The organism is Rhodococcus sp. 05-2254-5, from assembly GCF_002258575.1.
Taxonomy (GTDB): Bacteria; Actinomycetota; Actinomycetes; order Mycobacteriales; family Mycobacteriaceae; genus Rhodococcoides; species Rhodococcoides fascians.
Genome location: NZ_NOZG01000019.1, coordinates 1 through 57,062 on the forward strand (window position 1 = coordinate 1; position 57,062 = coordinate 57,062).

General features: G+C 64.6%; 56 protein-coding genes and 1 tRNA gene. 17 read left to right on the forward strand and 40 right to left on the reverse strand.

Going from position 1 to position 57,062, the window contains the following annotated elements; translation table 11 throughout:
- Positions 1-582: 582 nt before the first annotated feature.
- The gene (locus tag CH278_RS11525; RefSeq protein WP_094621947.1) at positions 583-1,266 is read right to left on the reverse strand and encodes a pyridoxamine 5'-phosphate oxidase family protein; all 684 of its coding nucleotides are present in this window, start codon (positions 1,264-1,266) and stop codon (positions 583-585) included.
- A 92-nt stretch (positions 1,267-1,358) separates the two neighbouring features.
- On the opposite strand from CH278_RS11525, the gene pdxR reads away from it, so the two are divergent.
- The gene (pdxR, locus tag CH278_RS11530; protein ID WP_256991762.1) at positions 1,359-2,762 is read left to right on the forward strand and encodes a MocR-like pyridoxine biosynthesis transcription factor PdxR; all 1,404 of its coding nucleotides are present in this window, start codon (positions 1,359-1,361) and stop codon (positions 2,760-2,762) included.
- Here pdxR and murA read toward each other — a convergent pair.
- Positions 2,755-4,008, reverse strand: a complete 1,254-nt coding sequence (murA, locus tag CH278_RS11535) for a UDP-N-acetylglucosamine 1-carboxyvinyltransferase (protein ID WP_027497895.1) — start codon at positions 4,006-4,008, stop codon at positions 2,755-2,757. The genes pdxR and murA overlap by 8 nt on opposite strands.
- Positions 4,009-4,061: 53 nt before the next feature.
- Here murA and CH278_RS11540 point away from each other — a divergent pair, with 53 nt between their 5' ends.
- Positions 4,062-4,655 carry a cob(I)yrinic acid a,c-diamide adenosyltransferase gene (locus CH278_RS11540; RefSeq protein WP_032391979.1) on the forward strand — a complete coding sequence of 198 codons (594 nt, stop codon included), beginning with the start codon at positions 4,062-4,064 and terminating at the stop codon, positions 4,653-4,655.
- A 19-nt stretch (positions 4,656-4,674) separates the two neighbouring features.
- Here the strand turns inward: CH278_RS11540 and CH278_RS11545 are convergent, their stop codons facing one another.
- The 22 genes from CH278_RS11545 to argS form a co-directional block, all read right to left on the reverse strand.
- Positions 4,675-5,112: a DUF2550 domain-containing protein gene (locus CH278_RS11545; protein WP_027497897.1), complete on the reverse strand. Its 438-nt coding sequence runs from the start codon at positions 5,110-5,112 to the stop codon at positions 4,675-4,677.
- Positions 5,113-5,141: 29 nt separating this feature from the next.
- Positions 5,142-5,501, reverse strand: a complete 360-nt coding sequence (locus tag CH278_RS11550; RefSeq protein WP_027497898.1) for a F0F1 ATP synthase subunit epsilon — start codon at positions 5,499-5,501, stop codon at positions 5,142-5,144.
- Between the two features lie 30 nt (positions 5,502-5,531).
- Positions 5,532-6,980, reverse strand: coding sequence for a F0F1 ATP synthase subunit beta (atpD, locus tag CH278_RS11555; protein WP_027497899.1), 1,449 nt, complete (start codon positions 6,978-6,980; stop codon positions 5,532-5,534).
- Between the two features lie 3 nt (positions 6,981-6,983).
- Positions 6,984-7,955: a F0F1 ATP synthase subunit gamma gene (locus CH278_RS11560; protein WP_032383690.1), complete on the reverse strand. Its 972-nt coding sequence runs from the start codon at positions 7,953-7,955 to the stop codon at positions 6,984-6,986.
- A 52-nt stretch (positions 7,956-8,007) separates the two neighbouring features.
- Positions 8,008-9,651, reverse strand: a complete 1,644-nt coding sequence (atpA, locus tag CH278_RS11565; RefSeq protein ID WP_032365581.1) for a F0F1 ATP synthase subunit alpha — start codon at positions 9,649-9,651, stop codon at positions 8,008-8,010.
- An 88-nt stretch (positions 9,652-9,739) separates the two neighbouring features.
- On the reverse strand, positions 9,740-10,567 hold the full coding sequence (locus CH278_RS11570) for a F0F1 ATP synthase subunit delta (RefSeq protein ID WP_027497902.1): 828 nt from the start codon (positions 10,565-10,567) through the stop codon (positions 9,740-9,742).
- A gap of 8 nt (positions 10,568-10,575) precedes the next feature.
- A complete protein-coding gene (locus CH278_RS11575) occupies positions 10,576-11,145 on the reverse strand; it encodes a F0F1 ATP synthase subunit B (protein WP_027497903.1) in 570 nt (189 codons plus the stop codon).
- Between the two features lie 7 nt (positions 11,146-11,152).
- Complete coding sequence (locus tag CH278_RS11580; RefSeq protein ID WP_027497904.1) at positions 11,153-11,392, reverse strand: ATP synthase F0 subunit C; 240 nt, start codon at positions 11,390-11,392, stop codon at positions 11,153-11,155.
- 78 nt (positions 11,393-11,470) lie between these two features.
- Positions 11,471-12,196, reverse strand: coding sequence for a F0F1 ATP synthase subunit A (gene atpB, locus CH278_RS11585; protein ID WP_027497905.1), 726 nt, complete (start codon positions 12,194-12,196; stop codon positions 11,471-11,473).
- Between the two features lie 441 nt (positions 12,197-12,637).
- Positions 12,638-13,069, reverse strand: a complete 432-nt coding sequence (locus CH278_RS11595; protein WP_045840958.1) for a hypothetical protein — start codon at positions 13,067-13,069, stop codon at positions 12,638-12,640.
- Between the two features lie 94 nt (positions 13,070-13,163).
- Complete coding sequence (locus CH278_RS11600) at positions 13,164-14,372, reverse strand: glycosyltransferase family 4 protein (RefSeq protein ID WP_094621948.1); 1,209 nt, start codon at positions 14,370-14,372, stop codon at positions 13,164-13,166.
- An 18-nt stretch (positions 14,373-14,390) separates the two neighbouring features.
- Positions 14,391-15,053: an L-threonylcarbamoyladenylate synthase gene (locus CH278_RS11605; RefSeq protein WP_027497908.1), complete on the reverse strand. Its 663-nt coding sequence runs from the start codon at positions 15,051-15,053 to the stop codon at positions 14,391-14,393.
- Between the two features lie 66 nt (positions 15,054-15,119).
- On the reverse strand, positions 15,120-16,004 hold the full coding sequence (gene prmC / locus CH278_RS11610; protein ID WP_027497909.1) for a peptide chain release factor N(5)-glutamine methyltransferase: 885 nt from the start codon (positions 16,002-16,004) through the stop codon (positions 15,120-15,122).
- A gap of 34 nt (positions 16,005-16,038) precedes the next feature.
- Positions 16,039-16,833, reverse strand: coding sequence for an SHOCT domain-containing protein (locus CH278_RS11615; RefSeq protein ID WP_094621971.1), 795 nt, complete (start codon positions 16,831-16,833; stop codon positions 16,039-16,041).
- A 106-nt stretch (positions 16,834-16,939) separates the two neighbouring features.
- A complete protein-coding gene (gene prfA, locus CH278_RS11620; RefSeq protein WP_094621949.1) occupies positions 16,940-18,016 on the reverse strand; it encodes a peptide chain release factor 1 in 1,077 nt (358 codons plus the stop codon).
- A gap of 96 nt (positions 18,017-18,112) precedes the next feature.
- Positions 18,113-18,346, reverse strand: coding sequence for a 50S ribosomal protein L31 (gene rpmE, locus CH278_RS11625; protein WP_008715081.1), 234 nt, complete (start codon positions 18,344-18,346; stop codon positions 18,113-18,115).
- A 200-nt stretch (positions 18,347-18,546) separates the two neighbouring features.
- Complete coding sequence (gene rho / locus CH278_RS11630; RefSeq protein WP_080735671.1) at positions 18,547-20,691, reverse strand: transcription termination factor Rho; 2,145 nt, start codon at positions 20,689-20,691, stop codon at positions 18,547-18,549.
- Between the two features lie 310 nt (positions 20,692-21,001).
- Positions 21,002-21,934 carry a homoserine kinase gene (thrB, locus tag CH278_RS11635; RefSeq protein ID WP_032365577.1) on the reverse strand — a complete coding sequence of 311 codons (933 nt, stop codon included), beginning with the start codon at positions 21,932-21,934 and terminating at the stop codon, positions 21,002-21,004.
- Between the two features lie 19 nt (positions 21,935-21,953).
- A complete protein-coding gene (gene thrC, locus CH278_RS11640; RefSeq protein WP_027497914.1) occupies positions 21,954-23,021 on the reverse strand; it encodes a threonine synthase in 1,068 nt (355 codons plus the stop codon).
- On the reverse strand, positions 23,018-24,319 hold the full coding sequence (locus CH278_RS11645) for a homoserine dehydrogenase (protein ID WP_027497915.1): 1,302 nt from the start codon (positions 24,317-24,319) through the stop codon (positions 23,018-23,020). Before CH278_RS11645 ends, thrC begins: the two co-directional genes overlap by 4 nt.
- The gene (gene lysA / locus CH278_RS11650; protein ID WP_032365576.1) at positions 24,316-25,737 is read right to left on the reverse strand and encodes a diaminopimelate decarboxylase; all 1,422 of its coding nucleotides are present in this window, start codon (positions 25,735-25,737) and stop codon (positions 24,316-24,318) included. Before lysA ends, CH278_RS11645 begins: the two co-directional genes overlap by 4 nt.
- Entirely contained in the window at positions 25,734-27,386 is a 1,653-nt protein-coding gene (gene argS / locus CH278_RS11655) for an arginine--tRNA ligase (protein ID WP_027497917.1), read from the reverse strand. Before argS ends, lysA begins: the two co-directional genes overlap by 4 nt.
- Before the next feature lie 233 nt (positions 27,387-27,619).
- Between argS and CH278_RS11660 the strand changes: the two genes are divergently transcribed.
- The 8 genes from CH278_RS11660 (at position 27,620) to CH278_RS11695 (ending at position 33,930) form a co-directional block, all read left to right on the forward strand.
- Positions 27,620-28,543, forward strand: coding sequence for a DUF3105 domain-containing protein (locus CH278_RS11660; protein ID WP_027497918.1), 924 nt, complete (start codon positions 27,620-27,622; stop codon positions 28,541-28,543).
- On the forward strand, positions 28,543-29,259 hold the full coding sequence (locus CH278_RS11665; RefSeq protein WP_027497919.1) for a DUF305 domain-containing protein: 717 nt from the start codon (positions 28,543-28,545) through the stop codon (positions 29,257-29,259). The genes CH278_RS11660 and CH278_RS11665 overlap by 1 nt, the downstream gene beginning before the upstream one ends.
- A gap of 69 nt (positions 29,260-29,328) precedes the next feature.
- A tRNA-Arg gene (locus CH278_RS11670) sits at positions 29,329-29,401 on the forward strand.
- Between the two features lie 60 nt (positions 29,402-29,461).
- Entirely contained in the window at positions 29,462-30,382 is a 921-nt protein-coding gene (locus CH278_RS11675) for a hypothetical protein (RefSeq protein WP_094621950.1), read from the forward strand.
- A 14-nt stretch (positions 30,383-30,396) separates the two neighbouring features.
- Positions 30,397-30,984, forward strand: a complete 588-nt coding sequence (locus tag CH278_RS11680) for a class I SAM-dependent DNA methyltransferase (protein WP_094621951.1) — start codon at positions 30,397-30,399, stop codon at positions 30,982-30,984.
- A 106-nt stretch (positions 30,985-31,090) separates the two neighbouring features.
- Positions 31,091-32,434, forward strand: a complete 1,344-nt coding sequence (locus tag CH278_RS11685) for a DUF2254 domain-containing protein (RefSeq protein WP_052073692.1) — start codon at positions 31,091-31,093, stop codon at positions 32,432-32,434.
- 35 nt (positions 32,435-32,469) lie between these two features.
- Positions 32,470-33,003 carry a MarR family winged helix-turn-helix transcriptional regulator gene (locus tag CH278_RS11690; RefSeq protein WP_032365573.1) on the forward strand — a complete coding sequence of 178 codons (534 nt, stop codon included), beginning with the start codon at positions 32,470-32,472 and terminating at the stop codon, positions 33,001-33,003.
- A gap of 102 nt (positions 33,004-33,105) precedes the next feature.
- Entirely contained in the window at positions 33,106-33,930 is an 825-nt protein-coding gene (locus CH278_RS11695; RefSeq protein ID WP_094621953.1) for a hypothetical protein, read from the forward strand.
- A gap of 116 nt (positions 33,931-34,046) precedes the next feature.
- On the opposite strand, the gene CH278_RS11700 is transcribed toward CH278_RS11695, so the two are convergent.
- From CH278_RS11700 to CH278_RS11730, 7 genes are all read right to left on the reverse strand, one after another.
- Positions 34,047-34,823: an enoyl-CoA hydratase gene (locus CH278_RS11700; RefSeq protein WP_027497924.1), complete on the reverse strand. Its 777-nt coding sequence runs from the start codon at positions 34,821-34,823 to the stop codon at positions 34,047-34,049.
- Positions 34,820-35,728 carry a 3-hydroxyisobutyrate dehydrogenase gene (gene mmsB / locus CH278_RS11705; RefSeq protein WP_027497925.1) on the reverse strand — a complete coding sequence of 303 codons (909 nt, stop codon included), beginning with the start codon at positions 35,726-35,728 and terminating at the stop codon, positions 34,820-34,822. Before mmsB ends, CH278_RS11700 begins: the two co-directional genes overlap by 4 nt.
- Entirely contained in the window at positions 35,725-36,783 is a 1,059-nt protein-coding gene (locus tag CH278_RS11710) for an enoyl-CoA hydratase/isomerase family protein (protein ID WP_094621954.1), read from the reverse strand. The genes mmsB and CH278_RS11710 overlap by 4 nt, the downstream gene beginning before the upstream one ends.
- Positions 36,780-37,919 carry an isobutyryl-CoA dehydrogenase gene (locus tag CH278_RS11715; RefSeq protein ID WP_032365570.1) on the reverse strand — a complete coding sequence of 380 codons (1,140 nt, stop codon included), beginning with the start codon at positions 37,917-37,919 and terminating at the stop codon, positions 36,780-36,782. The genes CH278_RS11710 and CH278_RS11715 overlap by 4 nt, the downstream gene beginning before the upstream one ends.
- 6 nt (positions 37,920-37,925) lie before the next feature.
- Positions 37,926-39,434 carry a CoA-acylating methylmalonate-semialdehyde dehydrogenase gene (locus CH278_RS11720; protein ID WP_032365569.1) on the reverse strand — a complete coding sequence of 503 codons (1,509 nt, stop codon included), beginning with the start codon at positions 39,432-39,434 and terminating at the stop codon, positions 37,926-37,928.
- Between the two features lie 73 nt (positions 39,435-39,507).
- Positions 39,508-40,260, reverse strand: coding sequence for an SWIM zinc finger family protein (locus CH278_RS11725; protein WP_032365568.1), 753 nt, complete (start codon positions 40,258-40,260; stop codon positions 39,508-39,510).
- On the reverse strand, positions 40,260-43,103 hold the full coding sequence (locus CH278_RS11730; RefSeq protein ID WP_094621955.1) for a DEAD/DEAH box helicase: 2,844 nt from the start codon (positions 43,101-43,103) through the stop codon (positions 40,260-40,262). Before CH278_RS11730 ends, CH278_RS11725 begins: the two co-directional genes overlap by 1 nt.
- A 111-nt stretch (positions 43,104-43,214) precedes the next feature.
- On the opposite strand from CH278_RS11730, the gene CH278_RS11735 reads away from it, so the two are divergent.
- From CH278_RS11735 to CH278_RS11745, 3 genes are all read left to right on the forward strand, one after another.
- A complete protein-coding gene (locus CH278_RS11735) occupies positions 43,215-44,114 on the forward strand; it encodes an NADP-dependent oxidoreductase (RefSeq protein ID WP_094621956.1) in 900 nt (299 codons plus the stop codon).
- Positions 44,115-44,209: 95 nt separating this feature from the next.
- Positions 44,210-44,926, forward strand: coding sequence for an HNH endonuclease family protein (locus tag CH278_RS11740; RefSeq protein ID WP_032401268.1), 717 nt, complete (start codon positions 44,210-44,212; stop codon positions 44,924-44,926).
- 36 nt (positions 44,927-44,962) lie between these two features.
- Complete coding sequence (locus CH278_RS11745) at positions 44,963-45,790, forward strand: shikimate 5-dehydrogenase (RefSeq protein WP_094621957.1); 828 nt, start codon at positions 44,963-44,965, stop codon at positions 45,788-45,790.
- A gap of 1 nt (position 45,791) precedes the next feature.
- On the opposite strand, the gene nagB is transcribed toward CH278_RS11745, so the two are convergent.
- The 3 genes from nagB to CH278_RS11760 are packed head-to-tail and all read right to left on the reverse strand — an operon-like array spanning position 45,792 to position 49,015.
- Positions 45,792-46,586: a glucosamine-6-phosphate deaminase gene (gene nagB, locus CH278_RS11750; protein ID WP_094621958.1), complete on the reverse strand. Its 795-nt coding sequence runs from the start codon at positions 46,584-46,586 to the stop codon at positions 45,792-45,794.
- The gene (locus tag CH278_RS11755; protein ID WP_094621959.1) at positions 46,587-47,771 is read right to left on the reverse strand and encodes an N-acetylglucosamine-6-phosphate deacetylase; all 1,185 of its coding nucleotides are present in this window, start codon (positions 47,769-47,771) and stop codon (positions 46,587-46,589) included.
- Positions 47,768-49,015: a PTS transporter subunit EIIC gene (locus tag CH278_RS11760; protein WP_032365561.1), complete on the reverse strand. Its 1,248-nt coding sequence runs from the start codon at positions 49,013-49,015 to the stop codon at positions 47,768-47,770. The genes CH278_RS11755 and CH278_RS11760 overlap by 4 nt, the downstream gene beginning before the upstream one ends.
- 177 nt (positions 49,016-49,192) lie before the next feature.
- On the opposite strand from CH278_RS11760, the gene CH278_RS11765 reads away from it, so the two are divergent.
- Together CH278_RS11765 and CH278_RS11770 are read left to right on the forward strand one after the other, a co-directional pair.
- Positions 49,193-49,423: a glucose PTS transporter subunit EIIB gene (locus tag CH278_RS11765; protein ID WP_027497937.1), complete on the forward strand. Its 231-nt coding sequence runs from the start codon at positions 49,193-49,195 to the stop codon at positions 49,421-49,423.
- On the forward strand, positions 49,420-49,884 hold the full coding sequence (locus CH278_RS11770) for a PTS sugar transporter subunit IIA (RefSeq protein ID WP_032391966.1): 465 nt from the start codon (positions 49,420-49,422) through the stop codon (positions 49,882-49,884). Before CH278_RS11765 ends, CH278_RS11770 begins: the two co-directional genes overlap by 4 nt.
- Before the next feature lie 2 nt (positions 49,885-49,886).
- Here CH278_RS11770 and CH278_RS11775 read toward each other — a convergent pair whose 3' ends face one another.
- Positions 49,887-50,633: a GntR family transcriptional regulator gene (locus tag CH278_RS11775; protein WP_027497939.1), complete on the reverse strand. Its 747-nt coding sequence runs from the start codon at positions 50,631-50,633 to the stop codon at positions 49,887-49,889.
- Positions 50,634-50,806: 173 nt separating this feature from the next.
- Here CH278_RS11775 and CH278_RS11780 point away from each other — a divergent pair, with 173 nt between their 5' ends.
- Positions 50,807-51,283, forward strand: a complete 477-nt coding sequence (locus tag CH278_RS11780; protein ID WP_032391965.1) for an acyl-CoA thioesterase — start codon at positions 50,807-50,809, stop codon at positions 51,281-51,283.
- Positions 51,284-51,285: 2 nt separating this feature from the next.
- Here CH278_RS11780 and CH278_RS11785 read toward each other — a convergent pair whose 3' ends face one another.
- The gene (locus tag CH278_RS11785; RefSeq protein ID WP_032373990.1) at positions 51,286-52,311 is read right to left on the reverse strand and encodes a phosphotransferase family protein; all 1,026 of its coding nucleotides are present in this window, start codon (positions 52,309-52,311) and stop codon (positions 51,286-51,288) included.
- A 107-nt stretch (positions 52,312-52,418) separates the two neighbouring features.
- Positions 52,419-52,733: a hypothetical protein gene (locus CH278_RS11790; protein ID WP_139278557.1), complete on the reverse strand. Its 315-nt coding sequence runs from the start codon at positions 52,731-52,733 to the stop codon at positions 52,419-52,421.
- Positions 52,734-53,320: 587 nt separating this feature from the next.
- On the opposite strand from CH278_RS11790, the gene CH278_RS11800 reads away from it, so the two are divergent.
- Positions 53,321-54,034, forward strand: a complete 714-nt coding sequence (locus CH278_RS11800; RefSeq protein ID WP_143536243.1) for a hypothetical protein — start codon at positions 53,321-53,323, stop codon at positions 54,032-54,034.
- A gap of 37 nt (positions 54,035-54,071) precedes the next feature.
- On the opposite strand, the gene CH278_RS11805 is transcribed toward CH278_RS11800, so the two are convergent.
- Genes CH278_RS11805 through CH278_RS11815 form a run of 3 tightly spaced genes read right to left on the reverse strand, consistent with a single transcriptional unit; the run spans position 54,072 to position 56,934 of the window.
- Complete coding sequence (locus tag CH278_RS11805) at positions 54,072-55,493, reverse strand: NAD(P)(+) transhydrogenase (Re/Si-specific) subunit beta (RefSeq protein ID WP_027497942.1); 1,422 nt, start codon at positions 55,491-55,493, stop codon at positions 54,072-54,074.
- A complete protein-coding gene (locus tag CH278_RS11810) occupies positions 55,493-55,816 on the reverse strand; it encodes an NAD(P) transhydrogenase subunit alpha (protein WP_027497943.1) in 324 nt (107 codons plus the stop codon). The genes CH278_RS11805 and CH278_RS11810 overlap by 1 nt, the downstream gene beginning before the upstream one ends.
- On the reverse strand, positions 55,816-56,934 hold the full coding sequence (locus tag CH278_RS11815) for a Re/Si-specific NAD(P)(+) transhydrogenase subunit alpha (protein WP_032385072.1): 1,119 nt from the start codon (positions 56,932-56,934) through the stop codon (positions 55,816-55,818). Before CH278_RS11815 ends, CH278_RS11810 begins: the two co-directional genes overlap by 1 nt.
- Between the last annotated feature and the right edge of the window lie 128 nt (positions 56,935-57,062).

Sequence of the window (57,062 nt, forward strand, 5' to 3'; positions counted from 1 at the left end):
TTCGTCCTGAGCCAGGATCAAACTCTCCGTAAAAGACTCTCGATCAACAGTCGAAACTGCAAATCAGTCATAAACATAAAGAGTCAAATCACTAGCAAAAAACTCAACTAGCATTTTAAAACAACACCCGACAACAACCACCACAAGCGGATGGCAGATACATCGAATGCTTTCACCAAATAAAATTCGGCACTGACATTCATCGACACACTGTTGAGTTCTCAAAGAACACGCACACACTCGAACCCCACGAACACACAATCCGTCGGCCTCAAGGGCAACTGTTCCAGCCTATCCCAGCTTGGTCTCGGACACAAGGCCCGACTCTTGGGGGATAAAACCTGCCAAGCCACACGTCCAACCTCGTTCACCCAGTCCGTGAAGACCGGGTCGGTGTCCGTCGCTCTGACTCGACAAAAGTTACGCCACCAACCCCACACACGCAAATCGGCAGGTGAATCGAGTTACCGCCAGCATCTGCCCAGGTCGGAGGAGCCGCGCGCATGAGTGCCTCGCATTCGGCCGACATATCCCCGCGTGTGACGCCAGCCATATCTTGCGAACAGTCGACAGAAACGGGTTTCACGAGCGGGACAACGCCAGAACGTGGTCGGGCACATCGAGGTTCGGTTCCACATCTTCCCCACGCTCTGCAGCGCCGACGTATTCACCGACCGGAATCACACCCGCCCACACGTCACCTGCTGCAATGTCGGCCTCGTCGTCGATCGGTCCGCCGGTCCGCGCTTTCACCGATGCTTCGTACAGCGGAAGCGCCAACACGCTCGTCGCCGCAATCTCTTTCCTCGTATGCGCCCGCAGATATGTGCTTCTACCCGGAACGACCTGATCGACTATGGCGTCCAATGCCCGTGCCCGTTCGTCCTCGTCCTCCACTCGACGCGGCCGTCCCACGATGACGGCGCTTCGGTAGTTCATCGAGTGATGGAACGCGGACCGGGCCAGGACCAACCCGTCGACGACCGTGACCGTGACGCAGATGTCCTGATCAGGTGCCTCCACCAGGCTTCGAGAGGCGACCGAACCATGGAGGTACAGGGTTCCCGCCCTGTCCGGCCCCTCCGGATCCAGGCCGAACACGGTCGGGAGCACACGTGGCACGTTCCCCACCAGCACCCCCATATGACAGAGGCGAGCCGATCGGAGCACGTCGAACAATGCCGTCCGCTCCGACTGCGCACGCTGCCGACCTCGGACCACGGTGGTTCTGGATGTTGGGGACAGAAGTGTTTCGTCGGCCGTCATGCCACCAGAGTGCCGCCCCGTTGGCTCACTGTCATGGTCCAATAGGGAGCAATAATGCTAGGCCACTTTCTGCCATGGACAGGTGACGCACGATGACCTTGCCGCCGAATGCCCTGTCGATCGCGATCGATCGAGCCGACCGCCGCACGTTGCCCGTTCAGGTAGCCGACGGTATCCGGGCGGCAATCGATCGCGGCGAGCTCGAGCCGGGCGTCCGATTGCCCAGTACCAGAACGCTTTCCGTCGAAATGGGTCTGGCTCGTGCGGTGGTGGAGAAGGCGTACGAGCAGCTCGTCGCCGAAGGATGGCTCGAGGCACGTCGCGGATCCGGCAACTACGTCCGAGATGTTCCGCATGCCGTTCGGTCGGACCACAGGCTGCACCGAGAACAGGAAGGCCGACCGACTACTCAGCGCATTTCGCTGCGCCCCGGAATACCGTGGACTCCGCCTCGCGCATCCGATGCGTGGAAGCGGGCATGGCGAGACGTCGGTGGCTCTCCCCCACCGGGCGACTATCCCGATCCGGCCGGCTCACTCGACTTGCGGATGCGCATTGCCGACTTGCTCGGCCGTGCACGCGGGCTGCACACCACCGCGGATTCGATCGTCATCACCACGGGCAGCATTCACGGTCTGGACCTCACACTGGGTGCCCTCTCTGCAAACGTTGGCGTCGAACATGTTCTCGCACTGGAGAATCCGGGATACCGGGCTGCTGCTGCCCTCGCTACACACCGCGGGTGGTCCGTTCACGACATCCCCGTCGACCGCGAGGGCCTCGTCGTCGACGAGCTCGAATCGGTTCCTCACGGCACCCCGGCCGTTTACGTCACTCCCTCACACCAGTACCCCACCGGCGGACTCATGCCCATCGGTCGTCGGCGCGCCCTGGCGGACTGGGCACGAAGTAGCGGAACCACCATCATCGAGGACGACTACGATTCCGAATTCCGTTACGGCATAGCACCTTTGACGACGGTCACCGAGCTCGTTCCGGACCGTTCCGTCTACCTGGGAACGGTATCGAAGACGCTGGGTGCCGGCGTACGCCTCGGATGGATGGTGGCTCCCCCGTCGATGGTCGAGCGCATCACCGACACACGTCGCGCCATCGGCGACTTCCCGTCGGTTCCCGTCCAGCAGGCCATGACCTCGCTGTTGCGCGACGGCGAATGGGACCGGTCCGTACGCACGGCACGTCGGATCTATCGGGCACGTGACCGCGTCGTCGCCGCTGCGCTGGCGCCATTCGGCGAACTTCGGGGCGTCGGTGCCGGGCTGCACACGGTGCTCGTACTCGACGCAGACGTTGCACGCGATATTGCAGCCGACGGCGCGGACCACGGAGTCGATCTGCCGACGCTCGCACATTCGACGCGATCGCCGACCACCGATGGTGGCATCGTCGTCGGCTACGGGTCGGTGGCCGACGATCGATTCGAGCGCGCGCTCCGGGTGCTGGTCGACGCTCTCGAGAAGAGGTCGGTCAGCTGACCCGCTCGATGCTCCCGCCGAGAGCGGTCAGGTTTTCCACGAATCGCGGATAGCCCCTGTCGATGTGGAACACGTCGTGCACTTCGGTCGTACCGTCCGCCACCAGCCCGGCCAGGACCAGCCCGGCCCCAGCTCGAATGTCCGAAGACCACACCGGCGCACTGGAAAGTTGGGGAACACCGCGAACCACAGCATGGTGGCCATCGGTACGCGCATCAGCGCCCAGTCGGATCATCTCCTCGACGAACCGGAAGCGTGCCTCGAACACGTTCTCGGTGATCATCGACGTCCCGTCGGCGACGGTTGCGAGCCCGATAGCCATCGGTTGCAGATCCGTCGGAAACCCGGGGTACGGCAACGTCGCAAAGTTCACTGCTCGCGGCCGTTCGTGCTGAACGACGCGGAAGCCGTCCGGTTCGCTGGTCACCTCGGCACCCGCAGACCGCAGCTTGTCCAGTACGAGCGACAGATGTTTCGGGTTGACCCCACGCACTCGAACGTCCCCGCGCGTCATCGCGGCCGCGATTCCCCACGTAGCAGCGACAATTCGGTCGCCGATGACGCGATGAGTCGTCGGCTTCAACGCGCTGACACCCCGGATGGTGAGGGTGGAAGTGCCTGCGCCCCGGACATCGGCACCCATCTCGTTGAGCATGTTGCACACGTCGACGATGTCCGGTTCGCGTGCCGCGTTGTCGATCACGGTCTCACCGGTGGCGAGCACAGCCGCCATCAGGATGTTTTCCGTCGCTCCCACAGAGGGGAAAGCCAACCTGATGTTCGCGCCGCGCAACTCGTCGGCTTCCGCCACGACGCATCCGTGTTGAATTTCGCTGCGCGCCCCCAGCAACTGCAGTCCGGACTGGTGCATATCCAGCGGACGCGACCCGATGGCGTCTCCGCCCGGCAATGCCACCACCGCTCGCTTGCACCGCGCGACGAGAGGACCGAGGACACAGACCGACGCTCGGAACTGGCGAACCGCCGCGAAATCGGCGTGGTATTTCGGCATGGCCGGGGTCGTGATGTGGACGACCGAGCCGTCGAGCTCCACCTCGCACCCGAGTCCGCGCAGCACCTCCGCCATCAGCGGAACATCCAGGATGTCGGGGCAGTTGGTGATCGTGCTGGTTCCCTCGGCGAGCAGGGCCGCGGCCATCAGCTTGAGGACGCTGTTCTTCGCACCACCGACCGCCACCTCACCCACGAGGCGATTACCACCGTTGACCAAAAAGCGTTCACTCACTTCGACAGCGTAGCCAGCGGTACCGACCGGCACCCGCGCGGTACCGTAGCCGCATGGCCGTTCACCTCACGCGCATCTACACCCGGACCGGCGACGACGGGACCACGGGATTGAGCGATTTCTCGAGGGTCTCCAAGAACGACGAGCGGCTGATCGCCTACGCAGATTGCGACGAGACCAACGCGAGCCTCGGAGTCGCGCTGGCACTGGGAAATCCGAGTGAATCCGTGCGGACCGTCATCCGGACCGTTCAGAGCGACCTGTTCGACGCCGGAGCAGACCTCTCGACGCCTGTCGTCGACAATCCGGAATACCCACCGCTGAGGATCGATCAGAGTTACATCGTCCGCCTCGAAGCCTGGTGCGACGAATTCAACGACGAGCTACCGGCGTTGACGTCGTTCATCCTGCCCGGCGGAACACCTCTGGGAGCGCTGCTGCACGTTGCGCGCACCGTGGCTCGGCGCGCGGAGCGGTCGGCCTGGGCAGCGGTTCACGCCTCCCCGGAAACGACGAGCGATCTACCGGCCAAGTACCTCAACAGGCTCTCGGACCTGCTGTTCATCCTGAGCAGGTACGCAAACCCGGAGGGCGACGTGCAGTGGGTACCCGGAGCGAGCCGCTCGACAGGTACCGATACCGACTGATTTCCGGCAAGCGACTCGTTCAGGCCGCCGGCCGACGGCGGCGCGAGCGCCCCGACGGGCGTGACTCCACCCAGGACAGGAAAGCGGTCAACGCACTTCTGTCCAGTGCCATTTCGTACTTCTTGCCGTTGTCCGACAACTCCAGCACAGCGATGTCCGGAGTCATGATGTCGAACTCGGTGTCGCGGGGGGCCCGTCGGTCCCCCACCTGAACGTCCTGTCTACCGAGCCGATGATCGGGCCCGGGCCGCAGACTGGACAGCTTGAAGAACACCAACGTGTTGTCGCCGTACCGAATGATGCCGTGCCGCCAACCGGCACCGCCCTCGGACGGCAGCACACGCATGATCGCTGCCGTACCACCTCGCCGCAGCACTGCAAGACGATACGCAAAAGCCGCGACGAGCCCTGCGAGCAGCACAACCAGAATGATCAGAGCAATCAATCCGGAGTGCATCGCAGGTCTCGTCGCGGCTTCTCGTGAACCTAGGACCGCTCGACAGCGCGGATACGTCCCTTGGCCACCGCAATGGCCTCGAGGTCGTCGCCGTTCTCTGCCACTACAGCCCGTGCCGATTCGACATCGATGTCATCGGCGAAATCGGCGGACTCCGCCAGCACTGTGACGGTCTTACCCGTCACCGACAGGAAGCCACCGTGCACCGCAGCGATGATCTTCTCGCCGTCGGTCGTCGTGATCGACACCGTGCCCGCCTCGACCAGCTGGCCGAGGACAGGCTCGTGGCCGGCCATGATGCCGATCTCACCTTCGGTGGTCTGAGCACTGACGATGGTCGCAGTACCGGACCACAGCTTCTGCTCCACAGCGACCAGGGAGACCTCCATGCCGCTCTTCTCGGAAGAAGTCACGTCGGTCTACTTTCCGGCCATCTTCTTCGCGGCTGCCTCGACGTCGTCGAGACCACCACAGCTGTTGAAGGCCTGCTCGGGAAGGTGGTCGTACTCACCCTTGGTGACCTTGTCGAACGCCTCGATGGTGTCCGAGAGGGACACGACCGAACCGGCCTCGCCGGTGAACTTCTCGGCAACGATGAAGTTCTGGCCGAGGAACTTCTGGAGACGGCGTGCGCGGCCGACCAGAACCTTGTCCTCTTCCTGAAGCTCGTCCATACCGAGGATGGCGATGATGTCCTGCAGCTCCTTGTACTTCTGCAGGATGCGCTTGACCTCGTTGGCGACGCGGAAGTGCTCGGCACCGACGATGCCGGGCTCGAGGATGCGCGAGGTCGAGCTCAGCGGGTCCACAGCGGGGTAGATACCCATCTGCGAAATCGGACGCGACAGTTCGGTCGTCGCATCGAGGTGCGCGAACGTCGTGGCGGGAGCCGGGTCGGTGTAGTCGTCGGCGGGGACGTAGATCGCCTGCAGCGAGGTGATCGAGCGGCCACGGGTCGAGGTGATGCGCTCCTGGAGCTCACCCATCTCGTCCGCCAGCGTGGGCTGGTAACCGACGGCCGACGGCATACGACCGAGAAGGGTCGACACCTCCGAACCTGCCTGCGTGAAGCGGAAGATGTTGTCGATGAACAGCAGCACGTCCTGGCCCTGCACATCGCGGAAGTACTCCGCCATGGTCAGTGCCGACAACGCCACGCGCATACGCGTGCCGGGCGGCTCGTCCATCTGTCCGAAGACGAGGGCGGTGTCCTGGAGGACGCCCATCTCTTCCATCTCGAGGTGAAGGTCGGTGCCCTCACGAGTACGCTCGCCGACTCCTGCGAACACCGAGGTGCCCGAGAACTCGCGTGCGATACGGGTGATCATTTCCTGGATCAGCACGGTCTTGCCGACGCCGGCACCACCGAACAGACCGATCTTTCCGCCCTTGACGTACGGCGTCAGCAGGTCGATGACCTTGATGCCGGTCTCGAGGATCTCGGTCTTGCCCTCGAGCTGATCGAAGGCTGGTGGCTTCCGGTGGATGCCCCACTGCTCGCCGTCGCGGCCGAGTCCGGGGGTGTCCAGGCAGTCACCGAGGGCGTTGAACACGTGGCCCTTGACGACGTCACCGACGGGAACCGAGATCGGCTTGCCGGAGTCGACGACAGCCGTGCCACGGACGAGGCCGTCGGTGGGCTGCATCGAGATGGTGCGAACCAAGTTGTCACCGAGGTGCTGTGCAACCTCGAGCGTCAGGGTCTTGGCCACGGTCGGCAGAGTGATCTCTGCGTTGAGGGCGTTGAACAGTGCGGGAATCGAGCCGCGCGGGAACTCGACGTCCACAACGGGGCCGATGACCCGAACGACACGGCCGGACTGTGTGTCCGCTCCGCTCGCGTTCTCTTGGGCTACTGCTGCGGTCATTGCTTAGTCACTTCCTGCGCTGTCGGCCAACGCGTTGGCGCCACCGACGATTTCGCTGATTTCCTGGGTGATCTGGGCCTGCCGAGCCTGGTTGGCCTGACGGCTCAAGGTCTCGACCAATTCGTTCGCGTTGTCCGTCGCTGCCTTCATGGCGGTACGACGCGCCGCGGACTCCGACGCTGCTGCATCGAGCAACGACGCGTAGATCCTGGTGCTGATGTACTTGGGCAGCAGCGCCGAGAGCAGAGTGCCTGCCTCCGGCTCGAACTCGTACTGTGCCTGCACATCCGCGGTCGGTGAGTCGGTCAACGCGTCCGCACCCATCTCGAATTCCTCGTCGGTGTACGAGATTTCGAGTGGCGCCATCCGGCGAACTTCGGGCTTCTGCGTGAGCATCGACACGAAGCGGGTGTAGACGATGTGCAACTCGTCCACGCCCTCGACGGTGCCTTCACCGTTGGGAGCCTCCACCTCGGTGCCCGAACCCGCCATGAACAGCTCGACCAGATGCTTACTGGCCTTCGCTGCATCGGCGTATCCGGGTTCCTGCGAGAAGCCCGTCCAGGCACCCTTCACGTCCCGCTCACGGAACGTGTAGTAGCCCAGGCCTTTTGCGCCGAGTACGTAGATGACCGGGTCCTTGCCCTCGGAGCGCAGGAGCTGGAACAGCTCCTCCGTTTCCTTGAGGACGTTGGAGTTGTAGCCGCCGCACATACCGCGGTCACTGGTCACGACCAGGACTGCGGCACGCTTGGGCTCTGGTCGCTCGTTGAGCAACGGGTGATCGAGCGAGCTCGATGCACTCGCCAGCGCGGAGAGCACCTTCGTGATCTCTTCCGCGTACGGCTTCGATGCGGCAACGCGGGCCTGCGCCTTGGTGATTCGCGATGTTGCGATCAACTCTTGCGCTTTGGTGATCTTCTTCGTCGAGTTGACCGACTTGATACGGGAGCGAAGCTCGAGAATGCTTGCCATCTAGCTGTTCACGCTCCCTTCTGTGCTCGTCATGTCACCTGTCATCGCCGGCCTACTTGCTGACTGTCTTGCGGGTGACGTTGACCTGCTCCTGGCTGACCTCGTCGGCGTTCAGAGTGTCTGCCTCGGCCTCGTTGACGACGCGGTTGCCGTCCGAGTCCACGAAGCCGGCCTTGAACTTCTCGGTCGCTTCGGTCAGTGCCTTCTGGTTGTCGTCGTCGAGAGCCTTGCCACCGGCAATGCTGTCGTAGACGCCGCTTGCGTTGCGGTGCAGATCTTCGAGCAGCTCGGTCTCGAAGCGGCGAACGTCGCCGACCGGAACGGAGTCGTACGTGCCCTGGCCTGCGAGCCAGATCGAGACGATCTGGTCTTCGACGGCCACCGGTGCGTACTGATCCTGCTTGAGCAGCTCCACCAGTCGAGCGCCGCGCTCGAGCTGCGCCTTGGACGCTGCATCGAGGTCGGACGCGAACGCCGAGAAGGCTTCGAGCTCACGGAACTGAGCAAGCTCGAGACGAAGGGATCCGGAGACCTTCTTCATGCCCTTGGTCTGCGCAGCGCCGCCGACTCGGGAAACCGAGATACCGACGTTGATGGCGGGACGGACGCCCTTGTTGAAGAGGTCCGATTCCAGGAAGACCTGGCCGTCGGTGATGGAGATGACGTTGGTCGGGATGTACGCGGAGACGTCGTTGGCCTTGGTCTCGATGATCGGCAGTGCCGTCAACGATCCGCCACCGAGCTCGTCGGACAGCTTCGCCGAACGCTCCAGCAGGCGGGAGTGCAAGTAGAAGACGTCACCGGGGTATGCCTCGCGGCCCGGCGGGCGACGCAGCAGCAGCGAAATCGCGCGGTAGGCCTCGGCCTGCTTGGTCAGGTCGTCGAACACGATGAGGACGTGCTTGCCCTGGTACATCCAGTGCTGGCCGATGGCCGAGCCGGTGTACGGAGCGAGCCACTTGAAGCCGGCCGAATCGGACGCGGGTGCGGCGACGATGGTGGTGTATTCGAGTGCGCCCTGCTCTTCGAGTGCAGCCTTGACGCCTGCGATCGTGGAGCCCTTCTGGCCGATGGCGACGTAGATGCAGCGAACCTGCTTCTTGTCGTCGCCGCTCTCCCAGTTCGCCTTCTGGTTCAGGATCGCGTCGATGCAGACCGCAGTCTTGCCGGTCTTGCGGTCGCCGATGATGAGCTGACGCTGGCCGCGGCCGATCGGGGTCATGGCGTCGATCGCCTTGATGCCGGTCTGCAGCGGCTCCTCGACGGGCTGGCGCTCGAGCACCGAGGCAGCCTGCAATTCGAGGGCGCGGGTCTCGGAGGACTCGATGTCGCCGAGGCCGTCGATGGGCTTGCCCAGCGGGTCCACGACGCGACCGAGGTAGCCGTCGCCCACGGGGACCGACAGCACGTCTCCGGTGCGCTTGACTTCCTGGCCTTCTTCGATGTGCTCGTAGTCACCGAGGATGACGGCACCGATTTCGGTGGCATCCAGGTTCAACGCGACACCGAGGACTCCGCCCGGGAACTCCAGGAGTTCGTTGGACATCGCCGACGGCAATCCGGACACGTGAGCGATTCCGTCGCTCGTGTCCGTAACCGTGCCGACCTCCTCGCGGGAAGACTCCGGTGAGTAGCTCGCGGTGAAGTTATCGATCGCGCTACGGATCTCGTCGGAGGAGATCGTCAGCTCCGCCATAGTGTTTCCTGCTCTTCCTTCGAATGATCGCGGTATGAAAAGCCTCGAATGCCGAGGCAATTCTTCTCGTTACTGTGTCCGTGTCGGACTATTTGAGCGTCTTTCGCAATGCAGCGAGGCGGCCTGCCCCGCTACCGTCGATGACCTCGTCGCCGATACGAACGACAAGTCCGCTGAGCAGTTCGGTATCGACCTCTACGTGCACCGTGACCTGCTTGCCGTACGTGCGGGTCAAGGTTGCGGTCAGCTTTTCGAGCTGACTGTCGCTCAGTGGGGCTGCGCTGCGTACGTGTGCAACTGCGCGGTCGCGCTGTTCGGCGGCCAGATCTGCCAGTCCGTTCAGAACGTCGGCGGGTGCCGCCTTCCGTGGACGCGTGACGGCCTGCACCGCGAGCGCCTCGGTGACCGCGGTGACCTTGCCGTAGAGCAGACGACCCAGCAGTTCGCGCTTGGCCTGCGCCGGCTTGGAGCGATCCGACAATGCCTGCTCGAGCTGCGGGTTGGCAGCCACGATGCGGCCGAGCCGGAACAGCTCGTCCTCGACCGTGTCCAGCTGGTCCTGATCGGCAGCAGCGCGGAGCAGAGCTTCGCGTCCCAGCTCGACCAGCGAGTTCAGCAGGTCACGGGCGGTGGACCAGCTTTCGCCGGCCGCAGCCTTGACGATGGTCGCCGTTGCGCTCGACACCTGGCCGGAGAAGACCTCTCCGGCCAGAGCGCTTCGTCGATCGCCCTCGACCGAGGAGTCGGCGAGAGCGGTACGCAACGTGCGCTGCGCGTCGAGAGTCTCGACGACGGCGAACAACTCGGCACCGGTCTGAGCGGCGACGGCCGTTGCCTCGCCGCCCGACGCGGACCCCAGAGCTTCGTGGGCGACCGACCGTGTGCGGGCGAGCGCCTCACGAGAAGTTGCGTACATGGTTCGACTCACTTTCCTGATGCGGAGTCCGCGGTGACGGAATCCAGCTCGTTGAGGAAGCGATCGATCGAACTGGAACGCTTCGCGTCGTCGGAGAGCTGCTCTCCGATGACCTTCTCGGCGAGTTCGACGGCCGTACGTCCGAGGTCGCCACGAAGTTCGGTGACGATCTGCTGACGCTGAGCAACGAGCTGACTGTGGCCTGCGGCCACGATCCGATCGCTCTCTTCCTGCGCCTTTTCCTTCATCTCGGCGAGAATCGCCTGCCCCTGGGTGCGCGCTTCCTCGCGGATCTGCGCAGCCTCGGAACGGGCGTCGGCGAGCTGAGCGTGGTACTGCTCGAGAGCAGCCTTCGCCTCAGCCTGTGCCTGCTCGGCCTTCTTGATTCCGCCTTCGATGAGCTCGGAACGCTCGGAGAGGACCGTCTGGAAACGCGGTACGACGTACTTCCAGAACAGGAAGCCGATGATCACGACACAGACGATCGACCAAACGATGTCGTATGTTGCGGGCAGCAGCGGGTTCTGGGATTCCTCCCCCTCCGCCCCGGCTGCGAGCAGCGTTATCGCGTTTGTCATCGCGCTCTCAGAGAATGAAGCCGGCGACGAGGCCGATCAGGGCGAGGGACTCGGTGAATGCAATGCCGAGGAACATGGTCGTACGGAGCTGACCGGCCAGCTCGGGCTGACGAGCGGTTGCTTCCATGTTCTTGGCGACGACGAGGCCGAGGCCGATGCCACCACCGATCGCTGCGAGGCCGTAGCCGATAGCGCCGTATCCGTTTGCGGTGATTTCCTGCGCCTGGGCCAGAACTTCAAGGCTCATTCGGTTTTCCGTTCCCTTTCTTCGGTCCACATCCGGGTGTCGGAGGTGGCGGTGTAGCTAGTTCGGTCTGTTGGTCGGTCAGTGCGAGTCGGCGTGCAGCGACAGATCGATGTAGATCGCCGTCAGCAGCGCGAAGATGTATGCCTGCAGGAAGATCACGAGCATCTCGAACATCGTGAACAGGAAGCCCATGATGAGCGAGGGTGCGGCGAAGATCTTCAGGCCGGCAGAGGCCTCGAAGAGGAAGAACTGCGTGGCGCTGAAGAACAGCACGAGCATGATGTGACCGGCGAGCATGTTGGCCAGCAGACGCACCGTCAACGTGAACGGGCGAAGCACGAAGTTCGAGATGAACTCGAGCGGGATCAGCAGCACGTGCATGGCCTTCGGAATGCCCGGGATCACGATCGTGCCCTTGACGAACTTGGCTGCACCGAACTTCTTCACACCGGCGTAGACGAACGCGATGTACGCGACTGCGGCCAACACGATCGGCAGACCGATGCGGGCGTTGGCAGAGATGTTCAGGAACGGTATGACCGCGCTGAGATTCACCGCGAAGACCGTGAAGAAGATCGTCATGATGACGGGCAGGAAGCGGCGTCCCTGTTCCTTGCCGAGGACATCCTCGGCCACGTGGATCCGGACGAAGTCGAGAGCGATCTCGGCGACGTTCTGGATTCCGCGAGGAACGATCTTGGGGCTGCGCAGAGCGATCAGCATGAAGACGATCAGCAGAGCCGACATCAGGATGCGGATGAGCATCAGCCGGTCGAGTTCGAACGGGGTTCCCTCGAACAGCACCGCGGGAGGAAAGAAATCGGATAGTGACGGCGGATGGAACTCCGCAGCCAGAGTGGTGACGCTCAGCGGTCTCTCCCGTGTTCGGGCCGCAACCGAGTAACGGCTGCGGTTCGATCGGACAATGACGATCTATCAAGTCGACGAAAATCGGCTCGCAATCGTCAGAGGCTGAGGCCCGGTCTTCATCGGCCAAGCGTCTGTCGGGTGTCGGCGACTCACGTCGACTCGGCAACTCTCAGGGCGAAACCCTACGTTGCCGAAGTCTGCGACTCCGGGCCTACTGTAAGGAAGCTCACGCTGATGGTTACCTGCGGGGGTCCAGTCCGGGGAAAAAGTCTCTTTCGTCCCGGTCTTGCCCATCGCTTGATGCAAACTTTATCAACAGAACTACGACGTTGTGTAGGCGGCCCTCAGCTTAACCGATTACGACAGCTTGTCGTACTACGACTTGTCGGGGTTCCCGTCGGCAGGAACGCTGTCGACGTAGCCCACCTTCGTCTTGACGACACCGAACACCTCCGCGCCCAGGACCACCACCAGAGCCCCCAGAATGGTCAGCCCGAGCGAATACCGGTTGTAGAAGTCCGCATCTTTGAGTGCCACGAGCACGATCAGCGCGATGACCATCTTGACCAACCACCCACCGAGCAACAGCGCTCCGACCGCCGACGCGGGAAACCGCGTGGTCAGAGCCACCGACAGCGCGGTCGTGATGACGAACCCGCCCCCGATGGCCACTCCGATGATCGATCCCCACAATCCTGGAGTTCCCGCAGCAGCAACCGAAATCCCCACGCTCACCACCGTCAGTACCACCAGGCCGATGAGGCCGTAGCGGACCGCGGCACGAAGCGGTGCGAATTGGTCGGGCATGGGCTGCGGGGTGAAGGTCACAGTTGTCGAGAGTACCCAGTGGTACCCGGTTGCCGGCACCAGCCGGGACACGACCGAAGAACCACCGAGCCGATCAGCGGCGTCGGACACCCCGGCGTTCGGATCCGGGCGATCGATCCACCCGCAGAGTGGGCACAGCCGTGACGACGAGCGCGAACACCAGACCGGCAGCGACGAGGAGCACCACGATGCGCCGGTCGAGAAGTGAGGATCCGACCGCACCGAACGCGAGCACACCGACCCAGAGGTAGATCACCAGGACCACCCGTCGATGCGAGTGGCCGATCTGCAGGAGTCGGTGATGGAGATGCATCTTGTCGGGGCTGAACGGACTTCGCCCGGCCCGAGTGCGGCGAACGACGGCGAGCAACAGATCGAGTATCGGAATGAGCATCACGGCACCGACCAACAGGAGCGGCGACAACAGACCCAGCAGATCGCGTGGACCGTAGGCCGTCAACGGAATGCGCCCCGAGGCACTCGTCGAGATCGTGGCCAGTGTCAACCCGATCAACATGGACCCCGAATCGCCCATGAAGATGCGCGCCGGTTGGAAATTGTGCGGCAGAAATCCCAGGCACGCACCGGCCAGCGCTGCCGCGATCAAAGCAGGAGGGTAGACGCCGACGTCGCCCCCCTGTTCCTGCAGCAGGCCCACCGAAAAGATGCAGATCGCGACCGACGAAATGAGGCCGAGTCCGGCTGCGAGCCCGTCGAGGCCGTCGACGAAGTTCATCGCGTTGACGATGACGACGGTGATCAGAACGGTCACCAGTCCGGCCTGAAGCTGGTCGAGCACCAGGGTGCTGCCCGGTTGGCCGGGCTCGCCGCCCCAGGGCTGGTAGAGCACAACCCAGCTCACACCCATGATGACCAGGACGCCGGCCGCCGTCACCTGGCCGACGAACTTCGTCAGGGCGTCCAGACCCCAACGGTCGTCGATGACGCCGACCAACACGATCACGAAGCCTGCGACCAGCGCAGCCGGAATGTCGCGGTTGTAGGCGACATCGAATCCGCGGGCCAACGCGGGCAGCTGCGAGGCGAACAGCAGCGCGGCGAGCATGCCGGCGTAGATGCCCAGTCCCCCGAGTCGCGGGGTGGCCTGCACGTGGACGTCACGATCACGAGGAATGGCGACTGCGCCGAACTTGATCGCGGCCACTCGAACGCCACCGGTCGCGAAGAACGTGACGACAGCGGCCGTCAGGAAAACAAGCAGCAGCTCGCGGATCGGAACGCCTGCGCCCAGATTCGACTGGGCAAGCACCTCGACGCTCATGCGGAACGGACGGGCATGTCAGGACGCTCCTGGGACCAGGCTTTCGGCGGTGACACCGAGAACCTCGGCAATCTGCTCCGTGGGAATGGCACCGACCCGCAAGATTCGTGCGTGCTCACCGGTCAGGTCCACGATGGTGGAGGCCACCGCGTGGTCGGCCGGCCCCCCGTCGAGATAAACCGCTGCAGATCCACCGAGTTGTTCTCGCGCCTGCGTCACCGTGGTGGCGGGCGGACTTCCCGAAATATTCGCACTGGACACCGCCAGCGGACCTACTTCCCGAAGGAGCTCGAGCGCGACCGGGTGCAGCGGCATCCGGAGCATGACGGTTCCCTGAGCATCACCCAGATCCCACGCCAGCGACGGTGCCTGCTGGACCACGATGCTCAATGCGCCGGGCCAGAAGGCTCGAATCAGATCTCGGGTCCGCGGCCGGACGCTCTGCACCAGGCCGTCGATCGTGTTCCACGAACCTACAAGGACCGGGACCGGCATATCGCGTCCCCGCCCCTTGGCGCGCAGCAGGTCGGTGACCGCGCTGCCGTCGAACGCGTCGGCGGCGATCCCGTAGAGCGTGTCGGTGGGCATCACGACGAGTCGACCGGATTTGAGGGCACCGCGCGCTGCGGTCAATCCGGCAGCCCGCGCATCGGCTTCACGGCAGTCGTAGACGGTACTCACTCCGCCTATCCTTCCACCTTCGGTAACGAAGTGATGTCAGGTGCCGCCGGCTTGCCGCCTTGCCGCTCAGGCAGAGGGCGGCGTCGCCCGTGCCGCCACGACGAAGCGGGGGCGGCCGGCCAGGTCCGGATGCTCGGTGACCTGGGTGAAGACTCGTCGCCGAGACAACAGAGCAGCGACGCCCTCCCCGTTCGAGTCGTCGTGCTCGATGGCGACTCCGCCGCCGACACGTAGCCACCGCGCGATGTTGCCGATCATCGGCTCGATGACCGACAACCCGTCCTCGCCGCCGAAGAGCGCGATGTGCGGATCGTGGTCGAGTACTTCCGGATCGAGCTCGGCCCCGTCCGGAATGTACGGCGGGTTCGCGACGATCATGTCCACCGAGCCGTCGAGGTCGGTCAACAGCTCCCGAGAAGTGACGTCTCCGTGATGCAACGTGATCGGCGAATCACCCTGCTCGGCACGCAGATCCGCGTTGCGCCGGGCCCACGCCAACGCCGATGGATCGAGCTCGACGGCGTGCACGACGGCATCCGGGCGTGCGTTCGCGATGGCCAGCGCCAGCGCGCCCGACCCCGTGCACAGGTCCAGCACCACGGGCGGGTGATGGCCGACGTTCTCGAGAAAAGCGAGCGCCCACGCCAACAGCAACTCGGTTTCGGGACGTGGAACGAACACCCCGGGACCCACCTCGACATCGATGTTTCCCAATGACGTCGTTCCCGTGATGTATTGCAGGGGAATACGTTTCGCGCGCTGCTCGACTGTTCGGAAGTACGCCTCGACGAGTTCGGGCTCCACCAACGGCACCAACCCCAGCCGACCGCGATCGACTCCGACGAGGTGCGCGGCGAGTAGCTCCGCATCCACCCGAGGGCTCGGCACACCGGCGGCCTCGAGCATCGACGTCGCTTCGAGGATGGCTAGGCGTAACGGCTTGCGGCTCACTTGTACAGACTGCCACGGCGGTCCGACACCGGACTCACAGCCGCCCCAGCAACTCCGACTTCTTTGCGAAGAACTCGTCGTCGGTCAGAAATCCCTTCGCATGCAGACCGGCGAGCGCCTCGATCGCAGCGGTGATGTCCGAGATGTCGACACCGGTGTGAGCAGGTGAACCCGACTGCGCAGACGCGAAATTCTGTGCGTCCGGCTGCGGCTGCTGCGACGAAGTCATGTTCTGCGGTGGCGCGTCGGCGGACCGTTGGTCGACGCGCGGCAGACTCGCCGCGGTGAACGTGCCGTACTGGCTGGTGAACTCCACCGAACCCGGACCCCCACCCTGCTGCTGTTGCACTCCGCCGATGGAGTGATCGAGGGTGTCGTACACCGCCAATTCCCCTCCCACGAGGACGGCGAGGCGACGAGATCCTGGAAACACCGCGTACTGCGATCCGTTCTGGCCACCGCTCGAACTCGGCGAACCCAGATCCGACGGCCACCACGATCCCCCGCCGAAGGAAGTGCCGCCGAACGATCCCGTACCGGCATCTCTCGGCGGATAGACCTGATGCTGCGCCAACACGGCGGACAGATCGCGGCACAAACCGTCGACCCGACTTTTGAGGCCGTGATCGAACATGTTGCCCACCATCGTCATACCGCCGCGCATCCACTGCCCACTGCCGCCGAGCTCGGGAATGTTGAACTGCGCCATGGTGCCGCGGCCGTTGTTGACGGCGTCGAGCATGGTGCGGACCGCGTCGGTGGACACCCCGTAGCGGGAAGCGAGTTCGGTGACGGCGTTCTCGCCTGCGGGGGTCAAGGCCTGGTTCATCTCGGGTGTGCCTTTCATGGCGCGCGGGCGGGTCGAATTTGATCGCCAGGGTATCTCGAGATTCGTTCGATCAGCAGCGCGAGAACCGAAAACGGTTGGCGCGCAGTTATTCTGCTTGCATACGTTCGTCGCGGTCGGCCTTCGCGAGCGCGTCGAGCAGTGCATCCATGTCACCGTCGAGCAGAGCGTCGAGGTTGTGCGCTTTGAATCCGATGCGGTGATCGGTGATGCGGTTCTCGGGGTAGTTGTACGTCCTGATCCGCTCCGAGCGGTCGACGGTACGCACCTGACTGGCTCGGCCGGCCGAGGCCTCTTCGTTGGCCGCTTCCTCCGCGGCCGCCTGCAGACGCGCCGCGAGCACCTGCATCGCACGCGCCTTGTTCTGCAACTGCGATCGCTCGTTCTGACAGGTGACGACAATGCCGGTGGGCAAATGGGTGATGCGGACAGCGGAGTCGGTGGTGTTGACACCCTGACCGCCCTTGCCGGACGAGCGGTAGACGTCGATGCGCAGATCGGTTTCGTCGATCTGCACTTCCTCGACCTCGTCGGGCTCCGGATACACCAGAATGCCGGCCGCGGAGGTATGCACGCGTCCCTGCGATTCGGTGACCGGCACCCGCTGCACGCGATGGACGCCACCCTCGAACTTCAGCCGCGCCCAGACGCCGTCGAGCGGATCCTTGGTCTTGATCGACAACGTCGCGTCCTTGTAGCCACCCAGGTCCGAGACGTTCGCGTCGAGAACCTCGACTCGCCAGCCGCGGCGTTCGGCGTAGCGGACGTACATCCGCGCCAGGTCGGCCGCGAAGAGCGCCGACTCCTCGCCGCCCTCACCCGACTTGACCTCCATCACGATGTCGTCGCCGTCGTGCGGGTCGCGTGGTGCCAAAAGATCGGTCAGCGTCTGTTCCAGGTGCAGAACTGTTGCCTCGAGCTCGGGAATCTCTGCGGCGAACGACGAATCGTCGGCGGCGAGTTCACGTGCGGCTTCGAGGTCGTCCTGAGCGGCGGTCAACTTGGTGTGCGCCGACATGATCGGTGCCAGCTCGGCGAACCTCTTGCCTGCCCTGCGCGCTGCGGACGGGTCGTTGTGCAGGGCGGGGTCGGCCAGTTGCTGCTCGAGGCCGGAGTGTTCGGCGAGGATGTCGTCGATGGCCGAAGGCTTGTCTGTTCTCGCCATGGTGACGACTCACTCTCCGAACTGGTGAAACCGGGTATGGACACAAAAAAGCCGACGCCCGCCCTGTAGTTCACAGGACGGGCGTCGGCGAAACAGCTAGCTGTCTGCGTCGGCCTTCTTGCCGGCGCGCTTACCGTAGCGAGCCTCGAAGCGAGCGACGCGACCGCCGGTGTCGAGAATCTTCTGCTTGCCGGTGTAGAAGGGGTGGCACTGCGAGCAGACCTCGACGCTGATGCGCTCTTTGTCGGTGGTGCTTCGGGTCTCGAAAGTATTGCCGCAACCACAGACGACTGTCGTCAGTGTGTAGTCGGGGTGAATTCCTGCCTTCATGGTGTCCTTACCGTTCTTTGTAATGGTCGCCGGGTCGCCTTCGCTGATCGAAGACGTGAACCGGAACCGGACTCGGCCGTTGATTATGCCAGAGCGTGTATCTGCCCTGCTAATCGTCGGTACTTCTGTGCCGACAGATGCTTACAACGCGGGCACCTGCCCTCTTGTTCCCCGGACCCTCGGACCCGGGGAACACGGGATCAATCGTTGATGCCGCCGGGAGCTGTCTTCGACACTTCCATCAGGAATTCGAGATTGTTCTTGCTCTTCTTCAGGCGATCGACCAGCAGGTCGATGGCCTGATGCGAGTCGAGACCGGACAACACGCGACGCAGCTTGTGCACCACGGCCGCCTCGTCCGGAGCGAGAAGAAGCTCGTCGTGACGGGTGCTGGACGGGTTGATGTCCACCGCGGGGAACACCCGACGCTCGGCGATCTTGCGATCGAGCTTGAGCTCGGCGTTACCGGTTCCCTTGAACTCCTCGAAGATCACGGTGTCGCCGGTGGATCCGGTCTCGACCATGGCCGTGGCGATGATCGTCAGCGATCCACCGTGCTCGATGTTTCGTGCCGCGCCGAGGAATCGCTTGGGCGGGTACAGCGCGGTCGAGTCGACACCACCGGAGAGGATGCGGCCCGAAGCAGGCGAGCTGTTGTTGTACGCGCGGCCCAGTCGAGTGATCGAATCGAGCAGGACAACGACGTCCTGGCCGGCCTCGACCAGACGCTTGGCACGCTCGATCGCCAGCTCGGCGACCGCCGTGTGGTCACCCGGCGGGCGGTCGAAGGTCGAGGCGATGACCTCGCCCTTGACCGAGCGCTGCATGTCGGTCACTTCCTCGGGACGCTCGTCGACGAGGATGACCATCAGGTAGCACTCGGGGTTGTTGATGGCGATCGCGTTGGCGATGGCCTGCAGAACGCTCGTCTTACCGGCCTTCGGGGGGCTGACGATCAACGCGCGCTGACCCTTACCGATGGGCATCACCAGGTCGATGATGCGCGTGGTCAGGATGTTCTGCTGGGTCTCGAGGCGCAGCCGCTGGTTGGGGTACAGCGGGGTGAGCTTGCCGAACTCCGGACGCTTGCGCGCGGCCTCGACCTCTCCCCCGTTGACGGTATCCAGACGCACCAGCGGGTTGAACTTCTGACGCTGACCCGACTGCTCACCTTCACGCGCCACCCGAACGGCACCGGTGACGGCGTCGCCGCGGCGAAGGCCGTTCTTGCGCACCAGGTTCATCGACACGTAGACGTCGTTCGGTCCGGCCAGGTAACCCGAGGTCCGAACGAACGCGTAGTTGTCGAGAACGTCGAGAATGCCGGCTACCGGCTGGAGAACATCGTCCTCGCGGATCTCGGTGTCGCGCTCGCGACCGCCGCCGCCCTCGTTGCCCTCGCCGCGGTCGCGTCCACGACGACGCTCACGGAACCGTCGACCCCTGCGACCGCGGCCTTCGCCGTCGTCGTCCTGGTTGTTGTCACGGTTGTCGCGCGGGCCGTTGTTGCGGTCCTCGTTGCGATTGTCGTTTCGGTTGTCGTTGCGGTTGTCGTTGCGGCCGTCGCCTTGATTGCGATTGCGTCCGCCACGGTCGTTCTGATTGCGGTTGCCGTTCTCACGGTTGGAGTCGCGGTTCGAGTTGTCCCGGTCGCCCTGGTTGCGGCCCGCATTGTCGCGATTGCCGCCGTCCCGGTCCCCCTGGTTGCGATCGCCCTGGTTGCGATCGCCCTGGTTGCGGTTGCCGTTGTCGGTGTCACGCGGTTCGCGCTCGGCACCGTCCTGGCGGTTGCGCTCGCCGCGGCTACGACGTGGGCGCTCCGCTGCGGCGTTCTCGCCGGAATCGTCCTGCTTGTCGGTGGTCTCCGCTGCAGCGGTCGACTCCGCGGTAGCGGGGGCCGATGCGGCCGTGTCGCCGCTGCCGTCCAGTGGCAACTGGTCGGGCGCACCTGCGCGGCGACCCGCGGCGCGGCGGCCCCGGGTGCGACGTCCGGCCTCGGGTGCTGCGTCCGACGTGTCGGCAGCCGTCGCAGGCTCGGGAGCAGTGTCGATTGCGGGTCGTTCGTCGGCAACCGTTGCCGACGCAGCAGCGCGTCGAGCCTTGGGAGCGTCGGCCTTCGGTGCATCGCTCTTCGGCGCATCGGACTTCGGCGCAGCGGACTTGGCCGGCGCGGTGCCCGATTGACGCTCGGTGATGGCCGCGATCAGATCGCCCTTGCGCATGCCGGAGATGCTCTTGATGCCGAGTTCGCCAGCGAGGCTGCGTAGCTCGGTGAGAACCATTCCGGACAGGCCGGCGCGACGGCGTGACGTTTCGGGCGCAGAGATGAGTTCCGTATCGGTCACGGAGGTCCTTTCCTTCCCTCGCTCGCTCGATGCGCAGCCGAGGGTTCGTTCCGCAGCTCGGCTTTCTGCCGAACTCGGATATTGCCGTTCATGTTCGACGCACTCCGCCGACGACACCATCGGTCCGGGACCGCAGCGAACTACGGGAAGGACCGAGCCAGGAGCGTCACATCACTCGGACGTTCTGAACTCCCCCGAATACAGTGACCTGATTGCCCTGACGAAACCGGCGTCTGAAGCGCACGATGTACGGACAGGGTTCACCATAGCGTCGTTGTCCTCGCTCGGCAAGAACCCTATTCGGTGTCGGTCATGCGACCGTGACTCCGTCGGCCACCTCGAGGTCGAGAACTCGCCATCCCTCGGCCAGCGCAGCGTCGCGCAGATCGGCCGGGAATTCTTCGGTGCACAGGGCCATGACGGTAGGGCCTGCTCCCGACACCACCGCGGCGATCGAGCGGGCGCGCAACGTCGCGATCCACCGGGTGGTGTCGGGCAGCGCCTGTGCCCGCTGGCCCTGATGCAGTAGATCCTCGGTGGCAGCCATCAGCAGATCCGGACGCTCGGTCAATGCGACGACGGCGAGCGCACTGCGACTGACGTTGAAGGCGGCGTCGCGGTGCGGCACCAACTCCGGCAGCAATCCCCGTGTGTGCGAGGTCGAGGAGCGCTCGGAGGGCACGAGCACGACGACCTTGATGCTGGGATGTACGTCCAGGCGCACGGCGGCGTACTTGCGTGCCGTCACACTGGCATTGGGCGGTTCGCTCCACGACACGACGGCACCGCCGAGGCAACTCGCCGACGCGTTGTCGGGGTGCCCCTCGAACTCGGACGACAACTGCACCAACTGACTGTCCGACAACGACAGCGCGGGGTCCACCTTCGACGCGAGTGCATTGGCCGCGGCGAGCCCGCCGACCACGGCCGAGGCCGAGGATCCGAGACCTCTCGAATGCGGAATGACGTTGCGGCAGTGGACATTCAATCCATCCGCCCACACTCCGGCCGCTTCCAGACCCCGCTCGATGGCCCGCACGACGAGGTGCGTCGGTCCCCACGGAACGTCCGCCGACCCCTCACCGTCGACGTGGATCGACAGGCCCGACGCCGTGGTCGTGACCTCGATCTCGTCGTACAGGCCCAAAGCCATTCCGAGACTGTCGAATCCGGGGCCGATGTTGGCACTGGAGGCCGGCACACGCGCGGTCACCGTGAGCCCGATGGGAAGCGTCTTCGTCATTGCCGGAGATTCCGTCAACTCAGGCCAGCTCGAGCGCAGCCGCAACAGCGACGGGATCGACCGAAATCGGTTCCACGACAGGCATTCCCGACAGTGCAGTGTCGGGATCCTTGAGACCGTTGCCGGTCACCGTGCAGACAACGGTCAGGCCCGGCTCCAGCCACCCTTCCTTTCGAGCCGCCAACAGTCCGGCGACGCTGGCCGCGGAGGCCGGTTCGACGAACACGCCCTCGGTCTTCGCAATCAACCGGTACGCCTCGAGGATCTCCTCGTCGGTCGCGGCCCGGAATGCTCCGTTCGATTCTTCCTTGGCATTGACGGCACCGTTCCAGGATGCGGGTGAGCCGATCCGGATTGCGGTCGCGATCGTTTCCGGGTCCTTCACGGGCGCACCGTGAACCAGAGGAGCGGCACCCGCGGCCTGCACGCCGAGCATCCGCGGCTTGCGGGTGGTGAGGCCGTCGCGGAAGTACTCGGAGTACCCGCGCCAGTACGCGGTGATGTTGCCCGCGTTGCCGACCGGTAGAGCATGGATGTCGGGTGCATCGCCGAGGGCGTCGCAGATCTCGAACGCCGCGGTCTTCTGCCCCTCGATACGCACGGGGTTGACGGAGTTGACCAGACCGATCGTCGGGAACTCGGCCGTGGTCTTGCGCGCCAGTTCGAGGCAGTCGTCGAAGTTGCCCTGGACCTGAATGATCTTCGCGCCGTGCATGACTGCCTGAGCCAGCTTGCCCATCGCGATCTTGCCCTGCGGAACCAGTACGGCACAGGACATGCCGGCCTTGGCCGCGTAGGCCGCAGCGGACGCCGAGGTGTTGCCGGTGGACGCGCACAGCACTGCTTCTTGCCCACGGGCGAGCGCGTCGGTGACGGCCATGGTCATGCCGCGGTCCTTGAACGAGCCGGTGGGGTTGAGTCCCTCGACCTTCAGGTGCACTGTGCAGCCGGTCAATTCGGACAGGTGCCCGGCGGGCAGCAGCGGGGTGCCGCCCTCGCGCAGGGTGACGGTCTTCCAGTCGGGACCGATCGCCAGACGCGAGCGGTACGCCTCGATCAGACCGGGCCAGGGGGTGTGGACGCTCATACTGTGGTGCCTTCCAATCTGAGAACGCTGGCGACGTGGACGACCACGTCCAACTGCTCGAGGGATGCAACGGTGTCGGACAGTGCGGAATCGGCCGCGAGGTGCGTGACCACGACGAGCCTGGCCCCGTCACCCGCGCCGTGCTGGCGCACGGTGGAGATGCTGACGTCGCGCTTGGAGAATTCGGCGGCCACGGTAGCGAGAACGCCGGGCTTGTCGGCCACCTGCATGCTGACGTAGTACCGGGTGAGGATGTCACCCATCGGGGCCACCTTGAGCTTGGCGTACTTGGACTCGAGTGGGCCGCGGCCTCCGTAGAACTTGTTGCGCGCGGCCATCACCAGGTCGCCGAGCACAGCGGACGCCGTCGGCGCGCCGCCCGCACCCTGGCCGTAGAACATCAACCGGCCTGCGGCCTCGGCCTCGACGACGACGGCGTTGAACGCGCCGTTCACCGACGCCAACGGGTGATCGAGCGGAACGAGTGCCGGGTAGACCCGGGCCGAGATGCGCTCCTTGCCCTTGGGCGTGGTGATGCGCTCGCAGATGGCCAGCAATTTGATGGTGCAGTCGAGAGACTTCGCGGTCTCGAGGTCGTCTGCAGTGATCTTGCTGATGCCCTCGCGGTAGACGTCGCCGGCCGTGACCCGAGTGTGGAACGCGATCGAGGCGAGGATGGCCGCCTTGGACGCGGCGTCGTAGCCCTCGACATCGGCGGTCGGATCGGCCTCGGCGTATCCCAGTCGCCCTGCCTCGGCGAGGGTTTCGGCGTAGTCCGCACCGGTCTCGTCCATGGCCGACAGGATGAAGTTGGTGGTGCCGTTGACGATGCCCGCGACCTTGTTCACGCGGTCGCCTGCCAAGGACTGCATCAACGGCCGCACCACCGGAATGGCCCCGGCGACAGCTGCCTCGAAATACAGGTCGGCGCGCGATTTCTCGGCCGCGTCGGCCAACTCTCCGGTGTATTCGGCGAGCAGGGCCTTGTTCGCAGTGATGACGGACTTGCCGTTCTCGAGCGCCGACAACACCAGCTTGCGTGGGATGTCGATACCGCCGAGCACCTCGACGACGATGTCGACGTCGTCGCGACCGACCAATTCGGCCGGGTCGTCGGTGAGCAGTTCGGCCGGTACTCCGCGATCGCCGTCGATCCGACGTACCGCGATTCCCCGAATCTCCAGTGGCGCACCGATTCTGGCCTCGAAGTCCGCTGCATTCTCGGTGATGATCCGGACGACCTCGCTACCGACGTTTCCGAGTCCGAGTACGGCGACGCCTATCGGCTTCGATGTCATGGCTGAACCTCCAAGCTGAGCAGATCTTCGATGGTTTCCCGCCGCAGGATCAGGCGCGCACGCCCGTCCTTGACCGCGACCACAGCGGGCCGCGTCAGCAGGTTGTAGCGGCTGGACATGGAGTAGCAGTAAGCACCGGTGGCTGCGACGGCGAGCAGATCACCGGGCCCGACGTCGGCCGGCATCCACGTGTTCTTGATGACGATATCGCCACTCTCACAGTGCTTTCCGACCACGCGAGCCATCACGGCGTCGGCGTCGCTGGTACGCGAGACCAAGCGGCAGTCGTACTCGGCCTGATACAGCGACGTACGAATGTTGTCGCTCATACCGCCGTCGACACTGATGTACCGCCTGCGGGTGGCGTTGTCGACGGTGACGTCCTTGACGGTGCCCACCTCGTAGACCGTCACGGTGCCCGGCCCGGCGATGGCTCGACCCGGCTCGACGGCAATGGTCGGAACCGGCAAACCGGCCGCGGCCGACTCCGTCTCGACGATGCTCGCCAGCTTGGCCGCCAATTGGTCGACGGGCGGCGGATCGTCACTCGGTACGTACGAAATACCCATGCCGCCACCGAGATCGAGCGTCGAGATCTGCGAGGTCTTGTCCACACCGAACTCGGCGACGATGTCGCGCAGCAGCCCGATGACCTTGTGCGCAGCCAGCTCGAAACCGTCGACCTCGAAGATCTGCGAGCCGATGTGACTGTGCAGCCCCACGAGACGAAGGTTGTCTGCGGCGAACACCCGACGGACGGCTTCGATCGCCGAGCCGTCGGCGAGCGAGAAGCCGAACTTCTGATCCTCGTGGGCGGTCGCGATGAACTCGTGCGTGTGTGCCTCGACGCCGACGGTGATACGAATCAGCACGTCCTGCACCACACCGGCCGAACCGGCCACGGCGTCGAGACGGTCGATCTCGATATTGGAGTCGAGAACGACGTGCTCGACTCCGGCACTCACTCCGGCCTCGAGCTCGGCCACGGATTTGTTGTTGCCGTGCATCGCAATTCGATCCGCCGGGAATCCGGCAGCCAGGGCGATGGCCAGCTCACCGCCCGAGCAGATGTCGAGCGAGAGACCCTCGTCGGCCACCCAACGAGCGATCTCGCCACACAGAAATGCCTTGGAGGCGTAGTGAACTCGTTCGGGTGCCCCGAACGCAGCGGCCATCTCGCGGCAGCGTGCGCGGAAGTCGTCCTCGTCCACGACGAACAGTGGGGTGCCGTACTGCGCCGCGAGGTCGGTGACCGACACCCCCGCGAGCCGAACCGTGCCGTCGTCGCCGCGTGCCGCGTTGCGTGGCCACACCTGTTCGGGAAGCGTCGTCATGTCCGACGCGGCGCTCGGACGCTCGGACATCGACTGCTTGGCTGGGGCATCGGCGTGCTTGGGCCCTGCCGGATGTGCGCTCACATGCGCTCCGGTGCGCTGACACCGAGCAGTTCGAGGCCGTTGGCCAGAACCTGTCGGGTTGCGTTGCCCAATGCCAGTCGTGCGGTGTTCACAGGTCCGGGCTCCTCGTCTCCTTGGGGAAGTACTCGACACGCGCCGTAGAACCGGTGGTAGGCCCCCGCCAGTTCTTCGAGGTAGCGGGCGATCCGATGTGGTTCGCGTAGTTCGGCGGCACTGGCCACCACCCGCGGGTACTCGCCGATCGTCCTGATCAACTCGCCCTCCTGCTCGTGCGTCAGCAGGCTCAGATCGGGATCGTCGCCCGAGATCCCCAGTTCGGCGGCATTGCGCGCGAGCGATGCCAACCGGGCGTGGGCGTACTGGACGTAGTACACCGGGTTCTCGTTGCTGGCGCTGGCCCACAGGGCGAGGTCGATGTCGATGCTCGAGTCGACGGACGACCGGATCATGACGTAGCGCGACGCGTCGACGCCGATGGCTTCGACCAGATCGTCGAGCGTGATGACGGTGCCTGCCCGCTTGCTCATCTTCACCGCGACGCCGTCGCGAACGAGGTTGACCATCTGCCCGATCAGCACCTCGACGGTCTCGGGGTCGTCGCCGAATGCAGCGGCGGCGGCCTTGAGTCGACCGATGTAACCGTGGTGGTCTGCTCCGAGCATGTAGATGCACAGGTCGAATCCGCGCTGACGCTTGTTCTGGAAGTACGCGATGTCGCCTGCAATGTAGGCAGCATTACCGTCGCTCTTGATGACGACGCGATCCTTGTCGTCGCCGTACTCGGTGGACCGAAGCCACCATGCACCGTCTTCCTCGTACAGGCTCCCCGAGCTCTTGAGGTAGTCGACCGATTTTTCGACGGCACCGGACTCGAAGAGTGAGTTCTCGTGGAAGTAGACGTCGAAATCGACACCGAATTCGTGCAGGTTGGCCTTGATGCGGTCGAACATCAGCTGGGTACCGATCGACCGGAAGGTCTCGTCCTGCGCCTCGGGTGCCAGCGCCAGCGCTTCTGGCTCCTTCGCCAGCACCTGCTGTGCGATCTCGGCGATGTACTCGCCCGCATACCCGTTCTCCGGTGCCGGCTCTCCCTTGGCCGCGGCGATGAGCGACCGGCTGAAGCGATCGATCTGAGCGCCGTGATCGTTGAAGTAGTACTCGCGAGTGACCTCGGCTCCGTGCGCGGTCAGGATGCGTCCGAGGGCATCGCCGACCGCAGCCCATCGGGTTCCACCGAGGTGCACCGGTCCGGTGGGGTTGGCCGAGACGAACTCGAGGTTGACCTTCTTGCCTGCCATCGAGGATCCGTTGCCGAACTCGGCACCGGCGGCCAGCACGCGGGCAACGATCTCGCCCTGCGCTGCGGCAGCCAGCCTGATGTTCAGAAAGCCGGGGCCTGCGACGTCGGCACTGGCGATCGCGGCGTCGGCCGCGAGCGCCTCGGCGAGCCAGCCGGCGAAATCACGGGGATTGGCTCCGGCCTTCTTCGCCACCTGCAGCGCCACATTGGTGGCATAGTCACCGTGCTCGGGATTGCGGGGACGCTCGACCGTGAGCTTCGCAGGGAGAACGGATGCGTCCAGGCCGCGGTCGGCAAGCACCTTGGCGGCGGTCGCGTGAAGCAATTCGGCAAGATCGGCGGGAGTCACAGGTAGCCATCCTATTGGCTGGTGTGCGGCATACTCGCATCCACTGCCCGTCCGAGCGCGGGGCCACCTGGCCCGATGCGGTCCACACGGGCTCTGAGCACGCTCTCAGACAGAGAACGTACAGTAGGGGCGCTCTGCGCGGACGACCGTCGAGCACGGCCGTCACCAGCAGATACGTACCACCAGCGCTACCGACCACCCACTTTTCCTCGACTGAGAGAGCAACCACAGCGATGCCAACGGGTCCCGACAAAGGCAGTCAGAACAAGTCGGCTGCGAAGGCAGACAAAGCCATCAGTGCAGCCAACAAGAAGTCAGCTCGCAAGAAGCAGGGCGGTGTCCCCGCCGCCAAGGGCAGACAGATTCCCTGGCTGACGGTTGCCGGTGTCGTTGTGGTCGTCGGACTCGTCGTGGGCCTCGGGGTCAACCTCTACCCCAAGTACCAGGACCGCGCCGAGGCGCAGAAATTCGCGCCCAGCGAGAGCAATCAGGATCCGTCGACGGGAATCGACGGCGTCACCATCAAGGAATACCCGGCAGCCCTGCACGTCGGGCGCGCGCAACGCGTCGCCTACGACCAGACGCCGCCGTTCGGTGGACCGCACGATGCGGTGTGGGCCACCTGCACCGGCATCGTCTACCCCGAGGCCATCCGCACCGAGAACGCTGTGCACTCCCTCGAACACGGAGCGGTCTGGGTGACGTACAACCCCGACGACCTCAACGAAGACCAGATTCAGTCCCTCGCCGACCGCGTCGACGGGGAAACGCAGATGATGATGTCGCCGTACCCGGGCCTCGACACTCCCGTCTCGCTGCAGTCCTGGGGTCACCAGCTCAAGCTCGACAGCGTCGACGACGAGCGCATCGGTCAGTTCATCTCGGCTCTGCGCCTCAACCGATTCGCCTACCCGGAGGTCGGTGCCAGCTGCGCATCCGTGCCCGGAGTCGGTGACAACGCGTTCGATCCCGACAACCCGCCGCTGTTCGACGCTTCGGCCCCGGGTGCGGACGCCGTTCCGATGGACGGCGCAGGCATCACTCCCGACGCCAGCGAGACCAGCGGCGCAGGCGGAATGCCGAGCGGCCTGCCCGGCGGAGCACAGTTGCCCGGCGGAGCACAGCTGCCCAGCGATCTCCAGGTGCCCGCGAGCTGATGACCGAATCGACAGTCGACTCGGTCGACGGCGTCCCCGAGACCAAGCGGAGCCAGCGCACTGCGCTGGTCGCCTTGGCCGTGATCGCCGTACTGGCGATCGGATTCGCGCTGGGCTTCCTGGCGCAGAATCCGTTCCGCAGCGGTGACAACTCCCCCGCAGCAGATTCGGTCGACGTCGGATTTGCCCAGGACATGACGGTGCACCACAACCAGGCCATCGAAATGGCCGCGGTCGCGTTGACCAACGCGCCCGATCAGGCCGTCAAGAGCCTGGCGTTCGACATGCTCACCTCGCAACAGAATCAGGTGGGCCAGATGCAGGGCTGGCTCGCATTGTGGGACCGCGCGCCGATCTCGACCGACGGCTACATGACCTGGATGACGGCCGACGACTCTCACGGCCATTCGATGGGCGGCATGTCGATGGAACCGGGATCCTCCGATCCCACCAGAGCCATGCCCGGCATGGCCAGCTCCACCGAGCTCGCCGCACTACGCCAAGCGACCGGAACCGACGTCGACGTCATGTTCTTGCAGCTGATGCTGCGTCACCACGAGGGCGGCCTGGCGATGATGGAGTACGCCCAGACACACGCGCAGTCTCCTGCGGTGATCAACCTGGCAAAGTCCATGGTGGCAACGCAGACGAGTGAGTCGACTCTGATGAAGCAGATGCTCGCGGCGAAGGGTGCGCAGCCGCTGCCCGAGGGGTGATTTCGACTCGCGTCGCACATGCGCTAGTCTTTCGTACAGCCCAACAGGCACGCCGGCTGAAGCCGGTGCGCCCCCGTAGCTCAGGGGATAGAGCGTTCGCCTCCGGAGCGAAAGGCCGCAGGTTCGAATCCTGCCGGGGGCACACATCTTTCACGCATGTCACTTCCCCGAGGTGACTGCTCGAACGAGACGGACTGTTCACATGTCCGAGGATCTCCCCGATATCGACATCGTCATCGTCATCGACGACCTGTATTCACTGGCACCCGCCGACTTCGTGTCGCACCGATCGGCGTATGTGACCCGGTTCAAGAAGGCCGGAGACAAGTCCGGTGCCACTCGTATCGGCGGACTCCGTAAACCCACTGTCGTGGCCTGGTTGGTGAACACACTCGCTCGTCAGGACGAATCCGCGGTCGCCGAGTTGTTCGACCTCGGTGCCGAACTCGAACGGGCTCAGCAACGCGGCGACGGACATCGACTGCGTGAGTTGTCCACCGCTCGAAGCGCTTCGATACGCGCGCTCACCGATCGAGCCGTTGCATTGGGTCTCGAACGTGGCGTGACCGTCGGCGACAACGCGGCGCGCGAGGTTTCCAACACCCTCAATGCTGCAATGGCCGATCCGGAGATCCGCGACCGGGTTCGTGCGGGCCGAACGGTGGTGGCCGAGACATACAGCGGCTTCGGCCCCGCGCTGCTCTCGCTCGTTCCGGATCCTCCTGAGACCGAGACCGAGGACGACGGCGAACCGGATATTGCCGATGACGCGCCCGAGTCCGCAGCGGAATCCGATGCCGAGAACGAAGCCGAGCTGCTGCGCCAGGCCGAACACGATCGCCTGGTTGCCGAACTCGACTCTGCCGAAACCGCATTCGATGCCGCACGTGATGCGGCCGACGCTGCCGACCAGGGCACGGAGCGCGCTGCGTCCGAACGACGCAGCGCGACAGCAGAAGTCGAGAGACTCGAAGCCGAGCTGGAGGCCGCGAGAGCCACAGCGAAGGCAGCGCGGGCCGCGGAGAGAAAAAGCGTCGAACAGGCAGAGTCGACGGCGGAGGCGCTCGAGGCGGCGCGGGCACGCGTGACCGAAGCCCGGTCGGCCCTCGACGAACCGAGCTGACCTACCCTGGCGGCATGACCACACGCTGGCAAGCCGAGAACTCCGCCGACGACTCCGCCCGGTACATCGAGCGATTCGATCGTCTGGCCGAACGCGGCGTGGATCTGCACGGTGAAGCCCGCATGGTCGACGCGGTGGTCTCCCCCGCGTCGACCATCCTCGACGCCGGCTGCGGTACGGGCAGACTCGGTGCCGAACTGGCGCGACGTGGCCACCACGTCACCGCCGTGGATCTCGATCCGATTCTGGTCGAGAAGGCGCGTAGTCACCCCGAACTCGACGTGCATCTCGCGGATCTGACCACGCTCGAGTTGAATCGCACGTTCGACGCGGTCGTCGCGGCCGGCAACGTGTTGGTTTTTCTGGAGCCCGGCACCGAACGTGCTGCGCTCGAACGCATCTGGGCACATCTGAACGACGGCGGAGTGTTCGTCACCGGCTTCGCCACCGACCGGGCATACACAGCCGACGAACTCCACGAGGATCTCACTGCCGTCGGATTTTTCGTCGAACATCGATTCTCCACCTGGGACCTGCGGCCCTGGCGCGCCGACGCGGACTGGGCCGTCACCGTGGCACGAAAGCCCGCTCTGCTCGCTTGAGACGAAACGAGACCGGCCTGTGTCGGCAGGCCTCGTTCGAACGAAGCGAGCGCCGCGATTCCAAGTGCGGGTGTCGATTCGTTCCCGGGCGGGAAGACTGTCGCTCATGAAGGAACACATAGCGCGGTTGCGGGAGTCGTTCTGGTTCATTCCCGCCGTCCTCGGAGTTCTCGCACTCCTACTGGCGCAGGCGCTCGTCAGCCTCGATCGCTACCTACTCGACACCCGCGTGGACCTGACGGGTTCGTTGCTCTATCACGTCGGGGCGAGTGGCAGCCGGGACATCCTCGGGGCGATCGGTGGCTCGATGCTGGGGGTGGCTGCCACGTCGTTCTCCATCACCATCTCCGTGCTCGCCACGGCCAGTTCCTCGTACGGCCCCCGCCTGGTGCGAAACTTCATGGCGGACCGCGGGAATCAGGTGGTTCTGGGTATCTTCGGGGCGACGTTCCTGTACTCGCTGATGGTGCTGCGGTCGATTCGTTCGATCGAGTCCGATGGTTCGGTGTTCGTCCCGGACATCGCCGTCAATGTCGCCGTGGCGCTCGCGGTGGTCGATGTAGGCGTACTCGTCTACTTCATCCATCACATCGCGCAGTCGATTCAAGTGGCCACCCTGTCCGCGAGAGTCCGCGACGAGTTGTCGGAATCCGTCGACTCCCTCTACCCGACGGATCTTCCCGACGACGCCGCTTCGATCGACGGCATCTCGAAACCACCTGTCTACGTGACGGTCCTGGCCGAGACATCCGGGGTGATCATCGACATCGACGAGGACGCACTGCTGGGCATCGCGACCGACAACGGCACGCTGATCGAAATTCATCGGGTCCCGGGCGAGCACATCGTCTCCGGCGAACCGCTCGTCGACATTCTCGCCGATCGCTCGGCCGACATCTCCGACGCATCGATCGACCGAGTCCGCTCTTTTTTCGACATCGGTACCAGTAGGACGCCGCGCCACGACATCGCGTTCGCCGTCGAGCAGATGACGGAAATGGCGGTCCGGGCGCTGTCCACCGGGGTCAACGATCCCTACACGGCGCGTAACGCCATCGACGATCTCTCCGTCGGACTCGTTGCACTGGTCCAACGGCCGGCACCGTCACGCGGACGGCGTGGAACCGACGGAGAGGTGCGACTGATCGTGCGGCGGGTGGCCGTCTCGATCCTGATCGACCATGCGCTCGATGCGGTGCGCATCTACGGGACCGGCAGTCCCATGGTGGTCCAGGCCGGAATTCGTCTCGCCGAGAGGGTCGGCCGCGCTGCGCGCTCCACCGACGATGTCGACGCCGTGCTGGCGCAATTGAGCCTGTTGGACGCCGCCCTGACCGTCGACGAGACCGACAGCGCGCGCACAGCCGATGCCCGCGAGCAGATTTCGCGGACTCGAGCAGCGATCACCGATCGGGTACCACTCGCGGTACTTCGCACCGTCATTCGGTAGACGCTCGAACCGGGCACCGTGGGAGGATGGTGTGTATGCCAGCACCGTCGCCGCTTCCCCTCGACCCCATTGCAGAGGCCCACCGTCAGTGGACCAAGCACGGGTGGTCCGATGCCGCCGACGGTATGGCCGCGGTCACCTCGCTGATGCGCGCGCAGCAGATCATGCTGGCCCGGGTCGAGGAAGCGCTCAAGCCGACGGGACTGACGTTTTCGCGCTACGAGTTGCTGACGTTGTTGACGTTCACCAAGAACGGCGCGTTACCGATGGCGAAGGCCAGTGCCCGACTGCAAGTGCACCCCACCAGTGTGACCAACGCGGTGGACCGCCTCGAATCGGTCGGCTACGTGCGCCGCATTCCCCATCCCAGCGATCGACGGACAACCCTGGTCGAAATCACCGAGCAGGGGCGCACGTTGGCGGTCGAAGCCACCGAGCGCCTGAACACGCTGGTGTTCGCCAAGCCCGGGCTCGCGCGCGACAAGCTGATGGCGCTGGTGCGCATCCTCGCGGAACTGCGTTCGGATGCAGGCGATTTCGACAGTGATGACATCACCACATCGTTCTGAGTTCGATGGTGACTCGTCACAAGACAATGGCACAGCCGTACCGTTCGTGGTCCAATTGCTCCGGGAACAGGCCGGAGTCGGTCTGCTGAAGGGCGGGGCGGGGTGCTGGTGTTGGGGGTCGGAGCGGGTGCGCACGGTGCACGCGCAATTCTGACGTATCTGGACAGCCCCCATCGCACACCTATCGTGTCTCGGACGGTGCGCCGCGCTCCCGGTCAGTCGCTGGCCACCACGATCGCCACCGGCGTCGACGCCATCCACTCCATTGCCGCGACGATGTCGCTCCCGGTGCAGTTCTCTGCCATCGCCTACCGGGTCGCCACCGATCCCGGCACGGTTGCCACCCGAGGGACCGCTCGAACGGCCTCCCTGGTTCCGGAAACCGCTGCGCAAGTGCGGTTTCTACGATTCATCGGGCTGGTACCCAATCACGGCGTCACCGTGCTGTGCGACATCGGGAGTACCGGCACCACGGTCACCGTCATCGATCTCGCGTCCACTCGCACCCTCATGACGCGGCGCACTGCCACGTTCTGCGGCGACGATCTCGATCACTCGGTGCGCCGGCTGCTCTCGTCCAACGGCGTTCGCGTCGGAATCGACGCCAGCCGGTCCATCAAGGAGCAACTGAACATCGATTCCGTCGTCAGCACCACGGACCCAGCCGGCACTGCACGGCATGTGCTGACACGGCGCGACTTCGACGATCTGATCGCGGGACCCGTCCGTTACGCAGGCATGCTGGTGGAGCAGACCATCGAATTGTCCGGTGCCAGGCCGCAGTCCATCGTCGTGGTCGGCGGCGGCGCGAACATCACCTCGATAGCGCGGTCTCTCGAACTGCGGACCGGCCTGACCACCCTGGTGCCGACGATGCCCGAGCTGGTCTCGGCCCGCGGGGCCGCCCTCCTGTCCCCCGACAGGTAGGACGGCCCCGGAAGTGGAGCCCGCGGAACGACCGGTCGGGGTGGGAATGGAGCCCGCGGAACGACCGGTCGGGGTGGGAGTGGAACCCGCGGAACGACCCGAAAGAGCGGCCAGCTTTACCGGTGCTGAAAGTTGGGCGTGCGCTTCTCGATGAAAGCCGACATGCCTTCCTTCTGATCCTCCGTGGCGAACGTCGAATGAAACACGCGGCGCTCGAACAGAACTCCCTCACGAAGGCTCGACTCGAACGATCGGTTCACTGCTTCCTTCGCCATCATGGCAACCGGTAGCGACATCTCGGCGATCGTGGTCGCGGTTGCGATGGCGTCGTCGAGGAGATCCGCGACCGGCACGATGCGCGAGACCAATCCTGCTCGCTCGGCTTCCTCGACCTTCATGTTCCGGCCGGTCAGGCACATCTCCATGGCCTTGGCCTTGCCCACCGCACGCGTCAGGCGCTGCGAGCCACCGATTCCCGGAATGACGCCGAGCTTGATCTCGGGTTGTCCGAATACCGCGGTGTCCGAGGCGATCAGAACGTCGCACAGCATCGCGAGTTCACACCCGCCACCGAGTGCATAACCGGAGACCGCGGCGATGAGGGGCGTCCGCGCCGCGGCCAGTCGATCCCACGCCGCGAAGAAGTCGTCGAGGTACACGTCCATGTACGACTTGGGCTGCATTTCCTTGATGTCGGCCCCGGCTGCGAAAGCCCGCTCGGATCCGGTGATCAGAATGGCACCGATCTCGGAATCTGCATCGAGTTCCTCGACCACCGAAACGACCTCACGCATCAACTGAGAGTTCAGCGCGTTCAATGCTTTCGGACGGTTCAGCGTGATGATGCCGACGCGTCCCCGGCGTTCGAGCAGGATGGTTTCGTAGTCGGTCACTGAGCAGCTCCGTTCGAGCGTTCGCGGATGTCGTTGATGATGCCGGAGAAGTCCACGTCGGTTCCGCCGCCGGACGTTTCCTTGAACCGAGCGTAGAGCTCGGCTGCGCGAAGTCCGAGTACTCCCTCGACCCCGTTGTCGCGCAGTGCATTCGCAGCCAGACCCAGATCCTTGTCCATGAGGGCCGCCGCGAATCCGGGCTTGTACTCGTTGTTCGCCGGGCTCGTCGGAACCGGACCGGGCACCGGGCAATTGGTCGTCAACGCCCAGCATTGGCCGGACGCAGTCGATGCCACGTCGAAGAGCGCCTGATTGCTCAGACCGAGCTTCTCGCCCAACACGAAGGCCTCGCTGATGGCGATCATCGATACGCCGAGAATCATGTTGTTGCAGATCTTGGCGGCCTGACCGTTGCCCGCCGGCCCGCAGTGCACGACCTTGCGGCCCATGACGTCGAGAACGGCAGCGGCGGAGGCGAAATCGTCCTCCGAACCACCGACCATGAACGTGAGCGTGCCTGCGGCCGCTCCCCCGACACCGCCCGAGACCGGAGCGTCGAGGCTACGGTGTCCGGCCTCGTGCACCAGCCGGTGCGCGGCATGCGCGTCGGCGACGTCGATGGTCGACGAATCGATGAACAACGTCCCCGGTGCCGCGGCCGGAAGCAAATCCCCGTACAGCCCGAGTACCAGTTTTCCGTTCGGCAACATCGTGATCACGATGTCGGCTCCGGCGACGGCCGCAACCGCGGACTCCACCACAGTGACGCCGTCCTTCGTGGCCTGCTCCAGCGCCGCGGGAACAAGATCGAAGCCCTGCACCGTGTACCCGGCCGCAGCCAGGTTGGCGGCCATCGGTCCACCCATGTGCCCGAGGCCGATGAATCCGATCGTCTTCTCGCTCATGACTGCTCACCTTCTGTAAGTGCTTTCGACAGACCGAGTTCGGCGTCGCCCAGGGGCGCGAAGTATCGGTCGACATCCTCGGCAGTGACATCCGCCGACGTGGCCGGCTGCCACTGGGGGTTGCGATCCTTGTCGACGACCTGCGCCCGAATTCCCTCGACCAGATCGTGACTGCTCAGCGACGCGACCGACACGCGGTACTCCTCGTCGAGCACGGCCTCGAGGGAGGGCAGCGTCGCCGCCCGTCGCAGCGACCGCAGCGTCACCGCAAGAGACACCGGCGATTTGGACGCGATGTCCTTTGCGGCCTGCTGCGCCTCCGGCACCGGCGATGCAGCCAGAGCGTCGACGATGCCCTGAATGTCGTCACCTGCGTAGCACTCGTCGATCCATTCCTGCTGAGTCGCGACGGTGGATTCCGGAGCCGACTCGCTGAACGTGTCGACGGCCTCCCCGACGCTGACCGTCTCGAGGGCGGTGTAGAACTCCTCGAGCTTGTCCGACGGAATGTAGTGATCGGCGAATCCGACCGCGATGGCGTCGGCCGCATTCATCCGCGCCGTGGTGAGCGCGAAGTGGGTACCGGTTTCGCCGGGCGCACGCGAAAGAAGGTAGGTGCCACCGACATCGGGAATGAATCCGATGCCGACCTCGGGCATCGCGATCTTCGAACGTTCGGTCACGATACGGGTGTTCGCGTGGGCCGAGAGCCCGACGCCACCGCCCATGACGATGCCGTCCATGATCGCGACGAAGGGCTTAGGGAAGCGGGCGATCGCGGCGTTGAGCACGTACTCGTCGCGCCAGAAGTCCTTGCTTCCGCTGCCGCCGTCCTTTGCGTCGTGGTAGATCGAGACTATGTCGCCGCCCGCGCACAATCCGCGCTCGCCGGCTCCGGTCAGCAGGACGACGTCGACTCTGTCGTCGGTTGCCCACTGCGTCAACGCCGGAGCTATCTGCTGAACCATCGCATGCGAGAGTGCATTGATGGCTTTGGGGCGGTTCAGAGTGATGCGACCGATCCCGCCCGAAACCTCCAGTAGGACATCGCTCATGCTGCACCCACGATGGAGCGAGCTACGACCACGCGCATGATCTCGTTGGTACCTTCCAGAATCTGGTGGACCCGAAGGTCGCGAACGATTTTCTCGACACCGTACTCGGCGAGATAACCGTATCCGCCGAGCAACTGCAGCGCCCCGTTGGCGACCTCGAAGCCGGTATCGGTACCGAAACGCTTGGCCATCGCGCACATCTCGACCTTGTCGGCTGCATTGTTCTGCAACCCGTCCGCTGCTCGCCACAGCAGAGTTCGCGCAGCTTCGAGCTCGGTCTTGAAATCCGCCAGTCGAAACTGCAGGGCCTGCGAGTCGAGCAACCTGGTGCCGAATGCGTTGCGGTCGGCGAGGTAGGACACGGCCTTGTCGAGAGCGGACTGTGCGCCGCCGATCGAGCACGCGGCGATGTTGATGCGTCCGCCGTTGAGCCCGTTCATCGCGATCCGAAATCCGTCGCCCTCGCCGCCGAGCAGGTTGGCAGCCGGAACGCGGGCACCTTCGAAGATCACCTGGCGGGTGGGTTGAGCGTTCCATCCCATCTTTTTCTCGTTCGCTCCGAACGACAGTCCCGCCGTGTCCTTCGGCACGATGAACGCCGAGATGCCGCGGGGACCCGGCGCTCCGGTGCGGGCCATAACGACGTACACCTCGGAAGTGCCTGCGCCGGAGATGAACTGCTTGACGCCGTCCAGCACGTACTCGTCACCGTCGCGGACGGCCTTGGTACCGAGCTTTGCCGCATCGGATCCAGCGCCGGGTTCGGTGAGGCAGTAGCTACCGAGCTGGTCCATCGAGCACAGCCCTGGAAGCCAGCGCTGCCGTTGCTCGTCGTCGCCGTACGTGTCGATCATCCAGGCGACCATGTTGTGGATGGAAATGTAGGCCGCGATGGACGGGTCACCGGTGGCGAGTTGCTCGAAAATGCGCACCGCGTCGACGCGGGTCAGGCCCGATCCGCCCACGTCTTCACGAATGTAGATGCCGCCCATCCCGAGAGCAGCAGCCTTGCGCAGCACGTCCACCGGAAAGTGCTTCTGCTGATCCCATTCGACGGCGTTCGGTGCGAGGAACTCGTCCGCGAAATCACGAGCAGTGTCGTTGATGGCACGCTCGTCCTCGTTCAACGTGAACATCGTCGATCAGTCCATGTTCGGAATGACGAAGTGATTCTGCGCAGCTGCTTCCTTGGTGCCCGACGGCCAACGCTGAGTGACGGTCTTGGTCTTGGTGTAGAAGCGGATGGAATCCGGTCCGTGCTGGTTGAGATCGCCGAATCCCGAACGCTTCCAACCACCGAACGTGTGGTACGCGATCGGCACCGGAATCGGCACGTTGACTCCCACCATGCCCACCTGGACGCGGGAGCAGAAGTCGCGAGCGGTGTCGCCGTCGCGGGTGAAGATCGAGACGCCGTTGCCGTACTCGTGTTCGGACGGCAGACGCAGCGCGTCCTCGTAGTCCTTCGCGCGCACGACGATCAGCACCGGACCGAAGATCTCTTCCTTGTAGATGCGCATGTCGGTGGTCACCTTGTCGAACAGCGTTGCGCCGGCGAAGAATCCGCCCTCGTGGCCCTCGAGACTGAATCCGCGTCCATCGACGACCAACTCGGCACCCTCGTCCACACCGATCTGGGTGTAGTCGTTGACGCGCTTCAACGCATCGCTACCGACGAGCGGGCCGAAGTCCGCGTTCTCGTCGTCGCTGCGGCCGATCTTCAGTTTCGCCACTCGCTCGGTCAGTTTGGCGACCAACGCGTCGGCGGTCTCCTCACCGACGGGAACCGCGACGGAAATCGCCATGCATCGCTCGCCGGCCGAACCGTATGCGGCTCCGAGCAGAGCGTCGGCGACCTCGTCGAGATCGGCATCGGGCATCACCAAAGCGTGGTTCTTCGCTCCACCGAAGCACTGTGCGCGCTTGCCGTGCTGCGCCGCCGTCTCGTAGATGTACTGCGCGATGGGGGTCGATCCGACGAAGCCGATCGCCTTGACGCGATCATCGGTGAGCAGCACGTCGACGGCATCCTTGCCGCCGTTGACGACGTTGAACACGCCCGGCGGCAGACCTGCCTCGAGGAACAGCTCCGCGAGCTTGAGGGGTACGGACGGGTCTCGCTCTGACGGCTTGAGAATGAAGGCGTTACCGCAGGCGATGGCCGGGCCGGCCTTCCACAGCGGAATCATGGCCGGGAAGTTGAACGGGGTGATGCCGGCAACGACACCGAGCGGCTGACGCATCGAGTAGACGTCGATACCGCCACCCGCACCCTCGGTGTACTCACCCTTGAGCAGGTGCGGAACACCGACGGCGAACTCGACGACCTCGACGCCACGCTGGATGTCGCCCTTGGCGTCGGCGATGGTCTTGCCGTGCTCCGACGAGAGCAGCCGCGCGAGTTCTTCGGTGTCGCGGGTGACGAGCGCGAGGAACTTCATCAGCACCCGAGCGCGCCGCTGCGGGTTCCACTTCGCCCACTCACGCTGCGCCTGCTCGGCGTCGGCGATGGCGGCCTCGACCTCGGATACGTCGGCCAGGGGCACCCGGGCCTGCACCTCACCGGTATTGGGATCGAACACATCCCCGAACTGTCCGGAGGTGCCGGCGACATGCTTGCCGCCGATGAAGTGCGTGAGTTCGCGAGCCATGGGTGTCCGTCCTCGAGCGTGGAATTAAGTACGCTCATCCTATAGTCGGATGTCCATGTAAGTCCAGGAGCGGTCACATTCGGTCGTAGAACGCGCGCAGATCAGCGCAGGCCCGGCTGACTTCCGCCTCCGTCGAACCGTCGGCGCGAAAGATTCTGCGCAGGATCAGCGGATCGAGATCGTCCGTCGCCGGAGCGAACGACACTTTCGGAAGTTCGGGGAACGCCGCACGATCGCCGAACCAGTCGTCCGGGTCGAACTCCTGGTCGCTGTCGCCGACCCCCTCGATCAACTGATCCAGATCGACACCGCGCAGTGTCAGGATCGTCCCCGCGGACGCGTCGATGTGCTCGGCGGCGATGTACATCAGCGCTGCCGCGTGTTTGCACGGCCACCCGTCGTCGGGGCACGAACAGTCGAAATCCAGTTGCCCCTTGTCGTGGGGAAGCAGCACCGACGCCAGCGCCTGAGGAATCGCGTTGGACGCGAGTTCCGCCAGCATGCCGGGGTTGGATCGCACTCGGCCGACGAGCCCGGCCACCTCGCCTTCGGTGAGCGGCTCGACGCTGACCGACGCCGAGAACGGCTCGAGCTGACTGCCCTGCACCTCACCGTAGATCTGCCCACGTTCGACTCCGAGAGTGAGCACCTGCCCCTGGCGGGCATAGGTCCGGCCCCGTGCGATCCGGCCCGGATCGGCGAGATCTTCCATCGCGGCGACGAAATGCCTGCCCCACCACGTCTGCCCGAAGGCACCCCGCTTGTTTCGAGACTCGATGCCGCCCTTGGCTTGTCGACGCTTGCCGTACTGCGAGAAGTCGGCCATCACTCCCCCACCGCGTCTTCGCTGAGACGAAACAGTTCCTGCAGTTCCGCAGTGTCCATCTCGGTCACCCAGCTCTCACCGGTGCCCACCGCCAGATCCGCCAGATCCTGCTTCGACACCAGCATCGAATCGATGCGTTCCTCCACGGTGCCCACACACAGCAGCTTGCGCACCATCACGTTCTTGCGCTGGCCGATACGGAAGGCGCGGTCGGTCGCCTGGTTCTCCACCGCCGGATTCCACCAACGATCTAAGTGCACAACATGATTGGCGGCAGTGAGATTGAGCCCGGTACCACCGGCCTTGAGCGAGAGCATCATGATCGGCGGACCGTCGTCGCTCTGGAACTTCTCGACCATCTCATCGCGCTTGCCCTTGCTCACGCCGCCGTGCAGGAACGGCACCTGAACTCCGAAACGCTCGGCGAAATACGGTGCCACGAGCTCACCGAACTCTCGAAACTGCGTGAACAACAACGCCTTCTCGTTGTCACCGAGAACGGAATCGAGCATGTCCTCCACCAATCCGATCTTTCCGGAACGGTGCTGACCTCGCTTGAGTACCGACGAGCCGTCGGACAGGAAATGCGCGGGGTGATTGCACACCTGTTTGAGGCGAGTGAGGGCCGAGAGCACCGCACCCTTGCGTTTCATGCCCTTCGCGTCGGCGATCTGCGCCATCATCTCGTCGACGACCGCCTTGTACAACGCCGCCTGCTCGGCAGTGAGGTTGGCGCGCACGGTCATTTCGTTCTTCTCCGGCAGATCAGAGATGACCGTGGGATCGGTTTTGACGCGACGCAGAATGAACGGAGACGTGATGGCACGCAGCCGCGAGACCGCGTTCTCGTCGTTCTCCCGCTCGATCGGCACCGAGAACCGCTTCCTGAAGTCCGACGGCCGCCCCAGCATGCCCGGGTTCGCGAAATCCAGAATGGACCTCAGCTCGTCCAGCCGGTTCTCCACCGGCGTCCCGGTGAGCGCCAGTTTGTGATCGGCCGGTATGGCCAGTGCCGCCTTCGCCTGCACGGTGCCTGCATTCTTGATGTGCTGCGCCTCGTCGAGAACCACGCGACGCCACGTCTGTGCGGCCAACTGCGCGCGGTCCTTGGCCATCAATGCGTACGTGGTGACGATCAGGTCGTGCTCCGCGATGGCTCGATCGAGCTCCTCGTCGCGTAACCGCGTCGGACCGTGGTGCACCAGAACACGCAGTGCAGGAGTGAATTTCGCGGCCTCACGTTGCCAGTTACCGACCACCGACATCGGGGCCACCAACAGCGTCGGAGTCGCACTGTTCTCGTGAGCGAGCAGCGTGAGCACCTGCAGTGTCTTGCCCAGGCCCATGTCGTCGGCGAGCACGGCACCGAGACCGAGTCGGCTCATGAACGCGAGCCAGTCGAGACCGCGTTGCTGGTAGGGCCGCAGAGTCGCGCGGACGCCCTCGGGCACCGGGATGGTTTCCGGAACCGCCCCGGGTTCGAGCAACGTTGCCGCCCAGCCGGTGGCGCGGATGTCCTGGACCGGAGCCGGAGGCGGATCGGCCAACGTCATCTCACGCATCAACGTGCTGAGCGCAGTCCCGTCACCGTGATGCTCGGCGACGTACTTCGCAGCCCGCGCCAGCTGTCCCCCGTCGGCGAGCACCCATTGCCCGCGCAGGCGGACGAGGTCGCCCTTCGAGACGGCAAGCCGGTTCATCTCCGCCTCGGTGAGCACCATGTCGCCCAGCTGCAGTTGCCAGTCGTACGACACCAGCTCGTCCATACCGACGGCACGATCGGCCGCAGCTTTGGTCACCGCGGGTGACTCGACCCGCAATCGCATCGACGGATCCAACCTGGTCCAGGCCCTCGGCAGCAGGACCGTCGTGCCGGTGGCCTGCAATGCAGTGGCACCGTGTTCGACGAGATCGATGACCACCGACGTCGGCAACAACAGGTCGAGGGTGCCCTCCTGGGTGGGCAGATCACGCAACCTCGGGTAGGCAGCCACGGCCTCGCCGAGTTTGCGTACTGCCGTCGACAGCAAGGTCGCGTCGACCTTGCGACTCATCGGGACCGGACGCGGAGCCTCCCCGTCCGCGCGCAGGCACACCTGAAGTGTCCAGAACGACTCGACGGCATCGTCCGGGGCACCGTCGGCATCACCCGTCTCGCCGTCCTGGTCGTCCGGTTCGAGCAGGCGCAGCACCAGCGCCGGTTCGTCGACGGTGAGGCTGGCGCGCCAATTGTCGAACAGCGTCGAGATCTTCTGCGTCCCATCGAGATACGGATCGTCCCGCACGAGGGCCGACAGCAACGGGTGCTCGGAATCGGGCTTGCCGAGCACCGATCTGACGATCGGGTCGGTGAGCTCCTCGACCATGTCGTCCAGAAGCTTCTTCGGCCGTTCGTTCGCTCGCTGCACCGACGGCATCGCAACAGCGAGCTCGCTGAGCCAGGCGCGTTGACGCTCGCCGCCGACCAGCCGCCAACGCGGCCACCACTGGCCGTCCATCAATTTCAGTGCCGGCACCACTCGTCCGGCCCGGACCCACCGTTCGATGCCCTGGGCGACGTGGCCCAGGAACCGGAGGTCGCCGGAGATCAGCGGGTGGGTCGACGGGGTGCGGAGCAACAGGTCGGCCGCATCGTGCGGAGCCAGCGCGATCGCCGGCAGTTCGACCGGATCCCGAGGGGTGGCGCGTCGAGTGGAGTCGGGAAACGTCACTCGGGCGCGATGCCGGAACGTGCGGGTGAGCACGTGCGAGTGTGTCGCCGGTAGGTCGGGTTCGTCTCCGGTGCTGATCTCGTCGTCCCAGAGCAGCAATCCGGCACCGGGAGACCAGAGACCGTGCAGCATCGGTCCATCCAACCAGCACGCACCGACATACCCGGCGCCGATGTGTCTTCGCTAGCGCTGATGTGTCATCGATGAGGCACCGATGTCTCATCGATGAGGCACAGTGGTCCCATGATCGCGTACGGCTTCGACGAATACGGCGGCCCCGACACCGAGACATTTCTGGACCTCCCCGTGACGGAACCGGGATCGGGGCAGCTTCTCGTGGCGGTACATGCCGCGGGGGTGAATCCCGCAGATTGGAAGGTGCGGGCGGGTAATCGCAAGGACACCGTGCAGATCACCTTGCCTGCGGTGCTGGGGCGGGAGGTGTCGGGCACTGTTGTGGGCGTCGGCTCGGGAGTGGACGGGTTCTCGGTCGGTGACGAGGTCTTCGGGGCGACGGCGTCGGGTCACGGCGGCTATGCGCAGTACACGCTGCTCAACGCGGCCGGTACGGCACACAAGCCCGAGGCCGTGTCCTGGTCGGTCGCGGCGACACTGCCGGTGGCGGCCGGGACCGCCTTCGACGCACTGCGAGGGTTGGCGCTGACTGCAGGCAACACCGTTCTCGTTCTCGGCGCAGGCGGCGGTGTGGGTTCTTCGGTTCTGCAGCTGGCGCGTGCCGACGGTAACGACGTTCTCGGGGTGGCGAGCTCGGGCAAGCGGGAGTGGATCGAGAGCCTCGGTGCGGAGTTCGTCGAGTCCGGACCCGAGTACGTCGGTTCGATATCGCGGCCGGTGCACGGCATCGTCGATCTGGTCGGCGGGGACACTCTTCGCGCGGCCGCTGTGAAGACCGGCGCCCCGATCGTCAGCGTGGCCGACCCGGTGCTCGCCGCCCAGTGGGGTGGGTCTGGAGCAGTGCGCGAGCGCACCACTGCGGCGTTCACCCGATTGGCCGATCTGGTCGTGACGGGCGTCCTTCGTCCACGCATCGATCACACGTTTCCACTCGACCGCGCAGGCGAGGCTCTTGCGCTCGTGGAGAACGGGCACGCACTCGGCAAGGTCGTCATCGAGGTCCGCTGACACCCGACCGTGTCGGGCGGTGTCGGTACCGTCCGGCACACTGCTGTCGCGAGGTACGAGAGTCGGCAAGATCGAAGTTTCACGATGGGGCGTGTGTGAAGAAGCTGTGGGTAGCGGCGGCGTTGGTGATCGCCGCGATCGTCATGGCGACGTTCGAATCCTGTGACCGGTCCGACATACCGGGATTGGCTCCCCCACCCCCGGCTCCGGGCAGCCCCACCCGCGCCCAGATCGAAACGCTGTTGGATCGGGTGGCCGTCGTCGCCGCACGACCCGATCCTCGTGGGTACGAGCGCGGATGCAAGAGCGGTGAAGGGTGCGTGTTCGGACCGGCGTGGACGGACGACTACGACGGACCGGGCGGGCACGACGGGTGTGGAACCCGTGACAACGTGCTGGCACTGTCGATGACCGAAGTCGAGTTCAAGGCCGGCACCCGAGACTGCGTGGTGCTCTCGGGCTCCCTGGACGACCCCTACTCCGGTGAACGGTTGCAGTTCACCAAGTCCGACGCCGGCAAGATCCAGATCGATCACGTCTATCCGTTGTCTGCCGCCTGGGACATGGGTGCCGACAGCTGGGCAGCGGACAAGCGCATTCGTTTCGCGAACGACATCGCGTTCAATCTGCTGGCGGTCAACGGGCCGGACAACCAGAGCAAGAGCGACAAGACGCCGTCGCAGTGGATGCCGCCGAACGCGGCGTACCACTGTTTCTACGCGGGCAAATATCTGTCGGTGGCGGCCCAGTACGAGCTGCCGATCACCGAGGCCGACCGCCGCGCCCTCGCTTCGGTGGCCCCCAGCTGCTGATCCAGCGATGCGAACGCGGGCGGTAAAGTCTGGCCAATGGCAACGACGTCGTCGCGCAGCTTTCTCGACCGTGACACCCAGCTCTGCATGTCTCTGTCGGGAAGGCCGAGCAATATCGGAACCCGCTTCCACAACTACCTGTACGACGAACTGGGATTGAATTTCGTCTACAAGGCGTTCACCACCACCGATCTCGCGGCCGCGGTCGGTGGAGTCCGTGCACTCGGTATCAGGGGATGCGCGGTCTCCATGCCGTTCAAGGAGGACGTGATCGAGCTGGTCGACGTCATGCACGAATCTGCGAGCGCGATCGCATCGGTCAACACCATCGTCAACGAGGCGGGCGTGCTGCACGCCTACAACACCGATTACCAGGCTGTGGCCGATCTGCTCGCGTCGAGCGATATCTCGACCGATTGTTCGGTGGCCGTGACCGGCTGCGGCGGTATGGCCAAGGCAGTTGTTGCCGCACTGCGGGATTCGGGTTTCACCCGCGGCACCGTAGTTGCTCGCAACGCGTCGACCGGTCCGGCTCTCGCCGAGGCGTACGGATACGACTGGTCGGCCGAGTCCGTCGAAGCCGACTTGCTGGTGAACGTCACCCCGGTGGGAATGGCGGGCGGCCCCGCTGCCGATTCGACACCCTTCACCGAGTCGCAGATCCATGCGGCACAGGCAGTGTTCGACGTGGTCGCGATGCCGTCGGAGACACCGCTGATCACCGCGGCGCGTGCGGCGAACAAACCGGTGATCACCGGCGCTCAGGTCATTGCCCTGCAGGCAGCAGAACAGTTCGTTCTCTACACCGGAGTTCGCCCGTCCGACGATCAGATCCAGCGGGCGTCGGAATTCTCCCGTCGCTGACTCACAGGCGTTGCCACGCGGGCTTGTTCGCGTAGGCGTGGCGGTAGTAGTCCGTGAGAGCGAGGGACGCAGCAGCTGCCTCGTCCACCAGTACCGTCACGTGCGGATGCCACTGAATCGCGGACGCAGGACAGCGTGCCGACAACGGCCCCTCGACGGCAGCGGCCACCGCGTCTGCCTTGGATTCTCCGGTAGCGATGAGCACGAGATGACGCGCCTCGTCGATGGTGCCGAGGCCTTGCGTCAGCACGTGGTGCGGCACCTCCTCCGGCGAGGGGAAGAAGCGCGCATTGTCGACCCGAGTCTGTTCGGTGAGCGTCTTCACCCGGGTTCTCGACCGTAGTGACGACCCGGGCTCGTTGAAGCCGATGTGTCCGTCGGTGCCGATGCCGAGAATCTGCACATCGATACCACCGGCCTCCGCGATCGCGGCGTCGTATCGTCGCGCTTCGGCAGCGATGTCGACGGCTTCACCGTCCGGCGAGAACACCGCGGAATCGTCCAGGTCGACGAGGTCCACGAAGTTCTCGCGAATGAACGAAAAATACGACTGCTCAGCAGTTCTGGGTAGACCTATGTATTCGTCGAGCAGAAACGCTCGACACCCAGCGAAGGACAGCCCTTTCTCGCGATGTCGGCGGGCCAGCTCGCGATACGTGCCGACGGGACTCGACCCGGTCGCCAACCCGAGGACGGGGCCCGATCCCGGGACCGAGTCGGTTCGCACGACGCGCTCGACGATGTCGGCCGCGGTTCGGTCCACGTCGGTGGCTGTGGGGAGTACGACGATCTCCATCTAACTTTCCTCCTCGATCGCGCGTCCGCCGCGAATGACCTGCACCGGCGCGAAGGATGCGTCGACCACCAGCACGTCCGCTCTCGATCCGGCTACGAGAGAACCGGTTTCGGCCCCGATCCCGATCAGCGCTGCCGGGGTGGTTGCCCCGGCACGCACTGCGTCGAGCAACGGCACACCGGCGTCGAGCACTGCGCGGCGTACCAGGTCGAGCACACTCGACGTGCCGCCCGCGATCGGGGCCGACTCGGGATCGTTCTCCCGCGACAGGCGGGCGACCGAATCGTGCACGGTGACATCCAGCGGCCCGAGCCGGTAGCGGCCGTCGGCCATTCCCGCCGCGGCCATCGCGTCGGACACCAACGCGATGTTCCCACCGCCGACGAGATCGAACACCGCTCGCACGGTCTCGTCGGCGAGATGTACTCCGTCGCCGATCAATTCGAGCACCATCGACCCTCGCGCCGCAGCGGCCAAGCACTCGCTGACCGGCCCCGGCGACCGATGGTGCCAGGTGGGCATCCCGTTGAACAGGTGGGTGGCACCGATGGCACCCTCTCCGAGGGCGTCGATTGCGCTGCGAGTGGTGCGTGCGTCGGCGTCGGTGTGCCCGATGCTGGGGACGATGCCGTTCTCTCGCAACATGTGTCCGACGGCCGTGAAGCCGTCGACTTCGGGAGCAAGTGTCATCGACCGTACCGATCCCCGCCCGGCGTCGATGATGTCTGCCAGCAGACCGGTGTCGCCGTCACGGAGTGACGCGGGGTCCTGCGCCCCGCAGCGGGCAACAGACAGGAACGGCCCTTCGAGGTGGACCCCGGCGATGTCCCCCGACTCGTACAGATCGGCGAGCATCGACGTCTGCTCGACCAGTCGCCCAGGGGATGCCGACACCAGCGATGCGAGCATCGTGGTGGTGCCGCGGCCACGGTGGTGCCGTACCGCGGTCATCAGATCGGCACGGGCAGAATCCGGGAACGACGCCCCGCCGCCGCCGTGGCAGTGCACATCGACCAGGCCCGGCAGGATGGTCGAATTCGATTGCGGTGGAGCCTCGTCGGGCCACGCCACTACCGGACCCACCCAGGAGATTCGATCGCCGGACAATGCCACGACGGCGTCGTCGATGACCGCGTCGGGTGTGACGACCCGCCCCCTGAGCGCCGTCGTGATGGATTCGCTCATGCCCGGTCGGGTTCGAGCACCGCGTCGTCCTCGCGGCCGGGGGTGCGCAGGTTCCACTTCTTGATGACGAAGCTGAACAGGAAGTAGTAGATCACCGCATACACCAGGCCGATAGGAATGAGAAGCCATGCCTTCGTAGCGATTCCGTAGTTCAACAGATAGTCGATACCGCCGGCAGAGAAGAAGAAGCCGTCATGGATTCCCAGGGCATTGGTCAGTGCCATGGAGGTTCCGGTCAGCACGGCGTGGATGATGTAGAGCGGCCAGGCGACGAACATGAACGAGTACTCGAGCGGTTCGGTGATGCCGGTGACGAACGCAGTCAGACCGGTGGACAACATGATTCCGCCGACGATCTTCTTCTGCGACGGCTTGGCGTTGCGATAGATCGCGAATGCAGCGGCAGGCAGAGCGAACATCATGATGGGGAAGAAGCCGGTCATGAAGACTCCCGCGGACGGATCTCCCGCGAAGAATCGGTTGAGATCGCCACGCACCAATTGACCACTCGCGTCCTGATAATCACCGACGAGGAACCAGACGACCGAATTGAGAATGTGGTGCAGTCCCGTCGGAATCAGCATGCGATTGGCAAAACCGTAGATCCCGCTACCCACCACACTGTGATCGGCAACGGTGTTTCCGACCCAGTTCAGTGCGCTGTAGAAGAGCGGGTAGACGAACGACATGACGACGGCGACGACGAGGCCGGTGACAGCGGTCAGGATGGGAACCAGACGTCGTCCGCTGAAGAAGCCGAGGTAATCCGGCAGTTTCTGGCGGTAGAACCGCTGCCACAGAATGGCGGAGAGCAGGCCGATGACGATGCCGGCCAACACGCCGTAGTCGATCACGGCCGGATCGCCGTTCGCGTCGACTTTGCCTTCCAGTACCACCGGTGACATCGCGGTGAAGACACCGTTCATCACCATGTAGCCGACGACGGCGGCGAGGGCGGTCGAGCCGTCCGACTTCTTGGCCCAGCCGATGGCGATGCCCACGGCAAATATCAAGGGCAACCAGGTGAAGACCGCCTGTCCTGCAGCGGAGATGACGGCCGCCGCGGTGCCCAGAGCACTGAATCTGCCGAGGAGGTCGTCCTGGCCCAGCCGCAACAGGATTCCCGCCGCGGGAAGAACCGCGATGGGCAGCATGAGACTGCGCCCGAATCGCTGCAACCCGGCGAGAGATCTGGATTCCTTCTTCGGTTCGGCTTCGGCCGAGTCCGTCTTCTTCAGGGTCATGGCGACCTTCTCTTCGAGGCTGGTCCGGCAAGGGAGTTCTACTGTTGTGACCGGATGACATCAGGGGTACTGTCCGGTCATTACCAGTTGTAGTTTGGCCAGGTGACGACCACATGTCAACCCGGAGATGTGACCTCGCCGACACCACTGCACACGAGAAGGAAGCGGGAACAGAACATGGCCAAGGCGGACGCGATCGTGAAGGGCCTCGGCGGTGCCGACAACATCGTAGAGATCGAAGCGTGCATCACCCGGCTCCGTACCGAGGTCAAGGACGGGTCGCTGGTGGACGAGGCTGCGCTCAAGGCAGCCGGTGCGCACGGAGTGTTCCACAAGGGGACAGCCGTGCAGGTCATCGTCGGCCCGGAGGCCGACACCCTCGCCGAGGACATCGGCGACATTCTGTGAGCGGGACCTCGACGATCTCCAGTCCTGTTGCCGGTCAGGTCATCTCGCTCGCCGACGTCCCCGACCCGGTCTTCTCTTCGCAGATGGTGGGCTCCGGGGTCGCCGTGCGCCCGGCGGCCGGTAGCGGGCCCGTCGAGGTGCGGTCTCCGATAGCCGGCAAGATCCTCAAACTCCACCCACATGCGTTCGTCGTGTTCACCGACGACAAGGCGGGAGTGCTGGTGCACATCGGCATCGACACCGTGAAGATGAAGGGCCAGGGCTTCGAACTCGTTGCAGCAGAGGGCGATCGGGTCCAGTCCGGCGATCTCGTGATCACCTACGACCCTGCGGCGATCGCGGACGCCGGATACTCCGACGTGATTCCCGTGGTCCTGATGGACTCCGAGCCCGATGCCGTCACGAGCGCGGCCGTCGGAACCTCGGTGGCACAGGGCGACTCGCTGTTCGTGTTGCCCTGAGCCTAGCGGCGCTGCGTGGTGCGCCGCTCCCCCTGCACCTCCATCGAGAGTTGGTACCGGTCGCACCGGTACCAACTCTCCGTGTGCTCGATCGGTTCGTCGCCGCTGAACGACACTCGGTCGAAGTACAGCACCGGTGCGCCGCGTTTGGTCCCCAGCAGCGTGGAGGTGTCACTGTCGGCGGCTGTCGCTTTGACGGTCTGCTCGGCTCGATCGATGGTCAGGCCGTAGTGGTTGCGCACGGCCTCGTACACCGACTGACTCAGATCGTGGTCGATCAGCCCCGGAAGGAGTTCGGCCCGGTACCACCCGTCGTCGACACTGACCGGCTCGGCATCGGCCAGCCGTAGCCGTTTGATGTGGTACGTCCGATCACCGTCGACCAGGCCCAGAGCACGAATCGTTGCTGCCGAGGGCTTTTCGAGTCGCGCGAACAGGACCACCGTCGTCGGCGTCAGCCCCTGGGCACGCATCTCCTCGGAGAACGACGCCAGGTGCAACCGCGACTGCACGGTACGAGAAGCAACGAACGTCCCTTTCCCACGTACCCGAACCAGATGTCCGTCGTTGACGAGCTGCCCTATCGCCTCGCGTACCGTGATGCGACTGACGCCGTAGTCCTCCATCAACCGACGCTCGCTCGGCATCAGATCCCCCGGCGAAAGCTCCTTGGTGCAGCGGTGCAACAGAATTGCGCGTAGCTGTTCGTGCTTCGGGATCTGACTGTCCCTCAGGTGTACGGGCATCACCACTGCGCCGGCCTTTCGATCACTCGCAGAACCAGCGGTACGGACTGGTCCGGTCCAACCAAAGACTACGTCACGACGGCGATACCGAGGAAGCATTCGCCCGGACTCAGCTCTCCGATGCCTCGAATCCGGTCGCGTTTGTTGCCGACGTGGCGACGGGTTAGCGTCGTGCCATGACGGAGTCGCCGAAGGACAGCGTGGAATTGTCGAATGCGTCGGATTTCCCGGCACTGTGGCCGGTGTCGACCCGATGGGACGACAACGACCACTACGGCCACGTCAACAACGTGACGTATTACGCATACTTCGACACCGCAGTGAACGGGTGGCTCATGGAAACGACGGGTGTGGACATCAGGACTCTGCCCGCGATCGGCGTCGTGGCCGAAACCTCGTGCCGCTATCTGTCCGAGCTCAGTTTTCCCGATCGCCTCCAGGTCGGTCTTGCGGTGGAGAAGCTGGGCACCCGCAGCATCGTTTACTCGCTGGCGCTGTTTCGCGAAGCCGAGGACGACGCACTGACATTGGCCGCTCGGGGACGGTTCGTTCACGTCTACGTCGACGCGAAATCCCGTCGCCCCGTCCCCATTCCCTCCGAAATCGAAACCGCGGCACGCACTTTGGTGATCGGAACGTCAGTAGACGCCTGAATCTAGAGCCCGATTTCGTCGGCACGCTGCAGCGCTCGGGTGACGATGTCGTCGATCAGCGTGGTGGTCGGCGCGCCGCCCACGGCGCGGTTGCGTGAATCGGCTTCCATCCGGCGCATGACGCCTTCGGCGATGATCGACAACTTCCACAGCGCCAGCACTTCCCAGAATCCGGCATCGGTCACATCGCGGCCCGTGTTGTGCGCGTAGGACTCGACCAGCTCCGCCCGGGTAGGGAAACCGGGCAGAGTCGATGCCATGAAAGGACCGGCAACCCCGTCGTCCGCCTGAGGCCAGTAGGCGAGCAGACCACCCAGATCCGCCAACGGGTCTCCGAGCGTGCACAACTCCCAGTCGACGACGGCAACCACGCGGCCGTCGTTTCGAGCGGTGATGACGTTGCTCAGATGGAAGTCGCCGTGAACCAGCGTCACCTCGTGCTGCTCGGGGATCTTGGCCGTCAATCGTGCTGCGAGCGAATCGATTCCAGGAACCTCCCGGGTTCGGGAGGAGTCCCACTGCGTGGTCCACCGCGCGATCTGACGCGCAGCGTAGGGCTTGCGGCCGGCGAGGTCGGCAAGACCCGACGACTCTAGGTCGACACGGTGTATGTCGGACAACGCCGCGGTCAGACCGAGTCCGACACGTCGACGCTGATCGGGGTCCAACTGTTCGGCAGCCGACACCGAGTCGACGACGACCCCGTCGACGAAACTCATCAGGACCAACGGAACCTCGGAAATGGCTGGATCCTGCGTGATCGCAATCATTTTCGGCACAGGGACCGGCGAATTCTGCAGACCGGAGAGAATCCGGTGCTCGCGCACGACGTCGTGAGCCGACGCCAACAATTTGCCCAACGGCGGCCGGCGAAGGACCCACGCACTGCCACCGGCGTCGCGAACCGCGTACGTGAGGTTGGACTGGCCGTTACCGATGCGCTGAAACGAGAGCGGCGATGTTGCGCCTATCCCCAGCTCCGCGATCCACGTCGACACTGCATCTTCGTCCAAGCCCACCACGCCCATACAAAACCCTCACTTCGTTGTGCGGCACCGTTGCCGACGGACATCACCGGTTCGGGTGATCGTAACGAAGCGGTGCCAACGGATGCCGGTGGCACAAGCACAGACGGTCAGCTGGCGCGACCGAACGCGGAGATCAGCGCCGGAGTAGCAACGGCAGCGGCCTCGTGCCGCTTGACAGCAATTTCGTCGATTTCGCCGACGAGCAGTGCGGTCATCGACTCGGGCTCGGCACACCAGACGGCCGAGATGTTGTGCACCTCCGCTGGCGCGAACAGTCCACTGGTGGACAGCGCGTCGATCCATTCGGCAACGGCATCGGCCGTGGGCTCCGGCATCACCGTACGGTCCAGCGAGTCCGCCTGGAACTCGTTGCAAAAGAACGCGCGGACCATATCGAGCTGCCCCTGCGACATTGTGGTCATGTTCTTCTCCTTCGAGTTTCCGACTTCTGTTGGTGCCGAATGCCCGTTCACGAGTTGCGATGAGCCGACCAGACCGTGTTCAGATCGTTACCAACTTGGCCGTAACGGGGGAATACGGTTTTCCGATGCGGCTGAAACTACGCCCTTTTCGACGGTCTCGCCCAGGGTGAACTGGACTATGTGACCATAGTCACACAGATCGGCCCATCCGATCAACGACTTGCAACGAATTCATAGTTCGCATTTCAAAATACTGTGACAGGAGACAAACTCCGCACGAAAGTCCAGGTAGGCGAGGTGCGACACTCGAGAGCAACTGCTCGGAGCCGCAGTCGAGTAGCCTCCTCTACACCGCACTGGACCACACACTCCGACCGATCGGTTGGTTGCAGGGTCGAATTCTACTTTCGGTTCGGCTTTTCGGCTGTTTACAGACTTCAGGAATTTGACAGATCGCCATTACTAGGTTGCGGCTACAACAAGGAATCGACGCTTCTTCGTCGTGATCCGACCGTTACCGCAGATGCTCAGCCGGCTCCCACGATGCTCACATCTCACGCTCAGCCGACTGCGGCAGTCTGGCGTCCATGCGATCACCGAGTCTCGACAGCGGACCGATTCGGTCACCCCGTGGAGCCGGCAACGAGAGCCGTTCGGCGAACACGAGCGAGCGAGCGCACCGACGGGCGATCCGCACCCGGCTGACGGTGTCGGGCCTCTGCGCGGCGCTCTTGTCGGTACTACTGATGTGGGTGCCGAACATGGCACCGGTGTGGCCCGTCTCCACGAGCCCGGCTGCCGCCCTGGCCTCGCGAGCACTGAACACGATCGACGTCACCGCCGTGCTGACCGTCCTCGCCGCCCTCACCGTTGTCGCCCTGGTCCGAAAACTGCCTTACGGCATCGGAGTGGTGATTGCCTGCGTCATCGGCGCGGAAGTGACCACAGCTCTGGTGCGTCACCTCGCGGCGTCGTCGACAACGGCCACCGACCTTCCGAGCGGGCAGCTCGTCGCTGTCACAGCGCTGTTGGGGGCCGCGTCGATGGTGGCATCGGCCACGTGGCGGCCGATGATCCTCGGACTCGGGACCGTCGCCGTCCTCGCTGTCGGAGTGGCACAACTGGCCGTCGGGTCCGTCTCCCCCGTCGGGATTGTCAGCGCACTGCTGATCACGGGCGTGTGGTGGCCGGCGTGCTCGGTGGTGATGCTCTTCTCACCCGCAGCCGCTGCCCGCGAGGCTCGAAACCCGTTCGATACCGCTGCCCTCGTAGCCCAACGCAGAATGGGACGCTTCCGTTGACACGGAAGCGTCCCATCCGGGCCGAGATGGCGACCGACTAGAGGGCCTTGAGCTCCTCGGTCACCTCGGACACCGACTTCTTCGCGTCACCGAACAACATCGACGTGCCTTCCGCGAAGAACAGAGGGTTCTCGATGCCGGCGAATCCCGACGACATCGATCGCTTGAGGACGATGACCGACTTCGACTGATCGACGTTCAGAATCGGCATCCCGTGAATCGGGCTCGACGGATCGTTGCGCGCCGCCGGATTGGTGACGTCGTTCGCTCCGATGACCAACGTGACGTCGGTACGAGAGAACTCGTCGTTGATGTCGTCCATCTCCTTCATCGCGTCGTACGCGACGTCGGCCTCGGCGAGCAGCACGTTCATATGTCCCGGCATGCGACCGGCGACCGGGTGAATGGCGTACTTGACCTCGACACCCTTGGACTCCAGCAACTTGGCCATGTCCTTGACGGCATGCTGTGCCTGAGCGACGGCAAGGCCGTAGCCGGGCACGACGATGACCTGGTTGGCGTAGGCCATCTGGATCGCTGCGTCTGCCGCCGAGGTCGCCTTGGCGGTTCCCCCACCTGCACCGGCCGGGCCTGCAGCCGCGTCGCCGCCGCCGAATCCACCTGCGACGATCGCCGGAATGGACCTGTTCATGGCCTTGGCCATGAGGTTGGTCAAGATCGTGCCGGACGCGCCGACGATCATGCCCGCCACGATCATCGCGGTGTTGTTGAGCGCCAGACCCGCAGCCGCAGCAGACAGACCGGTCAGAGCATTGAGCAGCGAAATGACGACCGGCATGTCCGCGCCGCCGATGGGCAGTACCACCGTGAGACCGAGGATGCCTGCCAGTACGAGAACCGCGACGATCCACCACTGCGACACGCCGCCGCCCGGAGTGGCGTTGATGCCGATGACCACTGCAGCGGCCACAGCGCCGATCAGCAGCAGAGCGTTGAGCGGCTGCTGCAACTTACCGATGGTGATCGGCGAGCCGGGCAGAGTTTCCTGCAGCTTCAAGAAGGCGATGAGAGAGCCCCAGAACGAGATGGAACCGATGATCGCCGCGAAGAGTGAGCCGATGACGATATGCACCGTCGGCGACTCTCCGTGGTTGAAGTTCGAGAATCCGGACGTGTCGAGGAACTCGGCCCACGCGATCAGTGCGACCGTGCCGCCGCCGACGCCGTTGAACAGAGCCACCAGCTGCGGCATCGCCGTCATCTTCACCCGTCGCGCAGGCGGGATTCCCAGCGCGACGCCGACGACGAGTCCGACGATGATCAGGATCCAGTTACCGGTGTCGCGAATGGATATCAGCGTGGCCACCACGGCGATGAACATGCCGACCGCGGCGATCTGGTTGCCCCGCACGGCGGTCTTCGGTCCGGTCAGACCCATCAGACCGTAGATGAACATGCCGAAGGCGACGATGTAGAGAATGTTGACGAGATTGTCCATCAGGAGTCAGCACCCTTCGAGGTCTTGGCGGGCACCGGCTTGGACTTGAACATGCCGAGCATGCGGTCGGTGACCACGAAGCCACCGATGACGTTGACGGTTCCGAACACCAGCGCGACGAACAGGATGACCTGCAGTCCGATGGACGGGTCGTGCACCTTTCCGAGGACGACCAACGCGCCCAACACGACGATGCCGTGGATGGCGTTGGTTCCCGACATCAGCGGGGTGTGCAAGGTGTTCGGCACCTTGGAGATCACCGCGAAACCGACGAACCCGGACAACACCAGGATCGCGATGTTCGCGAGAAGCGGGGTGTACATCAGTTCTCCTTCTCACGTGTCACGCAGGCACCGGCGAGCACTTCGTCGGAGAAATCCGGAGCGAGTGCGCCGTCGACCAGCATGAGCTCGAGCAAAGCCGAGATGTTCTTCGAGTACAGCTCGCTGGCGTGCTCGGGCATCGTGGCAGGCAGGTTCAACGGCGAGCAGATGGTGACGTCGTGCTTGACGACGGTCTGGCCGGGCTCGGTGAGTTCGCAGTTTCCGCCGGTCTCACCGGCCAGGTCGACCACGACGCTGCCGGGCTTCATACCCTCGACTGCGGCGGCCGTCACCAGACGCGGTGCGGGACGGCCAGGCACCAACGCCGTGGTGATCACGACGTCGAATCCCTTGATGGCCTCTTCCAGGGCACGCTGCTGCTGGACGCGTTCGTCCTCGGTCAGCTCACGCGCGTAGCCGCCTTCGCCGGCAGCATCGATCCCCAAATCGAGCCACTGCGCGCCGACGGAACGGACCTGGTCGGCTACCTCCGGTCGCACGTCGTAGCCGGTGGGTCGACCACCGAGACGCTTCGCGGTGGCCAGGGCTTGCAGACCGGCCACACCGACACCGAGAACGAGCACAGTCGCCGGCTTGACCGTTCCGGCGGCGGTGGTCAGCATCGGGAAGAACCTCGTGGACTCCGACGCGGCCAACAGAACGGCCTTGTACCCGGCGACGTTCGCCTGAGAAGACAAGGCGTCCATCACCTGAGCGCGGGAGATACGCGGAATGGCTTCGACCGCGAACGCCTGTACTCCGGCGGCCTTCAGCGCGCCGATACTGTTCTCGGCATTGCGTGGGGCGAGGAATCCGATGAGCGTCGAGCCCGACTTCAGCCTCGAGATCTCTACGTCGGTGGGCGGCGCGACCTTGACCACGACCTCCGAGCCCCAGGGATCGCCGATCGTGGCCCCGGCTGCGACATAGAGCTCGTCCGGGATCAGAGCGCCGAGTCCGGCACCCGATTCCACGACGACCTCGACGCCCTTGCCCGTGAGCGCGGCAACGATCTTCGGGACCAGAGCGACACGTCGCTCACCTTCCCCCGATTCGCGGACCACACCGACGACCGTCGTGGATCCCGAACCCTTTTCAGTGCTCTGCGATGTATCCAAATCTCCGTCTTCCTGCGTTGAATGGTGCCCACCGATCGGCCAATGGCTCGAAATCTGCGACGAGTGGACGAACCCATGCGACAAGGCACGAGGTTCCTGATAGTAGCCACAGCAAATGGAGCGCGGGT

Coding starts and splice junctions, on each gene's coding strand:
- CH278_RS11525 (WP_094621947.1), bottom strand. CDS start 1,266: ATGACGGCCGACGAAACACTTCTGTCCCCAACATCCAGAACCACCGTG.
- pdxR (WP_256991762.1), top strand. CDS start 1,359: ATGACCTTGCCGCCGAATGCCCTGTCGATCGCGATCGATCGAGCCGAC.
- CH278_RS11540 (WP_032391979.1), top strand. CDS start 4,062: ATGGCCGTTCACCTCACGCGCATCTACACCCGGACCGGCGACGACGGG.
- CH278_RS11545 (WP_027497897.1), bottom strand. CDS start 5,112: ATGCACTCCGGATTGATTGCTCTGATCATTCTGGTTGTGCTGCTCGCA.
- CH278_RS11550 (WP_027497898.1), bottom strand. CDS start 5,501: ATGGAGGTCTCCCTGGTCGCTGTGGAGCAGAAGCTGTGGTCCGGTACT.
- atpD (WP_027497899.1), bottom strand. CDS start 6,980: ATGACCGCAGCAGTAGCCCAAGAGAACGCGAGCGGAGCGGACACACAG.
- CH278_RS11560 (WP_032383690.1), bottom strand. CDS start 7,955: ATGGCAAGCATTCTCGAGCTTCGCTCCCGTATCAAGTCGGTCAACTCG.
- atpA (WP_032365581.1), bottom strand. CDS start 9,651: ATGGCGGAGCTGACGATCTCCTCCGACGAGATCCGTAGCGCGATCGAT.
- CH278_RS11570 (WP_027497902.1), bottom strand. CDS start 10,567: ATGTACGCAACTTCTCGTGAGGCGCTCGCCCGCACACGGTCGGTCGCC.
- CH278_RS11575 (WP_027497903.1), bottom strand. CDS start 11,145: ATGACAAACGCGATAACGCTGCTCGCAGCCGGGGCGGAGGGGGAGGAA.
- CH278_RS11580 (WP_027497904.1), bottom strand. CDS start 11,392: ATGAGCCTTGAAGTTCTGGCCCAGGCGCAGGAAATCACCGCAAACGGA.
- CH278_RS11595 (WP_045840958.1), bottom strand. CDS start 13,069: ATGCCCGACCAATTCGCACCGCTTCGTGCCGCGGTCCGCTACGGCCTC.
- CH278_RS11600 (WP_094621948.1), bottom strand. CDS start 14,372: ATGAGCGTCGAGGTGCTTGCCCAGTCGAATCTGGGCGCAGGCGTTCCG.
- CH278_RS11615 (WP_094621971.1), bottom strand. CDS start 16,833: ATGAACCAGGCCTTGACCCCCGCAGGCGAGAACGCCGTCACCGAACTC.
- prfA (WP_094621949.1), bottom strand. CDS start 18,016: ATGGCGAGAACAGACAAGCCTTCGGCCATCGACGACATCCTCGCCGAA.
- rpmE (WP_008715081.1), bottom strand. CDS start 18,346: ATGAAGGCAGGAATTCACCCCGACTACACACTGACGACAGTCGTCTGT.
- thrB (WP_032365577.1), bottom strand. CDS start 21,934: ATGACGAAGACGCTTCCCATCGGGCTCACGGTGACCGCGCGTGTGCCG.
- thrC (WP_027497914.1), bottom strand. CDS start 23,021: ATGAGCGTCCACACCCCCTGGCCCGGTCTGATCGAGGCGTACCGCTCG.
- CH278_RS11645 (WP_027497915.1), bottom strand. CDS start 24,319: ATGACATCGAAGCCGATAGGCGTCGCCGTACTCGGACTCGGAAACGTC.
- CH278_RS11660 (WP_027497918.1), top strand. CDS start 27,620: ATGCCAACGGGTCCCGACAAAGGCAGTCAGAACAAGTCGGCTGCGAAG.
- CH278_RS11665 (WP_027497919.1), top strand. CDS start 28,543: ATGACCGAATCGACAGTCGACTCGGTCGACGGCGTCCCCGAGACCAAG.
- CH278_RS11675 (WP_094621950.1), top strand. CDS start 29,462: ATGTCCGAGGATCTCCCCGATATCGACATCGTCATCGTCATCGACGAC.
- CH278_RS11680 (WP_094621951.1), top strand. CDS start 30,397: ATGACCACACGCTGGCAAGCCGAGAACTCCGCCGACGACTCCGCCCGG.
- CH278_RS11685 (WP_052073692.1), top strand. CDS start 31,091: ATGAAGGAACACATAGCGCGGTTGCGGGAGTCGTTCTGGTTCATTCCC.
- CH278_RS11690 (WP_032365573.1), top strand. CDS start 32,470: ATGCCAGCACCGTCGCCGCTTCCCCTCGACCCCATTGCAGAGGCCCAC.
- mmsB (WP_027497925.1), bottom strand. CDS start 35,728: ATGAGCGAGAAGACGATCGGATTCATCGGCCTCGGGCACATGGGTGGA.
- CH278_RS11710 (WP_094621954.1), bottom strand. CDS start 36,783: ATGAGCGATGTCCTACTGGAGGTTTCGGGCGGGATCGGTCGCATCACT.
- CH278_RS11715 (WP_032365570.1), bottom strand. CDS start 37,919: ATGTTCACGTTGAACGAGGACGAGCGTGCCATCAACGACACTGCTCGT.
- CH278_RS11720 (WP_032365569.1), bottom strand. CDS start 39,434: ATGGCTCGCGAACTCACGCACTTCATCGGCGGCAAGCATGTCGCCGGC.
- CH278_RS11725 (WP_032365568.1), bottom strand. CDS start 40,260: ATGGCCGACTTCTCGCAGTACGGCAAGCGTCGACAAGCCAAGGGCGGC.
- CH278_RS11730 (WP_094621955.1), bottom strand. CDS start 43,103: ATGCTGCACGGTCTCTGGTCTCCCGGTGCCGGATTGCTGCTCTGGGAC.
- CH278_RS11735 (WP_094621956.1), top strand. CDS start 43,215: ATGATCGCGTACGGCTTCGACGAATACGGCGGCCCCGACACCGAGACA.
- CH278_RS11745 (WP_094621957.1), top strand. CDS start 44,963: ATGGCAACGACGTCGTCGCGCAGCTTTCTCGACCGTGACACCCAGCTC.
- nagB (WP_094621958.1), bottom strand. CDS start 46,586: ATGGAGATCGTCGTACTCCCCACAGCCACCGACGTGGACCGAACCGCG.
- CH278_RS11755 (WP_094621959.1), bottom strand. CDS start 47,771: ATGAGCGAATCCATCACGACGGCGCTCAGGGGGCGGGTCGTCACACCC.
- CH278_RS11760 (WP_032365561.1), bottom strand. CDS start 49,015: ATGACCCTGAAGAAGACGGACTCGGCCGAAGCCGAACCGAAGAAGGAA.
- CH278_RS11765 (WP_027497937.1), top strand. CDS start 49,193: ATGGCCAAGGCGGACGCGATCGTGAAGGGCCTCGGCGGTGCCGACAAC.
- CH278_RS11780 (WP_032391965.1), top strand. CDS start 50,807: ATGACGGAGTCGCCGAAGGACAGCGTGGAATTGTCGAATGCGTCGGAT.
- CH278_RS11785 (WP_032373990.1), bottom strand. CDS start 52,311: ATGGGCGTGGTGGGCTTGGACGAAGATGCAGTGTCGACGTGGATCGCG.
- CH278_RS11790 (WP_139278557.1), bottom strand. CDS start 52,733: ATGACCACAATGTCGCAGGGGCAGCTCGATATGGTCCGCGCGTTCTTT.
- CH278_RS11800 (WP_143536243.1), top strand. CDS start 53,321: ATGCGATCACCGAGTCTCGACAGCGGACCGATTCGGTCACCCCGTGGA.
- CH278_RS11805 (WP_027497942.1), bottom strand. CDS start 55,493: ATGGACAATCTCGTCAACATTCTCTACATCGTCGCCTTCGGCATGTTC.
- CH278_RS11810 (WP_027497943.1), bottom strand. CDS start 55,816: ATGTACACCCCGCTTCTCGCGAACATCGCGATCCTGGTGTTGTCCGGG.